Here is a 57,300-nt window from a genome sequence, read left to right on the forward strand (position 1 = left end):
GACGGCGAGGACCGGGCGGCGCCACGTGCTGGCCGTGCGGCCCCTGTACGGCGGGACCGACCACCTCCTGTCGACGGGCCTGCTGGGGACCGAGACGACGTACTGCACGGCGGGCGGCGTGGCCGCGGCGCTGCGGCCGGACACGGCGATGGTGGTGCTGGAGACCCCGGCGAACCCCACGCTGGAGCTGGTCGACATCCGCGCGGTCGTCGAAGCGGCGCAAGGGGTCCCGGTGCTGGTGGACAACACGTTCGCGACGCCGGTGCTCCAGAACCCGGCCGACTTCGGGGCGTCGCTGGTGCTGCACAGCGCCACGAAGTACCTCGGCGGGCACGGCGACGTGATCGCCGGGGTCATCGCGTGCGGGGCCGAGACCGCGGCCGCGCTGCGCCGGGTCCGGGCCGTCACGGGCGGGCTGCTGCACCCGCTCGGCGCGTACCTGCTGCACCGCGGGCTGACGACGCTGCCGGTGCGGGTCAGGGCCCAGCAGGCCGGGGCCGAGCGGGTCGCGGCGTGGCTGCGCGAGCATCCGGCGGTGGCGCGCGTGCACTACCCGAGCGGGGACCCGCTGCTGGGCGTGCAGATGCGCGGGCCGGGCGCGATGATCGCGGTGGACCTGCGCGGCGGCTTCGAGCAGGCGAAGCACGTGACGGGCGCGGTCGGGCTGTTCACGCACGCGGTCTCTCTGGGCGGGGTGGACTCGCTGATCCAGCACCCGGCGGCGCTCACGCACCGGCCCGTGGCGGCCGACGCGAAGCCCGCCGACAGCGTCGTCAGGCTCTCGATCGGCCTCGAATCGCCCGAGGACCTCATCGCGGACCTGGACCGGGCGCTCGCGGCGCACCGCCCGGCCGCGGTCGCTCACAGCGGCAGGGCGTAGCCCAGCTCTTCGGCGGCGACCGACCAGAAGCCGTTCTCGTCGGCCACGGCGGTCTCGTCGACGGCGGCGAAGCGTTCGAGGAGGGCGTCGGTGAACGCGTCGCCGGGGTCCTCCTCGTCGTCGCTGAACCCGTTCGCCGCCAGGCGTTCGGCCTCGGCGGCGGCCTCCTTGTAGATCGCGGCGCAGGCGTCGAACGCCTCGCGGCTGGCGTTCACCGGGGACGGCTCGCCGCCCTCGGGCAGGAGCCACACGGAGCCGTCGGCGCGGTCGACGCCGACGGCGCTCAGGCCCGGGTCGACCGCGAGGAGGTCGAAGTCGCGGCCGCCCACGCGTGATTGCGGGAGCGGCGCATCCTGCCACTGACCGGGGTAGGGGAGGTCGGTCACTGCGCGAAGCTCTCGACCATGTTGTAGAGCGCCTGTGCCGCATCGGCTTTGCCGTCCACGGCGGGCGCGTCGGCCGGGACGCGCCGCCACAGCCACTGGAGCAGCTCCCCCGGCGTGCCGGACACCGTGGCCTCGGCGCCGGAGGTGACGCCGTCGGCGACGTCGATCCCGACGGCGCTGACGACCACGGTCCATTCGCGGTCCCCCGCGTCGAGCGCGACTTCGAGGCCGAGGTTCGCGGCGATGTCGTCGGCGACCCACTCGCGGTAGGCGCGCGAGCCCCACGCCAGCATCACGGTGGCCATCTCGTCGATCCCGTCCGCGGCGAGCGCCGGGTCGATCGCGGTCACCGGGAGCGAGGCGGCGAGTTCGGCGTCCACGCGGTGGATCACCGTCTCCTGCGCCATGCGCCTGATCCAGAACCCGACGGTCTGGTCGGGCCCGTACCAGGTGTACGCCAGGCTGTCCGGGCCCCGGTCGTCGAACTCAGCGAGGAGCTCGGCCAGCGCGGCGTCGAACCGCTCGACGGGCGTGCCGGTCCGCTCGATGCCGTCAGCTTCGGCGGGTTCGCGCAGCAGCCGCATCGACTGGATCTTGTGGTCGTACACCTCGGTGACGTGGTCGAGCAGGTCGGTCGCGGTCCACTCGGGACAGCTGGGCACCCGCGCCGCGGGGTCGGCCGCGAGCGCGGCGGTGCGGAAGCGGGCGGCCTCGGTGACCAGGTGCGCCTGGAGCGCAGGGAAGTCCATGCGCCGATCCTCGCACACGGGTACGACAGCGTCAGCCGCGACGGGCGCGCCAGCCTCCGGTGGCGGTGATGTCCTCGCCTTCGGGGGTGTTGGCGACGAAGCCGGTGGTCCAGGTGCCGTCGGCGAGTTCGACTTTGCCGAGGGTCATGGGGGCGGGGAGGGCGGTGAGGAAGGTGCCGAGGGCGGCGGGGCTGAGGAGCCAGCGTTCGCCGGGGAGGGAGGCGCCGTCGCCGGTGCGGACGACGAGGGGTTTGGGGGGCGTGGTGTCGAGTTCGTACATGCGGTAGGCGGGGGCGGTGGCGACGGGTCCGGCGAGGCGGGCGCCGAGGGCGGTGAGCTGGTGGTTGAGGGGCATGCCGGTGAGGTGGGCGCCGAAGACGACGAGTTCCGCGGCGGGGGCGAGGAGGGGCGCGGGGGCGTCCTGGTAGCGGGCGGCGAGGTCGATCGCGACCTGGTCGTGGAAGGCCGGGACGATGACGCTGACGCCGAAGCCCTTGGTGCCCGTGGTCCCGGCGGGGACGGCGACGGCGGCCATGTCGAGGAGGTTCACGAAGTTCGTGTAGGTGCCCATGGCGGCGTTGACGGCGATGGGGTCGGCCTGGACTTCGGCGATGGTGGGGTGGAGCGGTGCGGTGGGGAGCAGGAGCGCGTCGAAGCCGTCGAGGATGTCGGCGGCCTGGAGTCGGGCCTCGCGCAGGCGCTGCTGGTCGGCGACGAGGTCGGCGCCGGTGAACTTCCCTGCGCCCCTGACGATCTCGGCGACGATGGGGTCGGCGTCGGGGCCGGTGATGCGGGTGCCGAACGCGGCGGCGCGTTCGGCGAGGAGCGCGCCTTCGTAGAGGAGCAGCGCGGCGTCCAGGAGCGGTTGGACGTCGATGGGGACGAGTTCGGCGCCCGCGGCGGTGAAGCGGGCCAGCGCGTCCCGCCACAAGGGCTGGAAGTCGGGGTCGAGGGCGGCCAGGTCGGCGTCGAGCGGGACCGCGATGCGGGGCGCGGGCGGGGCGGCGAGCGGGAGGTCCGCGGGCCAGGGGCGCGAGGCGGGGTCGCGGGGGCTGGGGCCGGTCATGACGCGCAGGGCCTCGGCGGCGAGGGCGAGGTCGGGGGCGAAGACGGTGAGGCAGTCGTAGGAGGGGCAGGCGGGGACGACGCCGTCGACGGGGACGAGGCCGAGGCTGGCCTTGATGCCGGTGAGCCCGTTGAGGGCGGCGGGGACGCGGCCCGATCCGGCGGTGTCGGTGCCGAGCGCGAAGTCCGCGATGCTGAGGGCGACCGCGACGGCCGAGCCGGAGGAGGAGCCGCCGGAGATGCGGGCGGGGTCGGCGGCGGCGCGGACGGGCCCGTAGGGGCTGCGGGTGCCGACGAGGCCGGTGGCGAACTGGTCGAGGTTGGTCTTGCCCAGGCAGATCGCCCCGGCCGCGCGGAGGCGGGCGACGGCGGTGGCGTCGCGGTCGGGGGTGTACGCGAAGGACGGGCACGCAGCGGTGGTAGGGAGTCCGGCGACGTCGATGTTGTCCTTGGCGGCGAAGAGGAGCCCGGCGAGGGGCAGGCCCTCGTCGATGCTCGCGGCTTCGGCGAGGACGTCGGCCTTGTCGCGCAGGCTGATCCAGACCTCGGGCCGGTCGGCCTCGCCGATGCGGGCGTAGGCGGCCTCGACGCGTGCTGCGGTGTTCACTCGGTCCCCTGTCTCGTTGTCCATTGCGTCTATCCGATGACCAGCAGCGGCGCGCCGGGCGCGGCCTGCTCGCCGGGCCGGGCGAGGACGCGGCGCACGGTCCCCGCGACCGGGCAGGCCACGGGCATCTCCAGTTTCATCGCTTCGAGCACGACGACGGCGTCCCCGGCGGCCACGGTGTCGCCTTCGTCGACGTTGACGCGCCAGACGCTCGCGGCCATGGGCGCCTCCACGAGGGTCTCACCGGGGGCGAGCTCGATGGCGTCGGCGCCGCCGGGGGCGGGCTCGGTGTGGTCGCGGTCGAACTCCCCCGCGTCGGCCCAGCGCTGCCGTTCGGCCTCGAACGCGGCGGCCTGGCGGGTGCGGAACGCGTCGATGGACCCGGCGTGGCCGGCGAGGAGGCGCCGGTAGTCGGCGTACGCGAACGTCCCTTCGCGGATGTCGATCTCGGCGCGCCCGGCGGCGAGGTCGCGGCGGGTCTCGGCGAGCTGCTCTTCGGAGACGCGCTCGAATATGACGCGGTCGAAGAACCGCAGGAGCCACGGCAGGCCGTCCTTGAAGGAGGCGAGGTCGCGCAGGCCCGCCCAGATGGGGGCGGTGCGGCCGACGAGCTGGTAGCCGCCCGGGGAGTCCATGCCGTAGATGCACATGTAGGAGCCGCCGATGCCGACGGTGCCTTCGGCGGTCCAGGTGCGGGCCGGGTTGTACTTGGTGGTGACGAGGCGGTGCCGCGGGTCGACGGGGACGGCCGCGGGCGCGCCGAGGTAGACGTCCCCGAGGCCGAGGACGAGCCATTCGGCGGCGGTGGCGATCTCGGCGACGTCCTCGATGGAGTCCAGGCCGTTGATGCGGCGGATGAACTCGATGTTCGAGGGGTTGAACAGGGCGTCGTCGCGGACGTTGGTGGAGTAGCGGGCGATGGCCTCGTCCACGACGGCGTCGTTCCAGGAGATCGGCAGGCGCACTTCACGGGACGGGACGGTCATGTCGCCGGTGTCGGGCAGGTCCGCTTCGAGCTCGGTGAGGAGCCCGGTGAGGGTGCGGATCGGAAGCACGTCGGGGTCGACGTGCAGGTGGAGGGAGCGCACGCCAGGGGTGGTGTCGATGAGCCCGGCGGGGTTCGCGGCGGCGAGGGCGCCCATGAGGGCGCCGACCCGCATGCGCAGCGCCAGGTCGAGGTGCATGGGCCCGTATTCGAGGAGCACGGCGTCGTCCCCGGCGCGGCGGTAGGCGACGGCGGGCCGGTCGTCCCCGGCTTCGATGAGCGCGAGGGTAGCTTCGTCGCGGGCGGCGTTCACGAGCGGGACGGGTGCGGCGGTGGGCTTGGCGCGCAGGCGGTCCGCTTCGGCTTCGGCGACGGGCAGGAAGCGGACGGCGTCGCCGGGGCGCAGCTGCCCGAGCTTCCACCGGTCGGAGGTGGTGACGGTGAACGGGCACGCGAACCCGCCGAGGCTGGGCCCGTCGGGGCCGAGGAGTGCGGGCGTGTCGCCGGTGAAGTTCACGGTGCCGACCGAGTACGGGTTGTCGTGGAGGTTCGAGGGGTGGAGCCCGGCGTCGCCGCCGTCGGTGCGGGCCCACTCGGGGCGGGGGCCGTCGAGGCGCACGCCGGAGCGTCCGGCGTGGACCTGCACGGACCACTCGGCCGCGTAGATCCGCTCCATGTCCGCGACGGTGAAGTAGTGCGGGGCGGGCTGCGGGCCGGGGGTGACGGCGAGGGTCCACTCGTGGCCGAAGGACGGGCGGTCCGCCGCCGGGACCGGGGAGGCGGGCCCGGCGGCGGCGATCGGGAGGAGGCGGTCGCCCGCGCGCAGCTGGTCGCCGGTGTAGCCGCCGATGCGCCCGGGCGGGAACGTCGAGGCCGAGCCGAGGAACATCGGGACGTCGAGGCCGCCTTGGAAGAGCACGTAGGTGCGGGCGCCCGCATCGGTGATCTGCCCGACCGCGAGCTCACCGCCCGCGGGGACGTCGATGGGGACCCACTGCTCGACGGGCGCGCCGTCGAGCGTGACGGCGGCGGGGGCGCCGGTGACGCACACCGTCACGGGCACGCCGAACCGGAGCGTGGGGCCCGCGATCGTGCATTCGAGGCCCGGGACGCCCTCGTCGTTGCCGAGGGCGCGGTTGCCGAGCCGGAACGACAGGTCGTCCATCGGCCCCGACGGCGGCACCCCGACCTGCCAGTACCCGATGCGGCCCGGGAAGTCCTGCACGGTGGTGAGGACTCCGGCGCTGATGACGTCGATGCGCGGCGAGGCGTCCTGGATGGTCGCGACGGTGCCCGTGTCGTGCTCGACGGCGAGCACGCGGGGGTCGACGGCGGCGGCGCGGAGCTGCCCGAGGTTGGTGTGGACCCCTTCGATCCGGGTGTCCCCCAGGGCGTCCGCGAGGGCGGCCCAGGCGGCTTCGCGGGTCGCACCGGTGGTGATGATCTTCGCGAGCATCGGGTCGTAGACGGCCGGCACTTCGAGGCCGCGTTCGATCCACGTGTCGACGCGCGCCGATTCGGGGAGGTCCACGCAGGTGAGGAGGCCGGCGCTGGGCAGGTGCCCGCGGGCGGGGTCCTCGGCGTAGACGCGGGCCTCCACGGCCGCGCCGGTGACGGCGGGGCCGCTGTCGGGGAGGCCGTCGAGGAAGCCCGTGTCGCCCGCGGCGGCGCGGATCATCCACTCCACCAGGTCGATTCCGAGGACCGCCTCGGTGACGGGGTGCTCGACCTGGAGGCGGGTGTTGAACTCCAGGAACGACGCCTCCTCGCGGTCGGCGTCGTAGATGAACTCCACCGTGCCCGCCGACAGGTACTTCGCCTCGGCCGCGAGCGCGCGGGCGGCGGCGTGCATCCCGTCCCGGACCGCGTCGGGGAGCCCGGGGGCGGGGGCCTCCTCGACGACCTTCTGGTGGCGGCGCTGGAGCGTGCAGTCGCGGTCGGCGAGGGAGACGACGCGGCCTTCGCCGTCGCCGAAGACCTGGACCTCGACGTGCCTGGCGTGCAATACATAGCGTTCGATATATACCGAGTCGTCCCCGAAGTTGTCGGCGGCGAGGCGCTTCACGGACGCGAACACCTCCGCCAGGGCCTCGGGGTCCTCGGCGACGCGCATCCCGATGCCGCCGCCGCCCGCGGAGGCTTTCACGATGACCGGGTAGCCGATGGACTCCGCGGCTTTGACGGCATCGGCGGCGGTGTCGAGCGCGGCGGTCCCCGCGGCGAGCGGGACCCCGGCGAGGGTGGCCGCCTCGCGGGCGGTCACCTTGTCGCCGAACTGCTCCAGCTGCCCTGGGGTGGGTCCGATGAACACCAGACCAGCTTCGGCGACGCGGCGCGCGAACTCGGCGTTCTCGGCCAGGAACCCGTACCCGGGGTGGACGGCCTGCGCGCCGGTGTCCTTGGCGGCGGACAGGATCCCGTCCACGTTCAGGTAGGACTCGGCGGGGGCCGCGGGCCCCACGCACACCGCCTCGTCGGCCTCGCGCACGTGCAGCGACGCCGCGTCGGCCTCGGAGTAGACGGCCACCGTCTCGATCCCGAGCCGGTGGGCGGTCCGGGTGATCCGCCGGGAGATCTCGCCGCGGTTGGCGATGAGGATGCGCTCGAACATGGGTCTCGCTCTCAGAGGGCTAGGGCCGGACGGCGTTCGCGAGGTGGGCCCAGGTCAGGGCGGCCTCCGCGCGGCCGACCACGATGGACCGGGACGTCTCGATGTGGCGGGTGAGGATCGCGGTGGCCTCGCCGTAGCGGCCGTCGAGGGCGCCTTCGGCGATCGCGATGTGCTCGGCGATGGTCGACTCCATGCGCTCGGCCGTGAAGTAGTCGAACATCCGCGCCGGGCGGATGCGGTTGTTCACGACCTTCAGGGCCTCCGCGAGCTGCGGGTTCCCCGAGGACGCCAGGAGCGTCAGGTGGTACCGCTCGTCGGACTCCACGAACCCGGCGTCGGGCCCGGGCGGGGCGTCGCGCAGCCGGTACCAGCGGTCGAGCTCGGGGCCCAGGAGGTCCGGGTCGTGCTTGACGTCCGGGTCGGCGTCGGCGCGGGCGAGGCCGCGCAGTTCGAGGGTGAGGCGCACTTCGTACAGGTCGTTGAGCTGGTCGATGCGCGGCCGGTACGGGTACAGGCCGTCGACCTCGCGGGAGACCAGCCCATCGGCGGCGAGGCGGCTGAGCGCCTCGCGGACCGGCGTGCGGGAGACGCCGTAGTTCCCGGCGAGGCGCTCCTCGCCGAGGCGCTTGCCCGGCTCGTACCGGCCGTTCATGAGGTCGGCGCGCAGGGCCATGTACACGCGTTCGGCCAGGGGGCCTTCGGTTTCAGGGAGTGGCGAGAAGCTCATATGGACATGGCCTCCCGCACTCGCGTCTCGGCCTCGGTGCCGGTGGGGCCCGAGGAGGCGACGCGGCCGGAGCGGAGCACGTAGTAGCGGCTCGCGGCCTGGAGCGCGAAGCCGAGGTGCTGCTCCACGAGGAGCACCGACAGGCCGCCGCGCTTCGCGAGGTCCACGATGGTGGACTCGATCTCGGCGACCACGTTCGGCTGGATGCCCTCGGTGGGCTCGTCGAGGATGAGCAGGCGCGGCTCGGTGATGAGCGCGCGGGCGATGGCGAGCTGCTGGCGCTGGCCGCCCGAGAGCAGGCCGGCCTGGCGGCCCAGGAGCGGCCGGAGCGCGGGGAACAGGTCCAGCTGCGCGTCGATGAGCGCCCGGCCCCGCCTGCGCCCGTCCGCGACGAGGCGCAGGTTCTCCCCCGCGGTGAGGTGCGCGAAGCACTGCTGCCCCTGGGGGACGTAGGCCATGCCCGCCTTGACGCGCTTGTTCGCGGCCTTCCCGGTCATGTTGACACCGTCAAGTTCGATGGTGCCGCGCATCGCGGGCAGGAGGCCCACGACCGCGCGCAGCAGCGTGGTCTTCCCGGCCCCGTTGTGGCCCATCACGGAGACGACCTCGTCGGGGCCGATCTCCAGGTCCACGCCGTGGACGACCGCCGAGCGGCCGTACCCGCAGGTGAGGTCATGCAGTCGCAGCATCGGCGCTCTCCTTCGCGGTGCCGAGGTAGACCTCCTGGACGCGGGGGTCGTCGGAGACCTCGTCGACGGTGCCGGTGGCGAGCACGGCCCCGGCGTGGAGAACGGTGACGCGGGAGGCGAACGCCCGCATGAAGTCCATGTCGTGCTCGACCACGGCGACGGCCCGGTCGGCGGCGATGTCGTGGAGGAGCAGGCCGGTCGTCTCGCGCTCGTCGTGGCCCATCCCGGCGATCGGCTCGTCGAGGAGGAGCACGTCGGCGTCGCCGACGAGGAGCATCCCGATCTCCAGCCACTGCTTCTGGCCGTGCGCGAGGATGCCCGCGGGCGTGTCGGCCTTGTCCTTGAGGCCGATGCGCTCCATGGTGTCGACCACGTGCTGCGGCAGGTGCCTGCGGCGGCGCAGCAGCGTCCACGGCGAGCGCCCGGCCCCGGCGGCGATGTCGAGGTTCTGGGCGACCGTGAGGTTCTCGAAGACCGTGGCGGTCTGGAAGGTCCGGCCGATCCCCTTGCGGGCGATGTGGTGGACCTTCCTGCCGCGCAGCTCCTCGCCGTCCTTGACGACCGAGCCGGTGTACTTCGCGAGGCCGGTGATGGCGTCCACGAGGGTGGTCTTCCCGGCGCCGTTGGGGCCGATGAGGAAGTGCACCTCCCCCCGGTGGAGTTCGAGGTCCACGCCCGCGACGGCCTTGAACCCGTCGAACGCGACTTCGATGTGCTTGCAGCTCAATGCGGCGTTCATGCGGCGGCCTCCACTGGTTTGCGCTGGAACCGTTTGGCGACGGCGGCGATCGAGGCGATCCCGCCGGGGAGCAGGGCGATGACGAGGACGAACAGGAGCCCCTGGGCGTAGGTCCACGCCGACGGGAACTGCTCGGACAGGGCGGTCTGGGCCCACGCGACCGCGAGCGCGCCGACCACGGGCCCGGCGAGGCTGGCTCGGCCGCCGATGGCGACGCCGAGGAGGAACATGATCGAGGGGACGATCCCGATGCTCGCCGGGGAGATGATGCCGACGATCGGCACGAACACGGCGCCCGCAACGGATGCGAAGAGGGCGGCGACGGCGTAGGCGACGACCTTGACGTTCGCGGCGTCGTAGCCGAGGAACCGGACGCGCTCTTCGGCGTCGCGCACGGCCACGAGGAGCTCGCCGTAGCGGGAGCGCCTGAGCTGCAAGGCGACCGCGAGGACCACGAGGAGGACCCCGGCGGCGATGAAGTAGAGCATCCGCTGGTTGACCGGGTCGGCGAGCGTGAACCCGAAGAAGTACCGGAACCGGCTGAGGCCGTTGAACCCCCCGAGGGACTGCTGTCCGATGAGGAGGATCGCGAACGCCCCGGCGAGGGCCTGGGAGAGGATCGCGAAGTAGGCGCCCTTGACGCGGCGTTTGAAGACCGCGAGGCCCAGGAGCACCGCGAACGCGGTCGGGAGGACGAGGATCATCGCGATGGTGAACGCGGGCGAGGAGAACGGGACCCAGTAGGCGGGGAGTTCGCGGATGCCCGCGAGCTCCATGAAGTCGGGGACGGCGCCGGGGCCGCCGCGGAACTCGGCGTCGGCCATCTTCAGGTGCATGGCCATGAGGTAGGCGCCCATGCCGAAGAACACGCCCTGCCCGAGGGTGAGCATCCCGCCGCGGCCCCACGCGAGGCCGATGCCGACGGCGACGACGGCGTAGCACAGGAACTGGGCGAGCAGGCCGAGCCGGAAGCCCGACAGGAGCAGGGGCGCGAGGCCGAAGAGGACGAGCGCGGCGGCGGCGAAGCCGGTCCAGGTGCCGAGGCGCGATTGGAAGAACTTCATGCGAGGCTCCTGGTTCGCAGCGTGAACAGGCCCTGCGGGCGCAGTTGCAGGAAGACGACGATGACGATGAAGACGCCGACCTTCGCGAGCGACGCCGTCGAGTACGTCTCGAACACCGCCTGCATCGCGCCGAGCGCGACCGCGGCGACCACCGCGCCCTTGACGCGGCCCAGGCCGCCCGCGACGACCACGAGGAACGCGTCCACGAGGTACGACTGGCCGGTGGTGGGGCTGGTGGACCCGATGAGCGTCAGGGCGACCCCGGCGACTCCGGCGAGGCCGGAGCCGATGAAGAACGTCGCGGCGTCCACGGTGCGGGAGGAGATCCCGGCGGTCTCGGCGAGGTCGCGGTTGCCCACGACGGCGCGGATGCGCCGCCCGGCGGGCGTGAACCGCAGGACCAGGGCGACGGCGGTGACCGAGAGGACCGCCAGCGCCATGATGAACAGGCGGGTCTTGGGGACGGTGACGCCGAGGAGGTCGACGCCGCCGCGCAGGGCCTCGGGCACGGTGACGTTCACCGCGGGCGCCCCGAAGACGTCGCGGGCGGCCTGCTGGAGGATCAGGCCGACGCCGAAGGTGACCAGGAGCGTGTCGAGCGGCCGGTGGTAGAGGCGCCGCAGGAGCAGCGCCTCCAGGACCAGGCCCATGGCGCCGCCGACGAGGAAGCCGACGGGGAGGGCGATCAGGAGGGAGGCGCCGGCGTCCCCGACGACCTGCTGCACGACGTACGCGGTGTAGCAGCCGGCCATGATGAACTCGCCGTGCGCCATGTTGACGACGCCCATCTGGCCGAAGGTGAGCGAGAGGCCCAGCGCTGCGAGGAGCAGGATCGAGCCGGTGCTCAGGCCGGTGAAGAGCTGTCCTACGAGGAGGTCCACGGTGTCTCCTTCCTGATCGCCGTCGGCTACTCGGTCACCGCGAGGTCGGCGGCCCAGTCGTAGCCGTCGAGGAACGGGTCGGGCTCGATGGCGCCCTCGGACTCCCAGACGGTGTAGAGGAGGCCGTCGGCGTCGATGCGGCCGATGCGGGCGGTCTTGGTGACGTGGTGGTTGTCGCCGTCGATGACGACGGTCCCTTCAGGGGAGTCGAAGGAGACGCCGTCGGCGGCGGCCTGCACGTCCTCCACGGCGAAGGACCCGGCCTTCTCGACGGTGGCGGCCCACAGGTGCACGGAGTTGTAGGCGGCCTCCATGGGGTCGGAGGTGACGCGGTCGGCGCCGTACTCGGTCTTGAACGCCTCGACGAACGCGTTGTTCGCGGGCGAGTCGACGGTCTGGTAGTAGTTCCAGGCGGCGAGCTGGCCTTCGATGTTCTCGACGCCGATGCCGCCGACCTCCTCTTCGGCGATGGAGACGCTCATGACAGGCATCTGGTCGGCGGTGAGGCCGACGTTGGCGTACTCGCGGAAGAACGCGACGTTCGAGTCGCCGTTGAGGGTGTTGAACACGGCGTCGGCGTCGGCGGCCTTGACCTGGTTGATGATCGTGGAGAACTCGGTGGATCCGAGGGTCACGTAGTCCTCGCCGAGGACCTCGATGCCGTGGGCCTCGGCGTAGGCGTTGATGATCGCGTTGGCGGTGCGGGGGAAGACGTAGTCGGAGCCGACCAGGTAGATCGATTTGACGCCGGTCTCGGCGAGGTAGTCGAGCGCGGGGATGATCTGCTGGTTCGTGGTGGCGCCGGTGTAGAAGATGTTCTCGGACGCTTCGAGGCCCTCGTACTGGACGGGGTAGTACAGGAGCGAGTCGTTGTCCTCGAAGACCGGGAGCATGGCCTTGCGGGAGGCGGAGGTCCAGCCGCCGAAGACCGCGGCGACGCAGTCCTCGCGGATGAGCTTCTCGGCCTTCTCGGCGAACACGGTCGGCTCGGACGCGCCGTCCTCGGCGACGATCTCGATCTGCTTGCCCTGCACGCCTCCTGCGGCGTTGACCTCGTCCACGGCGAGGGTGATCGCGTCGCGGACGGTGGTCTCGGAGATCGCCATGGTGCCGGACAGGGAGTTGAGGGCGCCGACCTTGACGGTGTCGCCGGAGGTGTCCACGCAGGACTCGGCGGCGGCGGTCTCCTCCCCCGCGCGGGAGCCGCACGCGGCGGTGGCGACGAGGCCGGTGAGGGCGGCGGTGGCGGCGAGGGTGCGGGCGAGGTGCCGGGCTTTGGGCTTGAAGCGGAGTGGCATGTGCAGAGGACCTTTCGCAGAGGAGCGTCCCGGGACTGAGGGGTGCCGGGTCTGCAAGGGGATCGCCGCTGGTCGCGGCGGTGTACGGGTGCGTATACAGCGTCGTATCCGCTCTGGGTACAAGCTATGGGCGCGATGTTTCGCCGCCGTTCACATTGCGCACGGTCGTATGAACTCTCATTGCCCGCTTGTAAAGAAGCGCGCACAACGAAAAGCGCCGCCGGAGAGTGGATCTCCGGCGGCGCTCGGTCCTGTCGTCTATTCGGCCTGGCTGCGGCGCAGTAGGACCGCTCCGGCCCAGACGCGGACCGCGGCCGCGATGAGCGCGGCGGTGCCGAGGGCGGTGAACAGCCATGCGACGTCGGGCATCATCCCGAAGAACGCGGCCCGGCTCGGCGCCAGGCCCGGGACGAGCGCGAAGGACACGTACGCGGTCGCGAACGCGGCGAGGACCCAGCAGGCCATGCCGGTGATGACGAGGGAGCGGTTCACCTTGCGGGCCTTGCCGAGGCGCAGGAACGTGAGGAACACCGTGGCGACGGCCGCGAGGGTCAGCGCGCACAGCCCCGCGAGCAGCGACGGGTACAGCAGGTCCGACTCGGGCTCGACCGGCTCGCCCCCGGCGAGCATCCGGGCGGCGCCGAGCATCGTGCCGATGAGCTGGCCGTCCTGGAAGTAGCCGTACCGGTTCTGCACGACGACGACGGCCCGGTCGAGCTCGGGCAGGAGGATCACGCCCGCGGAGAACCCGGGGGCGCCGCCGGTGTGCCACACGGTGGTCGCACCGAGGTCGGCGTTGCGGCCGTCGACCCGCCAGCCCAGGCCGTAGTCGACGGTGTCGCTGAATTCGACGGCGGCCGTGTGGGTCTCGGCCACCGACTCGGGGGTGAGGATCGCGGACTCGCCGAGCTGGTCGGCGGCGAACGCGGTGAGGTCCTGGATGTTCCCGCCGAGGTAGCCGTAGGCGGGGCCGGTCTGGTCGTAGCGGGTCTTCACGGGCACCGGCTGCCCGAAGGCGACGGCGTGGCCGCGGGGGACGTCCGCGGCGCCTTCGACGTCGGTGACCGCGCCGGTCATGCCGAGCGGGTCGAGGACCGCTTCGTGCAGGTACTCCTCGTAGGACATCCCGGTGACGGCCTCCACGACGGCCCCGACGACGACGTAGTTGGCGCTGGCGTATTCGAGGGTCTCGCCGGGGTCGGTGAACGGCTCGACGCCGGCGAGGTCGGCGACGGCGTCGCCGTAGGGGTCGTCGTGGTGCTCGAACCGGTCGGTGATCCCGGTGCCCTCGGGGATGCCGGTGGTCTGCTGGAGGAGGTCCCGCACGGTGATGCGGTCGGAGCGGTCCTTGTCGGCGAGGGTGAAGTCCGGGAGGTAGGTGGTCACCGGCTCATCGAGGTCGATCAGGCCGTCCTCCACGAGGGTCATGACGGCGGCCGAGGTGACGGGCTTGGCGACCGACCCCCACAGGAAGGGGGTCCCGAGGTCGACCGGGTCGCCGGAACCGTCGGTGCCCCAAGCGTAAGAGTGAGACTCCCCATTGAGGTCGATGATCGAGTAGGCGGCTCCGGGGACGCCGGTCTCCTCGAAGCGCTGTTCAAGGTACTCGGAGACCTCGGAGTAGGGCTGCTCTTCGACATCGGTCTGCGGCAGCGGGATCAGCGGGGTGAACGCCGCGAGTGAAGCGGCAAGGACGGGGAGGTGCATGTGCGTTCCCTGGGTGTCGGGGGTCCTGGCGATAACCATACGCCGGTATGGCAACGAGATAACCATACATCGGTATGATTATCGGGTGCCGAGGACCGCAGACCACGATCTCCGCCGCGCCCAGATGGCCGCGGCGGTGCACCGACTCATCGCCCACGACGGCCTCGACGCGGCCACGATGTCGGCCGTCGCCCGCGAGGCCGGGTTCTCGGTCGGCCTGGTGCAGCACTACTTCGCCTCCAAGGACGACCTCCTCCTCTTCGCCTACGAGCGCCTCACCGCCGACCTCCTCACCCGCGTCGCCGCCCGCACCGCCGACGGCGAGGCCGCCGGCCACTCCATCCGCGCCATCATGCTCGACTGCCTCGCCGAGCTCCTCCCCCTCGACCCCGCCCGCCGCGGCGAGCACCGCGTCTCCCGCGCCTTCCAGGCCCGCGCCATGGACAACCCCACCGCCGCCGAAGTCGCCGCAGCCACCGCCGCCGTCCTCAGAACCCGCGTGGCACAGGGCATCGCGAACGGCAAGGAATGCGGCGAGACCGACCCGACCACCGACCCCGACCTCGCCGCCACCGAACTCACCGCCCTCGTCGACGGCCTCGCCGACCTCGTCTACCGAGACCCGACCCGAGCCACCACAGCCGGAGCCATCCTCGCCACCCGCCTGGCGGAACTCCTCCCGGGCCGCTGCCGCCACTACGACTGACGCGGTGGTGCAGGGGGTACCACCGCACGGGGGGTTCACAGGATCGATCGGAACCGCTGCGGTGCATACGGTTTCAGGTATGACAACGATCTTCTCCGCCGCAGTCCTGGCGATCGGCCTCGCCGTCGCCCCCGCCGTCCACTCCCCCGAGCCGGAGCTCGACACCGAGGCCCTCGAAGCCGCGCTGGACGAGTTCATGAGCGCGGGCGACCAGTCCGCGGTCGTCGAGGTGCGCGCCGGGGACGAGGTGTGGGCCGAGGCGGCGGGGCCGCGGAGCTTCAAGCCGTGGGCCGGTGATGTGGCGACCGACGACCGGATCCGCCTCGGGAGCGTCACGAAGTCGATGACGGCGGCCGTGCTGCTCCAGCTCGACGGCGAGGGCGCGATCGACCTGGACGAGCAGCTCGACGCGTACCTGCCGGGCCTGCTCCCCTACGACGAGCAGCCCACCGTCAGGGAGCTGATGCAGCACCGGGGCGGCGTGCCCGACTACCTGCCGCACCTGTACGCGTCGGTGTTCGAGAGCGGCGACATGACCGACTTCTACGCGAACTACCGCACGTACTACAGCCCCGAGGAGCTCGTCGAGATCGGCGTCCAGGGCCCGCGCCCGACCGGCTTCGCCTACTCCAACACCGGGTACGCGGCCCTCGGGATGCTCATCGAGGAGGTCACCGGGAACCCGCTCGGCGAGGAGATGGAGGCGCGGATCTTCGCGCCCGCCGGGCTCTCCGACACCTACTTCGCCGACCCGCGCGGCTCCGGCGTCCGCGGCCCGCACCCGGTCCCCTACCTGAGCACCGGCGACGAGTCCCGTCCCTATGTGGACACGTCGAAGCTCTCCAGCAGCCAGCTCTGGGCCGCAGGCGCCGCCGTCTCGACCATGCACGACCTCAACGACTTCTACGACGCCCTGGCCGACGGCACCCTCCTCACCCCGGCCCAGCTCGCCGAGGCCACCGACTTCCAGGAGACCGGCAAGAGCTTCGACTACGGGCTGGGCCTCTTCGGCATCACCATCGATTGCGACGGCGGCCCGGAGGTGTTCTTCGGCCACGACGGCGACAGCCTCGGCCACGAGACCCAGTCGTTCCACTCCCTCGACGGCGACCGCCAGATCTCCCTGGCCTGGAACGCCGCCGACCGCCACGGCTACCACGACGGCGACGCCTTCGACGCGGCCACGGACAACCTGATCCGCACCGCGCTCTGCGCCGACGCGTAAGGCGCGCTTGAGGTGCCGGGCGACGAGTTCGGTGCGGCTGGCGGTGCCGGTCTTGGCGAGCAGGCGCGACATGTGGACCTCCACGGTGCGCTGCGAGATGCCGAGGGCGGCCGCGATCCGGCGGTTCGAGTCGCCGCGCGCGGCGGCGGCGAGGACTTCGGACTCGCGGGCGGTGAGGACCGGTTCGTCCGCGAGGGTTTTCACGAGGGCCTCGGCGGCGTCGCGCGCGTCGCCGGGCCAGCGCTCCAGGAGCGCGACGGCCTTGCGCGCGTGGGCGACCGCGGTGTCGCGGTCGCGGCTCGCTTCGGCGGCGAGGCGGTGGGCGATGCTGGACGCGGCGGGCAGGCGGTTCGCGGCCGCGGCGTCGGCGAGCGCGAGGACCCCGTCCCGGTCACCCGCGGCGGCCCGGACGGCCATCCAGAACAGGGCCGCGTCCGGGCCCGCGGTCGGGGCGGGGACGGTGCCGAGGCAGTCGGTCAGGAACCGCTGCGCCGCATCGAATCCGATCGCGGGGAGCGCGAGCCGGGCGGTTTCGATGACGCGGCCTTCGCGGCGGCGGTGCAGTTCGGGCGGGACGGCGTCGCGGTAGGCGTGCACGGCGGCCTCGATCTCGGGGCGGCGGCCGCGGCGCGCGGCGAGGGCCACCGCGAGCCAGTGCGGGTAGGTGACGACCCAGCCCTGGTCCATGCCCGCGACGAGGTCGAGGCCCTCGCGGCAGAGGCGTTCGGCCGCTTCGAGGTCGCCGCGTTCGACGGCGAGGAGCCCGGCCTTCGCGGCGAGGACGGCGTGCTCGTGCGGGTCGGGTTCCTCGCGGGCGCGGGCGCTGAGGAGGTTCCAGGCGCGGGCGAGGTCGCCGAAGCGCATCGCGGCGTCCGCGCCGACGCGCGTGATCTTCCCGCCCCATGAGGCCATGCCGAGGTCGCCGACGGCGGCCACGGCGCGGTCGAACAGCCGCCACGCCTGGGCCTCGGGGAGGTCCGAGAGGTGGACGGCCAGGAGGTTGTTCACGGCGCGGCTGAGTTTGCGCAGGTCCCCCGCCGCTTCTGCTTCGCGCCACACGTCGGTGAGGAGCCGGACCGCGGCCTCGGTGTCGCCGAGGTAGTAGAGGGCGGTGGCGCGGCTGATGGCGGCCGAGCGGCGCTGGACGTCGAGGCCGTGCGCCGCGAAGAGCGGTTCGGCCGCGTCGCAGAGTGCGGGGATCGGCTCGTACTGCTCGGAGCGGACGTAGGCCATGGCGCGTCCGGTGGCGCAGCGGGCCGCCTCGACGCTGCCAGGGGCCGCGAGCGCTTCGGCCGCTTCGAGGTTGCGCCACTGGTCCTGGATGCGCCCCTGGTGCCAGTCCACTTCGGCGAGGTGCAGGTGCGCGATGCAGCGCGCGGCGTCGTCGCCGGTGGCGGCGAGGTGCCCGAAGTGGACGCGGGCGGCGTCGTGGTCTCCCGCGAGAAGCGCGGCGCGGGCGGCGGTGGCGCGCAGGCCCTCGTGGCCGGGGGCGAGTTCGAGGGCGTCTTCGGCGGTGCGCTGCGCGGACTCGGTGTGCCAGTCGGCGAGCTGACGGGCGGCGGTGCGGTCGGCGGCCGCGACCGCCAGGTCCGTGTCGCCGAGGGCGCGGGCGTGGACGGCGATCGCGGGGTCGTCGCCGCGGGCCAGCGCGGCGTCGAGGGCCGCGGTGTGGACGGCGGCGGCTTCGGCGGGGAGCGCGGTGGCGGCGAACGCCTCCCGCATGAGCGCGTGCGGGAAGTGCAGGTCGGGGCCGTCGTGGTGGAGGACGCCCGCGGCGGTGAGCTGCGGGAGGGCGCGGTCGAGGGGGCTGAGGACGGCGGCGGCGACGTCGACGGGGGTGCGCTCGCCGAGGAGGGCGAGGCCGCGGGCGAGCTTCCAGGCGTCCTCGTCGGCTCCGGCGAGGCGGGCGCGCACGAGTGAGGCGAGGCGTCCGGGGAGGGGCGCGGTGGGGGCTCCGGCGGCGGCGAGCTCCTTGACCCAGAAGGGATTGCCGCCGGTGCGGCGGTGGACGGCGCGGGCGTGCGGCACGTCGCGGCCGAGGAGTGCACTGGTCTCGGCGACGGTGAAGGGCCGCAGAGGGATCGTGTCGGCGGTGCGCGCGGCGGCGAGCCGGGCGAGCGTGCGGGCGGCCGCCGCAGGGTGGCGTGCCTCTTCGGGTGGGCGGGTGGCGGTGAGGAGGAGGACGGGGAGGTCCCAGGCGGCGGCGAGTTCGGCCCAAAGGGCGAGGCTCTCGGGGTCGAGCCAGTGGAGGTCGTCGGCGGCGAGAAGCGCGGGGCCGTCGCCGACGAGGCGGCGGAGGGCGCGGACGGCGCCGCGCAGGAGCGCGCCGTCGGGGAGCGGCGCGGGCGTGTCGGCGGGCTCCTGGTGCAGGGCCCGCCACAGGCGCTCGTCGGTGCCGTCGGGGGGTTCGGTCTCGGCGGTGGCGGCGGCGAACCAGTCGTGGGGTGCGGCGGCGTCGGCGCGGGCGGTGCCGACGAGGAGGAGCGGCGGGGCGAGGGCGGCGGCGGCTTCGCGCAGGAGCCGGGTCTTGCCGATGCCCGCTTCGCCGACGAGGGTGACGGCGGCGGGGCCCTCGCCTGCGGTGACCGAGTCCCAGGCCGCGGTGATGCGCGCGAGCTCGGCGTCGCGGGCGATGAGCGGGGGCATGGGGCCAAGGCTAGCGGGGCGGGCGCGTACGTGGAATCACGTATTGCGGCGCCCCGATGGAGGCGCGAGGCTGTTGCCATGAGCATCAACGGAAACGACCCGGCGGTCGAGGTGCGGGGCCTGGTCCGCGACTTCGCCGTGAAAGGCGGGCCGCCGCGGCGGGCCCTGGACGACTTCGACCTGACCGTCGCGCCCGGGGAGGTCCACGGCCTGCTGGGCCCGAACGGGGCGGGCAAGACGACCCTGTGCAAGATCCTCTCAACGGTGCTCCTGCCGACGGCGGGGACGGCGCGCGTGCAGGGCCTCGAAGTCGTCGCCGACGCCAAGCGGGTGCGGCCGCTCCTGGGCATCGTGTTCGGCGGCGAGCGCGGCCTGTACGCGCGGATGACGGCGGCGCAGAACCTGCGGTTCTGGGCCGCGCTGTACGGGCACGGCCGCCGCGAAGGGCGGCGGCGCGCCGCAGAGCTGCTGGAGCGGGTGGGCCTGGCGCCGCGCGCCGATGAAGCGGTCGAGACGTTCTCGCGGGGCATGAAGCAGCGGCTGCACCTGGCGCGCGGGCTCGTCGGGGACCCGCGGGTGCTGCTGCTGGACGAGCCGACCGTGGGCATGGACCCCGTGTCGGCGCACGAGTTCCGCGACCTGGTGGAGGACCTGCGGGCCGAGGGCCGCGCGGTGCTGCTCACGACGCACGACATGGCCGAGGCCGAGGCGCTGTGCGACCGGGTGTCGTTCATCGACGGCGGGCGGCTGCTGCGGTGCGAGGACCCGCGGGTCCTCGGGGAGCTCCTGTCGCGGCACGAGCGGGTCCGGGCTTCGGGCGTGCCCGACGCGCTGGTGGAGCGGCTCGCTCAACTGCCCGGCGTGGAGCGGGTCCGGGCGACCGGGCCGGGCGCGGTCCTGGTCGAGACCGATCGCGGCGGGGCGGCGCTTCCGGTGCTGCGGACGCTCGTGGAGGCGGGCGTGACCGACGTGTCGACCGCGCCGCCGAGCCTCGAAGAGGTGTACCTGCACCTCATCGGGGACCGCGGGATGGCGGTGCGGCCGTGAGGAACTCCTCCCCCGCGTTCTGGGCGGCGGCCCGGTTCCAGCTCGGCGAGTTCCGGCGCGACCCCGGGACGCTCCTCATGCTCGTCACCGCCCCGTTCTTCGCGGTGATCCTGCTGTCGGTCACCGAGCACGGCGGCCGGGCCGACCTGGCGCCGTACGCGATCCTCGCGCCCGCAGTGATGGCCTCGATCGGCATGGCGGTCATGGAGGCCGGCGAGACGATCTTCCGCGACCGCACCGCCGGGGTCCTCGAAGCGATCCTGACGACACCCGCGCCGCTGGCAATCGTCCTGCTGGGGCGGATCGCGGCGATCACGGTGGTGAGCCTGGCCGGGATCGCGGAGTGCTGGCTGGTCGGCGCGCTCGGGTTCGGCGTGGTCGTGGACGTGGCGCACCCGCTGGTGTTCGCGCTGACGCTGGCTGCGACGGCCGCGGGGATCGCGGCGACCGGGGTGCTCATGGCCGCGGTGTTCGTAGTCGGGCGGAACGTGCGGAGCTTCCAGAACTCCCTGACGTTCCCGCTGTACCTGCTCGGCGGCGCGATGGTCCCGGTGGCGATGCTGCCGTCGGGGTTCGAGGCGCTCTCGCGCGTGTTCTTCCTGTCGTGGGCGACGGACCTGCTCCGCGACAGCCTCGCACCCGACCCGGTGGCGGCCTTCTGGCCGCGCCTGGCCGCGGTGCTCGGCCTGGCCGCCGCGACGTTCGCGGCCGGGTCCTGGCTCTCGCACCGCCTCGTGCGGCGCGTCCGGCGCAACGGGACGGTGGGGTTCGCGTGAACGCGATCGCGGTACTGCGGCAGACGATGTGGTCCGGCTGGACCGACCTGCGGATCGTCTACACGCCCACGACGTGGGCGTTCGGCTGGATGGTGCGGGTCCTGTGCCAGGTGGTCTTCTACTCGACGCTCGGCGCGCTCCTGGGCGACCCCGAGCGGACCCGCTTCCTCCTCGTCGGCGCGGCGGTCTTCATCGCCGTCAACGAGACCATGATGGCCTCGGCGTCGACCACCTGGGAGCGCGGCAGCGGCACGCTGTCGCTCCTGGCGGCGGCCCCGGCGGGCATGGTCGTGGTCCTCGCCGCCCGCAGCTGGTTCTGGATCGCGTCCGGGACGCTCTCCGCTTCGATCGCGCTCCTGGCGCTGGCCCCGTTCTTCGGTGTGCGCCTGGGATTCGGCGACTCGCTCGCGGCGGTGGCGCTGATCCTGCTGACGGCGCTGACGAACTACGCGGTCGGCCTGTGCTGCGGGAGCCTGTCGCTGCGCTTCCACCGGCTGCGCAACGTCTTCTCCAACATCACGCTCCTGACGATGACCGCCGTCTGCGGCGTCATGGTCCCGACGTCCTTCTGGCCGATCGGCGTCCAGTGGTTCGCCGCGGTCTTCCCTGCGGCCCACGGCCTGGAGGCGGTCCGCCTCGCCATAACCGACGCCGCCCCGACCGCGGTCCTCGCCGAAGCGGCCCTCGCAGTTGGGACCTCCGCGGCCTGGCTCGCCCTCGCGGCCGCGTCCCTCTGGTGGTTCCAGACCAATGCCAGAAGAACCGGATCGATCGACTTCGGCGACTAGCCCGCGGGACGCGGAGCGGCGGTGCTCTGGCGGAGGATGAGTTTGGGGCGTTCGGTGGAGTAGCGGCGGTCGTCGGTGCCGTTGATGGTGTTGAGGAGGAGTTGGAAGCCGCGGCGGCCGAGGGTGGCGAAGTCCTGCTTGGCGGTGGTGAGGGGCGGGCTCCAGAGTTCGGCGAGGGGGTTGTCGTCGAAGCCGGCGACGGAGATGTCGTCGGGGATGCGCAGGCCCGCTTCGGTGATGCCCCGCATGACGCCCATGGCGATCTCGTCGTTGCCGCAGAACACGGCGGTGACGCCGGGGTCGGCGGCGAGGTCTCTGCCGATCGCTATGCCGCTCTTGGGGTCCCAGGTCGCGTCCACTGCCGCGGGGATCGCCGCGCCCGCTCGGCGCAGGGCGCGGCGCCAGCCGGTGGTGCGGCCGTCCACTTTGCGGGACGGCGGGACGCGCACGTGGTGGACCGTCTTGTGGCCCAGGCCGAGGAGGTAGTCGGTGAGCTCCTCGGCGGCGGCCGCTTCGTCCAGGACCGCCTGGGCCGTGTTGGGTTCGCGGACGCCGGAGAGGGCGACGACCGGGAGGTGGTCGGGGATCTTGCCGAGGGCCGCGACGCCGGGCGGGTCGAACTTGAGGACCGCGACGCCCGCGAGGGCTTGGGTGAGCGTCGCCTCGATGGCCTGGTCGACCTCGTCGGCGGCCTCCACCACCGTGATCATCACCGTGTAGCCCTCGGCGCGGGCGGCGATCTCGATGCCGCGGATCGTCTCCGCGTAGCCGTAGCGGGAGGTGTTCCCGGCGATGATCGCGATGGTCTGCGGCTTGCGGGAGACGAGGGCGCGGGCCGCGGCGCTGGGGCGGTAGCCGAGGGCCGCGATGGCGGCCTCGACCTGCTCGCGTTTGGCCGGGCTCACCCGTGCGGCGCCCGTGAGGACGCGCGAGACGGTCGGGACGGAGACGCCCGCGCGGGCGGCCACGTCCGAGATCGTCGGGTTCCCGGCCCTGTTCATGTCACCGCCCCGCTCGTGCCCTGCTTCATTTCACCGCTCCGCTGGTGATGCCGGAGATGATCCTGCGCTGGGCGACCATGAACGTGATCAGCAGCGGCAGGCTCATGAGGATGATATAGGCGAAGATCAGGTGCCAGTTCTGGAGATACAGCCCGGCGCTCGCGACCTGGTAGAGGTTGAGCGGGAGGGTGTCGATGCGGCCGCCGATCACGAAGAGCGCGTAGAAGACGTCGTTCCAGATGTACAGGCAGATGAGGATCGTCGCGGTGGCGAGGACGGGCCGCAGGAGCGGCAGGATGATGCGGATGAACACGCGCACCGGCCCGGCGCCGTCCACGCGGGCGGCCTCTTCGAGTTCGACCGGGATGGTGCGCACGAAGCCGGTGACGAAGAAGATCACCGTGGACAGGTACATGCCCATGTAGACGCCGATCATGCCGAGTGCGGTCCCGGCGAGGCCGAGCTGGCGCAGCAGGAGCACGATCGTGACGACGGCGGGCGGCAGCACGATCCCTGAGATGCCGAGGGCGTAGATCGCGGCCGAGAGACGGCCACCGCGGCGGCCGAGGATCCAGGCGGCCATCGAGCCGAGGACGAGGACGCCGACCACGGCGGGGACCATCACGAGGAGGCTCCCGAAGAACGCCGAGAGCATCCGGCCGTCGTTGAACACGGTCGCGAAGTTCTCCCACAGGTGCCACTGCGTGGGCGCGGACAGGTTCGGGTCCAGGGCCTCGCCCTGGTCCTTCCCGGCGGTGGCGACGACGAGCCAGAACGGGACGCCGAGGACGGCCGCGGCGACGAGGATCGCGGCGATCGGCTGGCCGAGGCGGCGCTTTGGGGCGCGGCGGGCAGGCAGGGCGGTCACAGGACGTCCTCTCGCTTGCGGAGGTACCGGATCACGGGGAACGCGAGGATCGCGACCATGAGGAACAGGACCAGGCTCATGGTGGTGGCCTGCGCGAACAAGCCCTGCCCGAAGGTCCGGAAGATGAAGATGTTCAGCAGCTCGGTGGTCCCGCCGGGGCCGCCCTCGGTGGTGGCCTGGACGATGTCGAAGCCGTTCATGGAGCCGAGGAGCGCGGTCGCGACGTTGAACGTCACCGCGGGCGCCAGCAGCGGGAACCTGATGGAGCGGAACATGGTCCAGCGGCTCGCGCCGTCGAGGCGGGCCGCCTCCAGGACGTCCTCGTTGATGGTCTTGAGCCCGGCGAGGTAGATGAGCATCGACAGGCCCATCCACTTCCAGGCGTGGACGATCGCGACGACCACGATCGTCCAGGTCGTGGAGCCGAGCCACGCGATCGACACGTCCGAGCCGGTGAGCCAGCCGAGGATGCCGTTGAGCGCCCCGTCGGGCTTGAGGAGCGCTTGGAAGATGTAGCCGACCGCCAGCGCGGACATGACCACGGGGATGAAGAACGCGACGCGCACGGCCCGGTTGACGGCGGTGTCGCGTTCGAGCAGCAGCGCGAGGGCGAGTCCGAAGAGGTTCTGGAAGACGGCGACGAGGACCGCGTAGACCAGGGTGACCTTGAGGGAGTTGAGGAGCGTCCCGTTGGAGAACAGCGAGACGAAGTTGTCGGTCCCGGCGAAGTTGATGGCGCTCTTGAAGCTCGACCAGTCCGTGAACGCGTACACGAAGTTGAACAGGGTCGGGACGAAGAAGAACACGACCAGGACGAGCAGGGCCGGGATCAGGAACCACAGCGGGTGGTCGCGGTGCCGGGAGCGCGGGGCTCCGAGGGCGTTCGTACTCAATGGCTTGCCTTTCAGAAGCACTGCCGAGGTGCGGGGGCGCCGGCCATGCCTGCCGGCGCCCCCTGGGGCGCGGTCTAGAAGCCCTCGGCGCCTTGGGCCTTGGCCAGTTCGGCGAACTGGGCCTGGGTGGCCTCGGCGACCTCGGTCGGCGTCTTGGTGCCCTGGATCATGTCGGCCAGGTAGATGTACAGGTCCGGGTTGGCGATGGCGAGGGCCTGCATGGACCCGGTGGAGTCGCCGACGGCGTCGGAGACGGACAGGAGCGCGTCGGGGACGTCGGCGGGCGTGTCGACTCCGGGCTGGAGGGAGACGGTGGACTGGGCGTTCACGAAGTCGCCGTAGCCGTCGCCGAGCCAGTAGGACAGGAGCTGGCGGGCCGCGGACTCCTGGTCGGCGTCGCCGGTCTTGAAGGCGACGAGCGCGTTGGACTGGTCGGGGATGAACGTGCCGGTGTTCCCGGACGGGGAGATCGGGAAGAAGCCGATCTTCTCGTTCAGCTCGGGGGTGTCGGCGAGGGACTGGAGCTGGCCGAAGAAGGAGTTGACCTGCATGACCATGGCGGCGTCGCCCGCGAGGAGGGCGGCGCCCTGGTCCTCGAAGGTGGCGGTCTTGATGTCGGCGTTGAACAGGCCCTCGTCGATCAGGGCCTTGTACTCGTCGATGGCGCCCTGGATGGTCGGGTCGGTGAAGGCTTCCTCACCGGCGTTGACGCGGTCCCAGAGGCCGTCGGCGGCGGCGTCGGCGAGCTGGACCTGGACCCACCACTGGGTGGCCCAGCGGTCGGCGCCCATCTCGTAGAAGGGGGTGGTGCCGTCGGCCTTGAGGTCGCGGGCGAGCTGGATGAAGGAGTCCCAGTCGGTCGGGAGGTCGGTGACGCCGTTGGCGGCGAAGACCTCCTTGTTGTAGTAGACGCCTTCGACGGCGGGGGTGGTGACCAGGGCGGCGTACCGGGTGTCGTTCAGGATGCCGGTGATGTCGCGCAGCGCGGGGTCGTAGGAGTCGAGCCAGGGGGCGCCTTCCAGGGACTGGAGGTTCTGGGTGGCGTTGAGCGCGGTGAGCTGGGAGGCGGTGGGCTGCCAGAACGCGAGGTCGGGGGTGTCGCCGGTGGCGACCTTGGTCTGGACGCCCTGCTCGTAGGGGTCGGGGATGGTGACCACGTCGACCTTGGCGCCGGTGAGCTCCTCGAAGCCCGCGATGACGCTGTCGGGCACGGTGTTGGAGTTCTGGGCGGCCCAGATGGTGAGGGTGGTGCCGGTCAGGTCGGCGTCCTGGGCGGGCCACTCGGCGGGTCCGGCGTCGGTGTCGCCGGCGCCGGGGTCGGAGCACCCGGCGAGGGCCACGGCGGCGGCCGCGGCCAGCGCGAGTGTGCTGCGGAACCTGTTCTTCATTGAATCGCTCCTTGTTGCGGTTACTTCGAGGTGGTGAGGCGCAGGGTGCGGGCCCCGACGGGGGCGCCGTCGCCGCGCACGGTGAGGGTGCCGGTGGCGGCGTCCCATTCGGTCTTCCATTCGGGCAGGGCCGCGGGGAAGACGGTGGTGACGCGGACGTCGTGTCCGGCGAGGTGGGGGAAGTGCAGTTCGGTGGCGGCGGGGCCGCCGCGGCGCCAGACGGAGACGAGGTCGCCGTCGGGGCCGGTGAGGGCGAGGGCGGTCCAGGGGTCGGTCCAGCCGGGGAGGCCGGCGGGCCAGTGGGGGGTGGCGGCGGCGATGCCGGCGCGGAGGGTCTTGGCGGCGGTGATGGCCTCGGCGACGACGGCGCGCTGGGCGTCGGTCATCTCGTTGAGGTGGCCGGAGACGTAGTAGCGGCCGAGGAGGCCGGTGACGAGGCAGAACGCGGCCTCCTCCTCGTCCATGCCGGGCTGGGGGTAGGCCCAGCTGGCGGCCTGCTCGGGGAGGAGGGAGATCGGCGCGGCGGCGGCGATCGGAGGGTACTTGGTGAACTCCTGCTGGTCGGAGGTGGACTGCATGGCGAGGCGGGAGAGGACGGCGAAGTCCATGCGCATGGCGCCGGAGGAGCAGTTCTCGACGACGAGGCCGGGGTGGCGGTCGAGGACGCCGTCGAGCCAGTCGAGGTGGGCGCGGTTGTGGCCCAGGAGGCCGTCGCCGACGCTGTCGGCGTCGCGGTCGGTGCCGGGGCCGGGGTTGATGTTGTAGTCGAACTTGAAGAAGCCGATGCCGAACTCCTCGACGAGGCGGTCGACGACGCCGTTGAGGTGGCTGACGGCCGCGGGGTGGCGCAGGTCGAGGTGGTAGCGGTCGTGCTCGGCGATGCGCTGGCCGTGGCGCTGGAGGAACGCTTCGGGCGGGAGGCGGTCGGCCATGGGGCTGTGGACGCCGATGACCTCGGGTTCGAGCCAGAGGCCGGGGACCATGCCGGCGTCGCGGATGGCGTCGATGACTTCGCCGAGGCCGCCGGGGAAGCGGGTGGTGGAGGGGCGCCATTCGCCGACGGAGGGCCACCAGTCGCCGGAGTCGTCGTACCAGCCGGCGTCGATGCAGAAGATCTCGGCGCCGACGTCGGCGGCGGCCTTGATGAGTGGGAGGAGCTTCTCGGTGGTGGGGTCGCCGTTGAGGGTGTTCATGTAGTCGTTGAAGACGACGGGCATGGCGGCGTTGTCGGGGTGGGGGCGGCGGGCGGCGCGGCGGAACGCGGTGAGGGCGGCGACGGCGCCGGTGAAGTCGGTCCCGGCGGTGACGGTGGCGGGGACGGTGGTGAAGGACTCGTCGGGGCGCAGGACGCGGGTCCAGGCGGCGTCGGTGTCGGTGGGTCCGGCGAGGCTGAAGTAGCCGCCGTCGAGGTCTTCGCCGAGTTCCCAGCGCCAGGGGCCGTTGTGCTCGATCTGCCAGGCGAGGGCGAGGCCGTCGGTCTCGAGTCCGGCGACGGGGAGGTGGTGGCCGGTGGACCAGGTGCCGTCGGAGGTCGCGGACCAGTGGCCGCGGGGGTTCTGGCGTCCGGCGAGGTCGGTGGAGAGGCGCGGGAAGTCGGTGCCGCGCAGGGGGGTGCGGGTCCAGCGGCCTTCGCCGAACCAGTCGCTGACGCCGGTGACGCGGGACCAGGCGGCGAAGTCGTCGTCGCCGGGGCGGGTGAAGCCCATGGTCCAGGTGGCGACGGAGCGCAGGACGAGGGTGGTGTCGCCGGTGGCGGTGACGGTGGTGCGGGCGCGCACGGCGCCTTCCGCGGCGTCCAGGAGTTCGATCGCGGTGGCGGTCGCGATGCCGTCGGCGGCCTGGGTGAGGGTGAGGACGCGGCCGGTGGCGGTGCGGGTCTCGGTGTGGGAGACGTGGCGCAGGCGGGCGCCCAGCTCGGTGTGGACGAGGCGGTCGGCGGCGGGGCGGTGCCCGGCAGCGGCGGTGACGATCTCGACGAGCGGGAGCGCGTGGACGTCGGTCGCCGCGGTGTCGCGGACGATCCCGGTGACGCGCACCGGGGCGTCCTCGCCCCACTCGAAGCGGAGTGCGAACCGGCTACTGCCCCAGATGAACTGCTCGGCCACGATGCCCCTGTTCCGTCGGTGTGGACCCGGCGGCCGGGAGCCGACCGCCTGATATCGATTTCACTCGGAACCGTAACGCGTCCTGATATCGATTTCAAATCTTGTCTTGAAATCGTTATCAGGATTCGGTACGGTCGGGGCCGTCAGTCGAAGATCGACCCCCGTCAATGACGACAATGAGAAGAGGATCGACACGATGAGGAGACCGATGGCAACTGTCGCCGCCGCAGCGGTCGCCGCCACAGCCGTGACCGGCTTGAGCAGCGCAACCGCCGAAGCCGCCGAGACCGAAGTGCTGGCGGTGGACTTCGCCGAGCGCACGGGCGAGTTCCGCGGCGGCGCCTCGGGCACGCTCTACGGGTTCGGCGACGAAGGCGCCCCCACCCAGGCCGTCATCAACGGCGCCCACATCACCAACTCGTCGCAGAAGGCCCCCTACGGCACCCAGCACCCCTCGGGCGACGCGATCAAGATCGAGGACGGGTTCTTCGACAAGCACGGCGAGGACCTGTACATCTACGTGCAGGACTACTACCCCGAGTGGCCCTACAACAGCGGCAGGCGCCCCGGCGACGACCGCACCTACGACCAGGCGACCGGCACCTACACCGAGGAGCCCAACGGCGTCTGGGACTTCCTGGAGGTCACCGAGTTCGTGGCCGAGGCCGTCGCCACCGACTCCGACCGCCCCCAGGACTACGTCTTCATCCCCTACAACGAGCCCGACGGCGGCAACTGGTACCCCGACTGGGCGAACCAGAAGGACCAGTTCCTCGCCGACTGGCAGGCCACGTACGACAAGATCCAGGAGGTCTGGGAGCGCCACGGCCTCGGCCACGCCCGCATCGGCGGCCCCGGCGACACCCGCTGGCAGCCCGAGCGCAGCGAAGACATCCTCCGCTTCGCCAAGGACAACGGTTCGCTCCCGGACATCTTCATCTGGCACGAGCTCGGCATTAACAACCTGGCGACGTACCGGCAGAACTTCGCCGACTACCGGGCCCTGGAGCAGGAGCTCGGGATCGACCCGATCCCGGTCAACATCACCGAGTACGGGATGCTCCGCGACATGGGCGTCCCCGGCCAGTTGATCCAGTGGTTCGCGATGTTCGAGGACACGAAGGTCGACGCGCAGGTCGCGTACTGGAACTACGCGGGGAACCTCTCCGACAACTCGGCCCGCCCCAACGGCGCGAACGCCGGGTGGTGGATGTTCAAGTGGTACGGCGACCTCGAAGGCGCCGAGACCGTGGCCGTCACCCCGCCGGAGCTGAACGCCGTGGACACCCTCCAGGGCATCGGCGCGATCGACGAGGCCAACAAGCGCGCCACGGTCCTGTTCGGCGGCACCGGCTCCGACGTGACCCTGGACCTCAGCGGCCTCGACAGGTCGATCTTCGGGAGCAAGGTCGACATCGAGGTCCGCGAGACCACGCTCAACGGCGCCGAGGGCCTCACGGACACCCCGCGGGTCGTCAAGGCCCTCAACGGGGTCAACCTCAGCGGCGGCGCGCTGAACCTGGACGTGCCGGTGTACGACCGGTACGCCGGGTACCAGGTGGTCATCACCCCGGACGGCGCCCGCGACGTCGAGGCCGCGGCCGCGGCGCAGCCGTGGACCGCCTCGGCCGAGGCCGAGCACCTGGACCTCACCGACGCCACCGTGTACACCCAGGACCCGCAGGCCAACGGCGGCTGGAAGTTCCTCGCCTCCGGCGGCCAGGACGTGGGCTCGTTCAACAAGGCGACCTCGCGCGCCGAATGGACCGTCGAGGTCCCCGAAGACGGGACCTACCGGCTCCAGGTCGTCGGCGGCGCACCCGGCGTCCCCGGCCGCCACGCGCTGTTCGTCGACGACGCCGCCTCCGGCACGATCCAGTACGCCGCGGACCTCGCGCTCAACGCGAACAGCCGCTGGCAGTACCGCGGCAGTGCCGAGGTCCTGGTGGACCTCACCGCCGGTGAGCACCTCCTCTCCATCCGCTCCAGTGAGGACGGCGCAACCGTACTCCCGAACTCCGACATCACCCTGGACAAGGTCTCGCTGACCTCGGTCGCGAACGAGTCCGCGGTGTACCCGGCCTCCACGTTCCGCCTCGAAGACGGCGCGGCCCTCAATTGGGCCGGCGGGAACGACCGCGGCTCGGCGAAGCTCCAGGGCGACGCCCGTGCCGACCTGTACGCGAACGCGATGGAGACCGGCTACTACGACGTCGCCGTCGACTGGTCCTCCACTAAGGCGTCCTCGGTCGAACTCGTCGTCAACGGCGAGCCGACCGCGGAACTGGCGGCCAACCGCAAGGGCAAGTGGCGCTCCACCGCCACCGTGCACCTCGTCGAGGGGATCAACGAGATCGAGCTCCGCTCCCCCGACGGCGCCACCGTCCAGTCGCTGACCACCGTGCGCGACCGGGCCGCCGACGACGCGGCCGTCTCGATCGAGGCCGAGGACGCCGTCCTGCTGGGCTCGGCCGCGGTCACGGACCTCGCCGAGTCGACCGGGTCGAACGCCTCCGGCATGGCCTACGTCGGCTGGGTCGGCAACGGCGCGGGCAACGCGGTCGAACTCCCCCGCGACGGCTTCGCCGCGCCCGGCGACTACGACGTCACCGTGTACTACGCGAACGCCGAGCTCTCGGGCGACCACGACTACAACCCGCAGGTCGTGGACCGGCTCCTCCAGGCGACCGAGGGCGGCGAGGAGGTCGGCCACGCGTACTTCCGCTACACGTACTCGTGGGACAGCTTCTCGCAGCGGTCCCTGTCGGTCACGCTCGCGACCGCGGACCAGCCCCTGCGGCTCGGCAACCCCGACGCGTGGGCCCCGAACCTGGACCGGATCGTGATCTCCCCCAGGGTGATCGGCGACCCGACCACCGCCAGGCGGTAATCGGGACGGGCCCCGGCGATCCGCCGGGGCCCGCTTCCGTATGACCCCGGCCACGCGACCTTGACCCTGACATAGGTGTCAAGGTTGGAGGCTTCCGGTCATGACCGCAACCCACGTCGCACCGACACCCGCCCGGCAGACCCTGCCGGTCGTGCCCCTCCTGGCCCTCGCCACCGCCGCGTTCATGGCGATCCTCACCGAGGCGCTCCCGGCCGGAGTCCTCCCCGAGATGGCCGCCGACCTGCGCGTCAGCGAGGCCGCGGCCGGGCAGACCCTCACCGTCTACGCCATCGCCACCGGCGTCTCCGCGATCCCGGTCATGGCCGCCACCGCCGCCTGGCACCGGCGCAGGCTCCTGCTCGCCGCGGCCCTGACGTTCGCCGTCGCGAACCTCGTCACCGCCGTCTCCGAGTCCTACGCGCTGACCATGGTCCTGCGCCTCGCCGCGGGCGTCGCCGCCGCCGTCGTGTGGGCCGAACTCGTCGCCTACGCCCGCAGGCTCGCCCCGCCGCACCTCCAGGGCCGCGCCATCGCGTTCACCATGGCGGGCGTGCCGCTCGCGCTCTCCCTCGGCATCCCCCTGGGCACCTTCCTCGGCGACCTCCTCGGATGGCGCCTCACGTTCGGCCTCGTCGCCGCCGTCTCCGCGCTCCTGGCGATCTGGATCCGCGCCTCCGTCCCCGAGTTCCCCGGCCAGAAGGCCGGGAGGCGCGAGCCGATCCTCGCCGCGCTCAAGCTCCCCGGGGTCGTCCCGGTCCTGTTCACCGTCGCGGCCTACGTGCTCGCGCACAACATCCTGTACACGTACATCGCGACCTTCCTGGACGCCAACGGCATGAACGCCCGGCGCGAGACCGTCCTGCTGGTCTTCGGCATCGCCTCTGCGGTGAGCATCGTCGTCACCGGCGCGCTCGTGGACCGGCGCCTGCGGGTCCTCACCATCGCCAGCGCGGGCCTCTTCCTCGTCGCCGCGGCGGCCCTGACGGTCTGGGCCGACGAGCCCGCGCCCCTCTTCGTCGCGGTGGTCCTCTGGGGCCTGGGCTGGGGCGGCGTCCCGACGCTCCTCCAGACCGCCGTCAACGACGCGGGCGGCGACCGCGGCCAGGCGCTCCTGGTGACCACCTGGAACTCCTCGATGGCCGCAGGTGGCGCGGCGGGCGGCCTCATGCTCGCCCTCCTCGGCCCGGCCTCGTTCCCGTGGGGCGTCCTGGTGCTCATGGCCCCCGTCGCGGCCGTGGTGATCGGCGCGAAGGCGCACGGGTTCCCCGCGAGGCGCCCCGGCGCGGACGAGTGAGGGACGCGCTAGGCGACCTGCCGGTCGAAGCCGGTGGCGGCGTTGACGATCAGGACCGACCAGGCCGCGGCCGCGGGCGTGAACAGGGCGAGGTTGGGGCCGATCACCGGGACGAGGGCGGCTCCGTAGGCGAGGGCCGCGAGGGCGAGCCAGGCGACGGGGGCCTGCGGGCGGCGGGCCGCCGCGCGCAGGGCCGCGGTGAGGACCGCGAGGGCGGGGCCGTCGGCTCCGGCGAGGGACGCACTGGCGACGGCGATCAGGGACGCGAGGACGAGCGCGGCGGCCGCGCAGATCGCCGCGAACGCGAGGTCGCCGCCGCCGTACAGGACCGCGTTGTAGGCGAGGAGGAGTCCGAGGACGGCCGCGCCGGTCCAGATGCGCCACAGGCGGTTCCACCCTTGGGCCCAGGCGCGCCAGAAGGTGCGGAAGGGCGCGCCCGGGTAGCCCTCGGCGGCGAAGTCCCGCATGCACGACAGGGCCGCGTACAGGCCGGGCCCGGCCGGGAGGGCGGCGAGGGCGCCGGCCCAGAGGCCGAGGTGGGTGAGGCCGAGCTGCCCGGCCGCCGCGAACGGGACGGCGGTGGCCAGGAGCTGCACGGAGGTCGCGAACCACCAGAACACGCCGAGGAGCGTGCGCGAGAGCCGCGAGTCGTAGGCGAGCCAGGAGGTCATCCCTTCACCGCCCCGATGGACATGCCCTTGATGAAGTACCGCTGGAACGCCGCGAACAGGACCACCGAGGGGACGATCGCGAGGATCGCGCCGGTGTAGATCAGCTCCCACTGCGAGGTGAGGAGCCCGACCATGCGGCTGAGGGCGACGTTGATGGTGCCCGCCGAGGACGAGTCGAGGAAGACCAGGGGGATGAAGAAGTCGTTCCACAGCGACAGCGCCTGGATGATGACGAACGCGGAGGTCACGGGCAGGAGCATCGGGAAGACGATGTGCCAGAACGTGCGGAGCTTCCCGGCGCCGTCCACTTCGGCCGCCTCCTCGACCTCGCGCGGGACGCCCTTGATGAAGGAGCAGTACAGGAGGATGCCGAACGAGGCGGCGCCGCCGAGGTGGACGAGGATGACGCCGGTGAGCGTGGAGTAGAGGCCGACCTGGTTCATGGAGGAGACCAGCGGGATCATGCGGACCTGGAAGGGGATCATGAGCCCGGCGATGAACAGCAGGTAGAGCCAGCGCGAGGACCGGCCGCCGATCCGCTCGATGCCCCACGCGGCCATGGGGACGATCGCGATGAGGAGCACGAGGGTGCCGACGGTGATGACGAGGGTGTTGACGAGCGCCTCGCCGTAGTCGGTGTCCTGGAACAGGCGCGCGTAGTTCTCGAAGCTGAGGCCGGTCGGCAGGCCCATGGGGTCCTTGGTGATCTCGGCGTAGCTGCGGAAGGAGTTGAGCAGCGCGTACAGGACCGGGAAGGACACGGCGAGGACGAGCACGGACAGGACGGCCATGACGGCGACCTCTCCGGGGGTGAGGCGCCGCCTCTCCTTGCGGCGTTTGAGGGCGCTCATGCCTGGACCTCCCTGCTGCGCATGTACTTGTTGGCGAGCACCGTGGTCGCCATGACGACGATGAAGAGGACGATGGCGGCGGCCGAGCCGTACCCGGCGCGGTACTCGCCGAAGCCGACCTTGTAGATGAAGAACGCCATGGTCTCGGAGACGAATCCGGGCCCGCCCGCGGTGAGGACCATGACCTGGTCGAAGATCGTCCACCCGGCGATCATCATGAGGGTCATGTTGACGGTGACGGCCCCGGCGAGCATCGGCCAGGTGACGTACCGGAAGACCTGCCCGCGGGAGGCGCCGTCGATCTTCGCGGCCTCCACGAGGTCCTGCGGGACCGACTGGAGGTTCGCGAGGTAGATGAGGGTGGTGTTGCCGCCCAGGGTGAAGCAGATGATGAACAGCAGGACCCCGACGACGATCTCGTTGTCGCCGAGCCAGTCCATGGCGGCGTCGCCGAAGCCGAGGTCGCGCAGGATCGTGTTGACGGCCCCGAAGTTGAAGTTGAGCATGTACTTCCAGATCGTGGCGGCGATGAAGCCGCTGACGAGCGCGGGGAGGTACACGATGGTGCGGAAGAAGCCCTGCGCGTGGTGGAGCTTGTCGAGCAGGAGCGCGACGCCGAGGGCGATCGCGTTGACGATGACCGCGGAGCCGAGGCCGAGGATCAGGGTGTTCTTCGTGGCGTTCCAGAACCGGTCGCTGGAGAGGATGTCCTGGTAGTTCGCGAACCCGACGTACTCGTACGCGGGGTTGATGCCGTCCCAGTCGGTGAGGCTGAGCTGGATCGACTGGATCGAGGGCGCGATGACCATGAGCACGTAGACGATCAGCGCGGGCGCGATGAACAGGAGCATCACGGCCCGGTGGCGGGTGAGGCGCCGGGCGCGGGCGGGCGCCCGGCCGCCGGTGAGGGCGGCCGGGCGTTCGGCGAGCTGGGAGGTCACTCGTTCTCCGCCTGGTTGTCGAACTCCTCCTGGGACTTGGCGATGCACTCGTCGATGGTGGTCTGGCCGTCCTGCATCTCGATGCGCGCCTGCCGGAAGAACGTGTGGAAGGTGCTGAACCCGGCCCATGCGGTGGAGTTCTGGAAGAACTTGAGGTTGGGGTTCTCCAGGAGCGCGAAGTAGTCGCCCGCGCCGGGGATGGTGGAGTTGCGGACGATCTCGTCGGCGGCCTTGACGTTCGGTGCGATCATCCCGGCCTCCTCCATGAGGTTGCAGGCGTCCACGGAGTAGTAGAACTCCAGGAACTCGACGGCGGCGTCGTACTCCTTGCCGCCGTCCTCCTCGGCCTGCGAGGAGATCGCGAAGCCGGAGGCGGAGTCGCCGTTGACGTCGTCCTTGAGGACGTTGATGCCGCCGTCATCGGCGGGGATGCAGAAGATCCCGGCGTTGAAGTCGGGGTCGACCTTGTTGACGTCGTTGAGGCGCCCGATCCCGGCCGAGGAGGTGGACATGACGGCCTGGCGGTTGACCAGGAGGGTCGTGGTCTGGGCGTCCTGGGTGGACTGCCAGCCTTCGAGGACGTACTGGTCGGTGATGTCCTTGAGCCGCTGGAGGGGTTCGCGGAGGTCCTCGATCGAGGCGTCCCCGGCGCGCACGGCGTTCCAGAAGCCGCCGGCCTCGGAGTACTGGGCGAAGGTGGGGGCGGCGAGGGGCTTCCACAGCTGGTCGGAGGGCCAGATCTCGCCCGCGGCGGTCGCCAGGGGCGCGTCGCCGTTGCCTTTGATGGCGTCGAGGAGGGCGGTGAACTCGGCGTAGGTGGTGGGGACGGCGAGGCCGTGCTCGGCGAAGTAGTCCTTGTCGTAGACCATGTTGAAGCCGAGTTCGCCGTTGAGGGCGGTGGTGGGGACGATGTACACGTCGCCGTCCTCGGCCGGTGCGTAGACCTCGTCGTTGAGCAGGCCGGAGACGCTGTCGGGAATGGGGGCGAGCTTCCCGGCCTCCAGGTAGGTGAGGGTGTCGCGCATGTCGACGAGGGCGGGCCAGTTCCCGGTGGCGTCCATGGTCTTCATGGCGGTCGGGTAGTCGGTGCCCGCGGGCAGCGGGTCGAGTTCCACGACCGCGGTGGCGCTCTTGGCGTTGAACGCGTCGGCGACGGCCTTCGCGACCGAGTTCCACGTGTCGTCGCCGGTGGCGTAGAGGAACCGGATCGGGGTCTTGCCGCCGGTCGTGCCGCCGCCGGTGCCGCACCCGGCGAGCGCGAGCGGCACGGCGGCCGCGATCGAGAGACCCCCGGCGGACTGCATGAGCGAACGGCGTGAGAGTCCCCGCGCCGGCGTGGCCGACGAACGCGCCCTTGCGTTTCGCATGTCTTCTCCTTCAAGCGGTGAGAGGCTGTCGGGCATCGCGTAGATACCGCTATCTGCGATGCTAGGAGCAAGCGCTCGCGAACACAAGCCGACTTTGCCGAATCGTTACCGGAATCGGTCGATCAGATTGCCTGAGCACGAGAGAATGCAGGTCAAAGCCGAATGGGCCGGGCCGAGCGGCGGGTCGGGGGCGAGACTCGACAAGCAGGCGTTCGGCTCCTATGGTAGAAACCGATAACTGTTCTTCACGATTGAAGGAGCCCCCCGGTGGCCGATCGTCTGCCCGCGCTGTTCGCCATGGACCCCGTCCACCTGCCGCGGCTGTTCCCCGAGCCGCTCATGCGGCGGCTGCGGGCGGTGCTCGACATCGACCCGTCCCACGTGGCCGAGCGGTACGAGGGGTTCGCGCCGCTCGCCGACGCCGAGGTCGTCGTCTCCGGCTGGGGCGCACCGAAACTGGACACCGCCGCTTTGGACCGGGCGCCGCGGCTGCACACCGTGCTGCACGCCGCCGGGTCGGTGAAGCCGCTCGTGGCCGACGCCGGGTGGGAACGGCTCGCGGTCTCCTCCGCGGCGGACGCGAACGCGCTGCCGGTGGCGGAGTACACGCTCGCGGCGATCCTCCTGGCGGGCAAGGGGGTCTTCGCGCTGCGGGAGGCGTTCCGCGCCGACCGGTCGTTCGCGCTCGGCTACATCCACCCCGAGGTCGGGAACTTCGGCCGGACCGTGGGGATCGTGGGCGCGTCGCGGATCGGGCGGCGCGTCCTGGAGCTGCTGCGGCCCTTCGACTTCCGGGTGCTCCTCGCCGACCCCTATGCGGACCCCGCAGAGGACCTGGGCGCGGAGCTGGTGGACCTGGACCGGCTCGTGGCCGAGGCCGACATCGTGAGCCTCCACGCGCCCGACCTCCCTGAGACCGCCGGGCTCCTCGGCGCGGAGCGGTTCGCGGCCATGAAGGACGGCGCGGTCGTCGTCAACACCGCCCGCGGGCGCCTCGTGGACACGGATGCACTCGTAGCGGAGCTGGCGACGGGCCGGATCTCCGCGGTCCTCGACGTCACGCACCCCGAGCCCCTGCCGGTGGACTCGCCGCTGTTCGCGCTGCCCAACGTGTTCCTGACCCCGCACGTCGCCGGCTCCCAGGGCAACGAGCTGGCGCGCATGGGCCTGTACATCGTGGAGGAGGCCGAGCGGCTCGCCGCGGGCCGCCCGCTCGCGCACCTCGTGGACGGCGACCTACGCTGGCGCCAGGCGTAGAGACGGAGGCCCTTGGTGCCCAGACGGAGTGAGCCGGGGAAGCGCCCCACGCTGGCCGACGTGGCCGAGCGCGCGGGCGTCTCGGCCATGACCGTCTCCCGCGTCATCGCCGGGAACTACCCCGTCGCCCCGCCGACCCGCTCGAAGGTGCTGCGGGCCATGCGCGACCTCGACTACGTCGTCAACGCGCACGCCCGCGCGCTCGCCGGGGCGACCACCAAGACCGTGGCCCTGGTGCTGGACGACGCCACGGGACCGTTCTTCGCGTTCATCGCCCGCGGCGTCGAGCAGCAGGCCGCCTCCGAAGGGCGCCTGTGCCTCCTGTGCACCACGCACGGCGACCCCGAGCGCGAACTCGCGGTGGTGGAGCTGCTGCGCGAGCAGCGTGCCGAGGCTGTGATCCTCGTCGGCGGCGCCCAGGACACCGACACGTACACCGAGCGGATGGCGTACTTCGCCCGCGCCCTGGACAAGTCGGGCTCGCGCCTGGTCCTGTGCGGGCGCCCCTCCCCCGGCCCCGACGTGCCCGCCACGGTGGTCGAGTACGACAACGAGGGCGGCGCGTACGCGATGACCGCGTACCTCCTCGCCAACGGGCACCGCAAGATCGCCTACGTCGGCCGCGAGCCCGGCCTGTCCACCACCGACGAGCGCGTCCGGGGGTACCGGCGGGCGCACGCCGACCACGGTGTGGCCGTGGACGAAGCGCTCATCAGGCCCGGCACGTTCACGCGCGAGAGCGGCGCCGCCGTCACCGAGGCCCTGTGGGAGGAGCGCACCGACGCCACCGCGGTCTTCGCGGCCACCGACATGGTCGCCGCGGGCGTGCTCAAGGCCCTGCGCGGGCGCGGGGTCCGCGTCCCCGAGGACGTCTCGGTCGTCGGCTTCGACGACATCCCCCTGGCCTCGGATCTGACCCCGGCGCTGACGACGGTGCACGTGCCGCACGAGCAGCTGGGCCGCGAGGCCGTGCGCCTGGCGCTCCACAGGGGACCTGAAATCGAAGACCGGGTCGTGCTCGGCACGCACATCGTCGTCAGGGACTCGGCCGCGCCGCTGCGCCCCTGACCGCCGGTCCGTGGGACCGCAAGTCATAGGCCAAGCCTATTTGCCGCAAAGGATACGACTCTTGGACGTATCCCCTCCCGGGTGAGACAGTGACCACAGTCAATCCCTCAAGGAGGAGGCATGGCCTCGACAGCCGGGCGCGGAGCGGCAGCGCCCTCCGACACCCCTCGCACCGATGTGGACAAGGCCCTGCTGGGCGGCTCCACCTACCGCAGCCTCTCCGAACTCGGCTCGGGCGCCGAGGAGAAGTTCGAGAAGGGCCGGCGCCTCGTCGGCTGGTTCCTCGCGCCCCTCATCAGCCTCGTGTTCGGGTTCCTGCCCCTCGACATGCCCGGCGACCAGCAGACCCTCGCCGCGGTGCTCCTCGGCGTCGTCGTCCTGTGGATCTGCGAGCCGATCCCCATCCCCGTCGGCGGCCTCGTCGGCGTCGCCGCCATCGTGGTCCTCGGGGTCGCACCCGGCGACGACGTGCTGGCGCCCTTCGGGTCCACCACGATCTTCACGTTCATCGGCGCGTTTATTTTGGCCCAAGCCATGCTGAAGCACGGTGTGGCGCAGCGGATCGCGTACTTCGTGCTGGGCCTGCCCGGGGTCGGGCGGTCCACGTTCCGCACGATCATCGCGTTCGGCGTCATCACCTGCGCCCTGTCGGCGTTCATCTCCAACACCGCCACCGTCGCGATGCTCATGCCCACGGCCCTCGGCATCCTCGCCGTCATCGCCAAGCTCATGCAGGCGCAGGGGACCGTGCGGCCCGACTTCGACCCGATGCGCCTGCGCGTGGGCACCGCGCTCATGCTCATGCTCGCCTACGGCGCCTCGGTCGGCGGCCTCCTCACCCCCGTGGGCTCGCCGCCGAACCTGATCGGCCGGGGCCTCATCGAGGAGGCCACCGGGGAGCGGATCTCCTTCGGGCAGTGGATGCTCGCCGCGCTCCCGATCTGCCTCATCATGTTCGTAGTCCTCGCCGTCGTCCTGCTCCTGGTCAACAAGCCCGAGATCCGCCGCATCGAAGGCGTCGAGGAGTTCATCCGCGAGCGCCGCGCCGAGCAGGGCCGCATGTCCCGCGCCGAGAAGAACACCGTGATCGCCTTCGGCGTCACCGTCACGCTGTGGCTCATCCCCGCCGCGGTCGGCCTCATCTCGGGCACCGACTCCAGTGCGTACGCCACGATCAGCGACCGGCTCGACGAGGGCGTCGCCGCCGTCATCGGCGCCGCGCTCCTGTTCGTGCTCCCCGTCAACTGGTCCAAGCAGCAGGCGACCCTGACGTGGAAGGACGCCGCGAAGATCGACTGGGGCACGATCCTCCTGTTCGGCACCGGGATCATCTTCGGCGCCATGCTCTCCTCCACGGGCCTCGCCGAGACCATCGGCAACGGCGCCTCCGACGCCCTCGGCATCACCAGCGCGTTCGCGATCACCGCGTTCGCCGTGATCCTCGCGGTGCTCATCTCCGAGACCACGTCGAACACGGCGTCGGCGGCGGTCGTCGTGCCGATCATCATCCCGCTCGCCGCCGCGGCCGGGGTCGATCCGCTGGTGCCGGCGCTGGCGGCGACGTTCGCGGCCTCGCTCGGGTTCATGCTGCCGGTCTCGACCCCGCAGAACGCGATCGTCTACGGCACCGGCTGCGTGCCGATGACGAAGATGATCCGCTCGGGGATCACGTTCGACCTCATCGGCGCGGTCGTCATCATCGCGCTCATGCCGCTCATGGTCGTGTTCACCGGCATCGGAAGCTGAACGAACTAGCGCAAACCGGGCGCCCGCCCTAGACTCCGTGGAACGGTGTCCGGGACGGGCGCCCCACCCCTATATCCTATAGGATCTACGATTCAGCCGTCGGAGCCGCATTGGACGCACGCCAGCTCGGGTACTTCCTCGCCGTGGTCGACCACGGCGGCTTCGGGAAGGCCGCCGAGCAGATCCATATCGCGCAGCCGTCCCTCTCGCAGGCCATCGCGAACCTCGAACGGGGCCTCGGCGTCGAGCTGTTCCACCGGGTCGGGCGCGGCGTCGTCCTCTCCGACGCGGGGCGGCGCCTGGTCGAACCGGCCCGGCAGGTCCTGCGCGACCTGGAGACCGCCCGCGACGCGGCCCGGTCGGTGCGCGAGCTCGAACGCGGCCGCCTCGACATGGTCTCGATGCCCTCCCCCGGGATCGAGCCGCTCACCGCGATGCTCACCGAGTTCGTCGGGCGGCACCCGGGGATCACCGTGAACGTGGAGGGCGCGTTCACCGCCGACGAGGTCGTGGCCCACGTCAGGACCGGCGCGAGCGAGGTCGGGCTCCTCGGCTCGGCCGAGGACCTGCGCACCGCGGAGCTCCGCGTCGTGCCCGTCGAGAGCCAGCCGCTCGTGCTCATCTCCCCGCCCGCCGCGGGCCTGCCCGCGGGCGGCACGGTCCGCCGCGAGGACTTCCGGGGCCTGCGCCTCATCGCCTCCCAGCGCGGGAGCATCATGCGCCGCTTCGTGGACGACCTCCTCGCCGACGTCGACGGCGTGCACCTCGCGGCCGAGATCGCCCACAGGACTTCGATCCTGCCGCTGGTCCTGGCCGGGTTCGGGCACGCCGTCATGCCCGCGTCGTGGACGCCGCTCGCCGAGCGCACCGGCGCCGAGGTGCGGCGGATCGAGCCCGCGTGGCACCTGCACGTGGCGCTGGTGTGCCGCCCCGACGGCCTCTCCCCCGCCGCCAGCGCGTTCACGGCGATGGCCGAGGCGTGGGGCGACCGATAGGGCCTCCCGATGGGCGCCATCGCGAACCGGTCTTGGACGCGGCGGCGTGACCGGGTGTTGACTCGACTGCGAATCGTCACCGGCACGAAGGAGCAGCCATGGATCGGTCCCTGCGCATCGCCGCCATCCCCGCCGACGGCATCGGACGGGAGGTGGTGGCCGCGGGGAAGGCGGTCCTCGACGAGCTCCAGGCCGAGGGCCGGTTCTCCCTGGAGTGGGAGGAGTTCCCCTGGGGCTCCGACTACTACGCCGAGCACGGCCGCATGATGCCCGAGGACGGCTTGGAGGTCCTCAAGGGCTTCGACGCGATCTACTTCGGGGCGGTCGGGTGGCCCACGGTGCCCGACCACGTGAGCCTGTGGGGGCTGCGGCTGCGGATCTGCCAGGGCTTCGACCAGTGGGCGAACGTGCGGCCCGTCCACTTCCTGCCCGGCGTCGTGAGTCCGCTGCGCAAGGCCGACGACACGGACCTGGACTGGGTGGTGGTGCGGGAGAACTCCGAGGGCGAGTACGCCGGGATCGGGGGCCGCAACCTCGCCTCCCGCGGCGAGGGCGCCGAGGTGGCGATCCAGTCGGCGCTGTTCACCGCCGCCGGGTGCGAGCGGATCATGCGCTTCGCGTTCGACCTGGCGCGCACCAGGACCCGCCGGAAGGTCTCCAGCGTCACCAAGAGCAACGCGCAACAGTACGGGATGGTCCTGTGGGACGACGTGTTCCGCCGCGTGGCCGCCGACTACCCCGACGTGGAGACCGAGAGCGTCCTCGTGGACGCGATGGCCGCGAAGTTCGTCCTCCACCCCGAGGACCTGAGCGTGGTGGTGGCCTCGAACCTGAACGCGGACATCCTCTCCGACCTCGGCTCGGCCCTCGCCGGGAGCCTCGGCCTGGCCGCCAGCGCGAACCTCAACCCCGAGGGCCGGTTCCCGTCGATGTTCGAGCCGGTCCACGGCTCGGCCCCGGACATCGCCGGGCAGGGGGCCGCGAACCCGGTGGGCGCCATCGGGAGCGCCGCGCTCATGCTCGCGCACCTGGGGCTGCCGGAGGAGGCGGCGCGGATCGAGCGGGCGGTCGAGGCGGCGTCGGCCGCAGGCGTGCGCACCCGCGACGTCGGGGGCACTGCCACGACCGACGAGGTGACGGCGGCGATCACCGCGCGTCTGTGAGGCGTGACCCCTCGGTAGGCTTCGCGGCATGAACGTGACGATGGCGCTCGACCTGGGCGGCACCAAGGTGGAGGCCGCACTCGTGCGGGCGGACGGGACCGTGGTCGAGGGGACCCGCTCGCGGGCGGCGACCGGTGCGGCCGCGGCGGCCGGCCGGGCCGCCGGCGAGCGGGCGATCGAGCAGGTCGTGCGCCACTGCATGGCCGCTCCGGAGTGGGCGCGGGTCGCGGGGGCCGGGATCGGGTCGGCGGGTCCGGTGGACCTGGACGCGGGCACGATCGGGCCGATCAACCTGCCTGCGATGCAGGGCTTCGGGATCACCGGGTTCGTGGCGGGCGTGAGCGGCCTCGACGAGGTGTCGCTGCGGCTGGACGGGACGTGCATCGCGCTGGCGGAGTCGTGGCTGGGCGCGGCTCGCGGGGTGCGGAACGCGCTGGTCATGGTCGTGTCCACGGGTGTGGGCGGGGGCGTGGTGAGCGACGGGCGGATCGTCTCGGGCGGCGGCGGGAACGCGGGCCACATCGGGCAGCTGGTGGTGGACCGGGTCGAGTCCTCGGCGCACGACGCGACGGTGGAGGGGATCGCCTCGGGGCCGAACACGGTGCGCTGGGCGCAGGGCCGGGGCTGGGACGGCGGGACGGGCGAGGACTTGGCGCGCGACTACGCGGCGGGGGTGCCCGTGGCGGTGGCGGCGGTGCGCCGGTCGGCGCGGGCGGTGGGCCTGGGCCTGGTGAACGCGGCGACGCTGCTGGACCTGGAGGTCGCGGTGATCGGCGGGGGCTTCTCGTTCGTGGCCGACGACTACCCGGACCTGGTGGCCGCGGCGGTGCGCGAGCACGCGGTGAACGCGTACGCGGCGGACTTGAAGGTGGTGCGGGCCGAGCTCGGCGGGGACGCGCCGCTGATCGGCGCGGCGGCTCTGGTCCACCGCGCCGACCTCTTGTCCTAGGCGTTCAGTCCCGTGGTGTAGAGCGCGCCTGCGAGGGCGGCGAGGCCCAGGAGGGCCGCGACGCCGCGCACGTGGTTCCACTGGATCCAGGTCGCCTCGACCTCGCCGCGGAGCGCGGCGGGGTCGGTGATGGCGGCCGGGTCCCCGGCGGCTTCGAGGCGGTCGTTGAGGGGGACGTTCTTCGCGATGGTGCCGACGAACATGACGAGGTTGCACACGAGACCCGCGATCGTCCACGGCAGTGCGGAGCGGTCGTCCTGGAAGAAGCCCAGGATGACCGCGGCGAGCGCGAACACGACGGAGCCGAGGAACGCGGTCATGAAGCGGCCGTTGAGGATGACGCGGTTGATGTGCTGGAGTGCGCTGATCCAGGCGCGGTCGTCGAGGATCTTGATCCCGGGCATCACCGAGTACGAGTACCCGGTGAACAGCCCGGCCATGAGCCCCGCGCTGAGCAGGGCGGCGATGAGGGCGATGAGGTGCAGCAGTGCCATGAGGGTCCTCCGGTAGGTCAGGGCCGTCAGGCCGGGGGCGTCACCCGGGCGATCCGGATGGAGCCGTCGCCCGCCGCCGGGTAGGCGGCGCTGCCGTCAGGATAAGCCTTGAACGCCTGGTAGTCGTGATCCGGGACGCCGATCGCGAAGGGCTCCCCGACGGGCCCGCCCTCCGTGTCGCGGACCTGCGCCTTCATGCCGTCTCCGGACCCCCACGCGAGGAGCAGGCCGTCGCCGTAGGCGACGAGGTGCGGGTGGCCCGTGTCGACGCCGGTGTCCACGGTGGCGTCGGAAGGCCCGTCGGTGAAGTGCTCCAGGCGGGCCTGTCCCCCTTGGCTCCAGGCGGTCCAGTAGCCGCCGCCGACGGCGACGAGGTCGCCGCCGAAGAGGCTCCCGTCGCACTCGCCCGCGGCGACGGTGGTGTACGCGGGCACGGCGATGCGGCACTGGTTGTCGGTGGCGCAGACCATGCCGAACTCGTCGCGGTCGGCGTTCCAGGCGATGCGGGTGGTCCAGGAGTGGCTGCACCCCACGGCGAACGCGTCGGAGTGGTCGGCGAGGTTCCCGTCCGAGTCGACGACCTGCATGCGGTCGCCCTGGTGGATGTCGACGCAGCCGCCGTTGGCGACGGTGATGGCGACGCCGAAGTACGCGGCGGTGTTGCTGCCGTCGGAGGCGAGGCGGCCGTGGTGCTGGTACCACCACACGAAGCGGGCGCCGTCGTCGTAGCCGGAGCGGTCGTCGTTGAGGTTGGTGACCTGGCGGTCCCAGACTTGGGCGCCCGCGTTGTCGAAGCGCACCATGTGCATCGTGCGGCAGGGGCTGGACTCGCCGCCGCACAGGGGGCCGTCGCCGCAGTCGCCCTCGCGGGTGACGAGGACGGTGACGCCGTCGGCGTCGGCGATGACGTCCTGGAGGTCGACGCCTTCGAGGTCGAAGGCGTCCCCGTCGATCGCGTCGTCGCAGTCGAGGCGGGCGAGGTGGATGCGGTCGTCGGTGCCGTCCCAGGCGAGCCAGGACCGGCCGTCGGGGGTGGCGGCGAGGGCCGCGGGGAGCGGGTCGGTGTCGCCCTCCCCGCCGGCGCCGATCACGTTCGCGTCCACTTCGGTCACGGTGACGTCGGGTCCGGCCGCGGGGGCGCGGTCGCACATGCCGTCGCCCGCCGGGGCGGCGCTGCTCGCCGGTTCGGTCGGGGACGGTGAGGGGGACGGCGAGGCGCTGGTCTCGACTGCGGCCGTGGACGGTCCCGCGGTGGGCTCGGCGCCGTCGGTGCCGTCGCCCGCGCCGGTGCCGCCGCCGGTCATGGCGATGGCCGCGCCGATCGTGGTGGCCGCGATCAGGCCGATCGCGGTGCCGCCCACGATGAGCACGCGGCGCCAGTTCGTCATCGGGGGCATCCGGTGCGCGTGGATGCTCGATCGGGGTGAAGGTCTACTCATTGCCGGTTTCGTCCTTCAGACGGCCGCCACCGCGCACGCGCGGGCGGCGGCAAAGGGTCGTGGGCTCCGACCCTACCGACCCTTGTGAGCGGTCAACACCGAGGTCGGCGAGTTGCACCGAAATGGACGGACCGGTGACGTTCCGCTACGGGACCGCGGCTTCCACGAGCGCTTCGAGGCGTCGGGCGACCCGGTCGAGCGGCTCGGTGGACTGCTTGGCGCGGCACATCGCCACGGTCCCCTCGACGGCGGCGACGGCGAGGGTGGCGAGGTCGCGGGCCTCCTCGGGGTCGGCGCCGTGGGCTTCGAGGGACTCGGCGAACAGCCGCTCCCACCGGTCGAAGGCCGCGGCGGCGGCGCGCAGCGCGGGCGGGAACTCGTCCTCGGGGGGCTCCTCGACGGCGACGGCGAGCACGGGGCAGCCGGTGCGGAACCCGCTGTCGACCACGATGTCCCGCCAGCGCTTGAGGTAGGCGGCGAGGCCCGCGGCGGGCCCGGCGTCCATGGCGGCGCGCATGTGCCGTTCGACGGAGGCGGCGGCGTACTGGACGGCCTCGGTCGCCAGCTGGGCCTTGCCGTCCGGGAAGTAGTGGTAGGTGGAGCCGAGGGGCGCGTTGGCGTGCCGGGCGGTCTCGCGGATGCTGGCGGCGCTGAGGCCGCGGCGGGCGATGAGGTCGGCGGCCCCGGCGACGATGCGCTCGCGGGAGGGCGGGTCGGCGCGCGTCACGGTCGGCCTCCGTTCACGGTCTCGTGGTAACCTGGCCACCGATTATAACGGTCGTCATATACAGGAGGAGCGGGGATGTCCAGCGAGGACCTCGAACTGCGGCGCAAGGCGGTCGCCGAGCTCGGGCGCGAGATGCGGGCGCTCGTGGAGACCGTGTCGCGCACCGAGACCCCCACGGAGGTCCTGGAGGAGCTGGCGGGCGAGGTCAAGCGGCTCGAAGCGCGGTTCACGGGGCGGCGGCGCGAGCGCGCGGAGGTCCCTGACGTCGACGTGTTCCCGTTCGGGCTGCGCATGTACTCCCCCGCGGCCGGGCACGGCAGCCCGATCGCGCCGCCGATGGACATCGAGGAGACCGACAAGGACGGCATGGTCGGGCGGTGCGTCCTCGGGGTGGTCCACGAGGGCCCGCCCGGGTACGCGCACGGGGGCCTGAGCGCGATGCTCCTGGACGAGCTGATGGGCTGGGCGTGCGCGGCGAAGGGCCTGCCCGCCATGACGATCGGGCTCGACGTGCGGTACCAGCGGCCGGTGCCGGTGGAGATGCCGCTGCTGCTCAAGGCGCGGGTGACCGGGGTCGAGGGCCGCAAGATCACCGTGGCCGGGAGCGTGTGCCCCGAGCTGGACCCCGAGACGATCCTGGTGGCGGCCGAGGGCCGCTTCGTGGCCCCGGACCTGGACCGGGCGCGGTCGCTGTTCCCGAAGGCGGGCACGTACGGGACGTTCCCGGACGCGTCCTAGACGGCGGCGGGCCGGGCGCCGAGGCGGGAGGCCGCGGTCGCACCCAGGCTCGTGTCGATGTGGCGGCGCATGACCGCGGCGGCGCCGTCGACGTCCCCGGCGACGATGCAGTCGAGGAGCTCGCGGTGCTCGCCGTCCTTCTGGTCGCGGTCGGCCTGCGAGCGGCGGGCCTCCAGGCCTAGGCGCCGGTAGCGGTCGGCCTTGTCCCACAGGGCGTCGAGCGTGGTGACGAGCAGGTCGTTGTGGGAGGCGCGGTAGACCGCGGCGTGGAAGCGGCGGTGCGCCACCAGGTCCGGGACGCTCGGGTCGTCGGGGAGCGCGTGGACCTGCTGCGCGGCTTCGCGGATGAGGCGGATGTCCTCGGTGGTGCGGCGCTCGGCGGCGAGCGAGGCCGCGAGCGGGTCGAGCGAGCGGCGGATCTCCAGGAGGTCGCGGGCCTCCTCGGCCGTCAGGGGCGAGACGCGGGAGTCGCGGTGCGTGCCGAGGTCCACCAGGCCCTCGGCGCTGAGGCGGCGCAGGGCCTCGCGCAGCGGCGTGGTGCTGACGCCGATCGCGGGGGCGAGCACGGCCTGGTTGAGCACCTGCCCGGGGGCGAGCTCGCCGGAGAGGATCTGCTCGCGCAGGACCTGGTACGCGAACTCGCTCTTCGTCGCCGCCGGCAAGGGCTGGATCATCTGTCCTCCTCTGATGGAGGTTATAGCCTACCCTGCGTCGGCGAACGGCGTGTGCCCGCGGGACGAGCGGGGATTTCGAGAAAAGCGCGGTAGCGGGTTTGACAGCCAGAGATTATAACCTATAACCTTCGGCTGTCACTGACGACACGACCCCGCAAAGGAGCGGCAGCGATGTCCACTCGACCCCTTCCCCCCGCACTGACCAGGCGGGGCCTCCTCGGCGCCGCCGCCGTCGGCGCCGCGGGCGCGCTCGCCGCCTGCGGCGAGGACGAGAGCCCCTTGCCCGCCAACGAGATCGACGCCGAGACCGTCCCCGACTACTACCCGGCCGAGTACGCCGACATCCTCGCCGCCTCCAAGGAGGAGGGCGGCGAGCTGGAGATCTACTCCAACACCGACCAGGAGAACTGGGCGCCGATCCTCCGCGACTTCCAGAAGAAGTACCCGTGGGTCGAGAAGGTCAACGCCTCCAACCTCGACAGCGACGAGGTCTTCCAGCGCATCCTCTCCGAGCAGGCCACCAACGGCTCCCCCGCCGACCTCGTCGTCTCCAACGCCGCCCAGGCGTGGGCCGAGTACGCCGGCGGCGAGGGCCGCCTCCTCGCCCACGACTCCCCCGAGCTCGCGCACCTCCCCGGGTTCGCGCTGCTCCTGCCGAACGTCTACGCCATGTCCGTCGACCCGCAGACCATCGCCTACAACACCTCGCTCATGCCCGAGGCGCCCACCGGCATCGGCCACCTCGCCGAGCTCGTCGCCGCCGACACCGGCCTGTTCGAGGACAAGCTGACCTCCCGCGACGTCGGCGGCGCCTTCGGGTTCACCGTCTCCCGCGCCTTCACCGAGCACGTCCCCGACGCCTGGGAGCACCTGGAGACCCTGCTGCCGCTGGCCCGCCCCGAGACCTCCTCGGGCACCCAGAACGAGAAGATCCTCGCCGGGGAGTACCTCGCGGGGTTCTTCATCAGCGCCGCCCCCGCCAACCCCGTCGTCGCCGACTCCGGCGGCCTCTTCGAGATCGTGTTCCCCCAGGACGGCACCGTGCTGCTCCCCCGGGGCATCGGTATCGCCCACGGCGCGCCGCACCCGAACACCGCGCGCCTGTTCGTGGACTTCCTGCTCTCCGAGGAGGGCCAGCGGGCCGTCGCCGAAGGCGGCCTCGCGTCCTACCGCGACAGCGTCGAGCAGGTCGAGGGCCTGCACACCTACCAGGAGGTCGTGGACGCCGTCGGCGAGGACGCGATCATCTTCGCGCCCTACGAGCTCGTAGACGAGGCCGAGGTCGACGAGTTCACCGGCCGCTGGAACGGCCTGCTGGAAGGCGGCAGCTGATGACGGCCACCGCAGCGCCCCCCGCGCCGCCCCCGCAGGCCGAGGAGGTCGGGCGCCTGCCCCGGCGCCGCCGCCCCTTCGGGATGGGCCGCGAGCACGCCGTCTACTGGATCGTCCTCGTGGTCGTGGCCCTGTTCACGCTCGCCCCGGTCGTCCCCACGCTCATCCAGTCCCTCATGGACCGCCCCCTGTACGAGGCCGGGGGCCTGTTCACCGCCGACAACTACGCGCGGCTGTTCACCGAGGCCGGGTTCGGGCGGGTCGCCCTGAACACGGCCCTGTTCTCGGCGCTCACCACCGTGCTGGCGCTGGCGTTCGCGGTCCCGATGGCCGTGGTCGTGGTGCGCACCAAGCTGCCGGGCGGGCGGGTGTTCGCCGCGGCCATGCAGTGGCCGTTCTTCATCTCCTCGCTGATCCTCGGCTTCGGGTGGATCGCGATGTACGGCCCGGCCGGGTTCGTCTCGGTGTGGGTGCGGGACCTGGTGGGGACCGTCCCGTGGGACCTGTACTCGATCCCGGGCATGGCGCTGACGGAGGCGGTGGCGCTCGCGCCGATCGCGTACGTGTTCTGCGCCAACGCACTCCGCAACTCGGACGCCTCCCTGGAGTCGGCCGCGCAGGTGTGCGGGGCCCGGCCGCTGCGCGTCCTGTTCTCCGTGGTCATCCCGATGCTGCGCCCGCCCATGGTGTACTCGGCGATCCTGGTGTTCTCCGTGTCCCTTGAGACGCTGAGCATCCCGCTGATCTACGGGCAGCCGGTGGGCATCGAGGTGTTCTCGACGTTCCTGTACCACCACGGCCTCAAGTCGATCAACCCCGACTACGGCGTGATGGGCGCGGCCTCGGTCGTGATCCTCGTCCTCACCGTGGCCGCAGTCGTGGTGCAGGCGAAGCTCCTGCGCAACGCCCAGCGGTTCGTCTCGGTGCGCGGCAAGGCGACGCGCCCGCGGCGCCTCGACATCGGCGGCCTCAAATGGGTCGCGGCCGCGTTCATCGCCGTGTACCTGGTGTTCGGGGCGCTCATCCCCATCGGCGGGCTCGTGTTCCGCTCGTTCACGCTGGTGTTCACCCCGCTCCAGTCGCCGCTGAAGACGCTCACGATCGAGAACTACGAGCGGATCTTCTCGTTCGCCTCGTACGTCCAGTCGATCACCAACTCGCTCATCGTCTCCGCGGTCGGCGCCATCGCCGTCAGCGTCCTCGCCACGGCCGCGGTGATGGTCGCGAAGCGCTCCACGTTCCGCTTCGGGCGGGCCGTGGAGTTCCTGTCGCTCGCACCGCAGGCCATGCCCGGGATCATCGTCGGCATCGGCATGTTCTGGGCCTTCGCATACCTGCCATTCGGCCTCGGCGGCCTCGTGCAGGGCACCCTGTTCGCGGTCATCGTCGGCTTCTCGGTGCGGGCCCTGCCCAGCGCGTTCGGCTCGGTCGCCCCGGCGGCCATGCAGATCGGCACCGAGCTCGACAACGCGGCCCGCGTCTCGGGCGCGGACTGGCTGCGCACCTTCTGGAGCGTCCTCGCCCGCCTGGTCACGCCCGCGTTCGCGGGGGCGCTGATCCTCACCTTCGTCATCATCCTCAAGGAGTACTCGCCCGCGGTGTTCCTCGCCTCGGCCGAGTCGAACGTCATCGGCACCACGATGCTGGAGCTGTGGAAGCAGGGCAACACCGGCTCGGTGGCCGCCCTCGCCACGCTCCAGATCGCGATCACCGTGGCCTTCGTCGGCCTCGCGGGACTCCTCATGCGCAGCAGAGCAACTGAACCTTCCAAGGAGGACGACCATGCCTGACGTCCGGATCACGAACCTGGTCAAGCGGTTCGGCGAGACCACCGTCCTCGAAGGGGTCGACGCGGTCGTCGCCGACGGCGAGTTCTTCACGCTCCTGGGCCCCTCGGGGTGCGGGAAGTCCACCACCCTCAACTGCGTCGCGGGCCTGGAGCGGCCCTCGGGCGGAACGATCAGCGTGGGCGGCACCGTGTTCGTCGGCGACGGCGTGTTCCTCCAGCCCGAGGAGCGCAACCTCGGCATGGTGTTCCAGTCGTACGCGCTGTGGCCGCACAAGACCATCGCCGAGAACCTCGCACTCCCGTTGAAGCTGCGGAAGGTCGGCCGCTCCGAGCGGGACCGGCGCATCGCCGAGGCCCTCGCGAAAGTGGACCTGGGGCACCTCGCGGGCCGGTACCCGCACCAGCTCTCCGGCGGCCAGCAGCAGCGCGTCGCCCTCGCGCGGGCGCTCGTCTACTCCCCGTCGGTGCTCCTGCTCGACGAGCCGCTGTCCAACCTGGACGCGAAGCTCAGGGAGCAGGCTCGCGCCTGGCTCAAGAAGCTCCAGGCGGACCTGGGCATCACCACCGTGTACGTGACGCACGACCAGGAGGAGGCGCTCGCGCTCTCCGACCGGATCGCCGTCATGTCCGAGGGCCGCATGACGCAGGTCGGCACCCCCGTCGAGATCTATGAGACCCCCGCGGCCGCCGAAGTGGCCGCGTTCGTGGGCCGCTGCAACTTCCTCCCCGGGCGCGTCGCGGCCCGCACGGACGGCCTGGTCGAAGTGGACCTGGACGGCGCGGGCACCGTGCGCGTCGCCTCCGGTCTCCAAGCGCGCGAAGGCGACGCGGTCACCGTGGCCGTGCGGCCCGAGCGCCTGGAGGCCGTCCCCGCCGGGACCGCGGCCACGGGCGCGAACGCGCTCCGCGCCGCCGTCGTCACCGGCTCCTACGTCGGCTCCCGCTACGAGTACCTGTTCCAGGTCGGCGACCGGACCGTCCAGGTCGACAGCGCCCGCGCCCGCCTCGGCGGCGAAGCGGACCTCCTGTTCGGCCCCGAGGACGCGCTCCTGTACGCCGACCCGGTCCCCGCCGCCCAGTAACTCCCGAAAGGACACACATGACCCACTCCTACGCGCTCGGCGTCCTCCACGGCGACGGCATCGGCCCCGAGATCGTCCCCGCCGCGGTCGCGGCCGTCGACGCCGCCGCCCGGGCCGCGGGCCTGGCCCCCGTCGAATGGCGGCAGCTGCCGCTCGGCCTGTCCGCCATCGGGACCCACGGCTCGGCCGTCCCCGAGGCCACCTTGGAAGCGCTCGAATCGGTCGACGCCTGGCTCCTCGGCCCCCACGACTCCGCCGCCTACCCCGAGCCGCACCGCTCGCTCCTCAACCCCTCCGGGACCATCCGCAAGCGCTTCGACCTGTTCGCGAACATCAGGCCCGCCAAGTCCTTCGAGGGCGGCCACGCCGTCGTCCCGGGCACCGACCTCGTGATCGTCCGCGAGAACACGCAGGGCTTCTACGCCGACCGGTCCACGTACGCCGGGACCGGGGAGTTCATGCCCACCCCGGACACCGCCATCGCAATGGGCATCATCACCCGCCAGGCCGTCGAGCGCATCGCCCGCGAGGCGTTCGAGCTCGCCCGCACCAGGGACAAGCGCGTCACCATCGTCCACAAGGCCAACGTCCTCAAGCTGACCACCGGCCTGTTCAAGTCGGTGTGCCTGGAGGTCGCCGCCGCCTACCCGGACGTGGCCGTGGACGACTTCCACATCGACGCCATGACCGTCCACCTCGTGCGGCGCGCGAACGAGTTCGACGTCATCGTCACCGAGAACATGTTCGGCGACATCCTCTCCGACCTCGCCGGGGAACTCGCCGGGTCGCTCGGCATCGCGCCCTCGATCAACGCCTCGGACACGAAGGCCATGGCCCAGGCCGCCCACGGGTCCGCCCCCGACATCGCCGGGCGCGACATCGCCAACCCGATCGCCATCATGCTCTCCGCGGCGATGCTCCTGCGCTGGCTCGCCGCCAGGCACGGCGACCCGCGCGCGCTCGATGCGGGCGACCGGCTGGAGGCCGGAGTCGAAGCGGCCGTTCGGAACGGCGTCTCGACCGCCGACATGGGTGGCACCGCCTCCACGACCGCGTTCACGGCCGCGGTCGTCGCCGCCATCGGGCGGGCCTGAATGGGCGTCCTGAAGGTCGCGCTCGTCCACGCCACAGCGGCGTCGATGAGACCGGCGCACCTGGCGTTCGCCGCCGCGTTCCCCGAAGCGGTGCTGTGGAACCTGCTCGACGACCGGCTCGTGGTCGAGGCCGACGAGGCCGGCGGCCTGACCGAGCCGCTGGCGGCGCGAATGCGGACGCTGATCGGGCACGCGATCGGCGGCGGCGCCGACGCGGTGCTGCTGACCTGCTCGATGTACGGCCCGGTCGCCGCCGCGACCGAGGCGGCGGTGCCGGTGCTGCCGTCGGACCTGGCGCTGTTCGAGGCCGTGCGCGACTCCGGGGCGCAGCGCGTGGAAGTGCTGTGCCCCTTGGCACCCGCGGTCGCCGACACGGTGGCGCGGCTGGGCGGGGCGGCGCCGGGCGTGCGCATCGAGGGCACGCAGGTCGAGGGCGCGAGCGGGGCCGACGAGCACGAACTGAACGCACTCATCGCGGCTGCGGCGGCCCGCTCGGAGGCCGACCTCGTGGTCCTGGGCCAGTTCTCACTGGCCCCGGCCCAAGAGGCGGCCCAGGCCGCCGCGAAGGTGCCCGTCCTCAGTGCGCCCCGCCTGGCGGCGGAACGACTCCGCTCGCTCCTGGTGGCGACATGAACGGAATCCTGTTGGGCTGTATCGCCGACGACTACACGGGCGGGACCGATGCCGCCGCGTCGCTGCGCAGGGCGGGCCTGCGGACCGTCCTGCGCTTCGGGCGGCCCGAGCCGGGTGAGCCGTTGCCCGAATGCGACGCCGTGGTCGTGGCGGTCAAGACCCGAAATGTACCGGCGACCGGGGCGGTCGACGCCGCACTGGCGGTGCGGGACTGGCTCGGGCCGGTCGGCGAGCTCTACTTCAAGTACTGCTCGACCTTCGACTCCACCGACGCCGGGAACATCGGCCCGGTCGCCGACGCCCTGCTCAGCGCCACCGGCCGCGCCCTCACGGTCATCTGCCCGGCCAGTCCCGCCCACGGCCGCACCGTCTACCGCGGTCACCTGTTCGTGGAGGACCGCCTCCTGTCGGAATCGCCCATGCGGCACCATCCGCTGACCCCGATGACCGACCCGGACCTGGTCCGGGTCCTCACCCTCCAGACCCCGCACCCGGTCGGGCTCCTCGGACTCGACACGGTCCGGGACGGCGCCGCGGCCGTGCGGGCGCGCCTCGAAACGCTTGCGGCACAGGGTGTCCGACACGTGGTGGCCGACGCGACCACGGACGACGATCTCGCCGTCATCGCCGAAGCCGCCCGCGGCTTCGCCCTGGCAACCGGCGGTGCCGGCCTCGCCGGAGCCATCGGGCTCGCAGAGGCGGCCGGCGGTACTGGACCGCTCGGGACCGCGGCGCGGGCCGCGTCGAAGGCACTCGCGGGAGACTCCGGTCCGGCGCGGCTGCCGCAGACGCCCGGCCTGATCCTGGCCGGGTCGTGTTCAGCGGCAACGTTGGCGCAGGTCGCAGCCGTTCGAGAGGTGCTCCCGGCGTACCGGCTCGATCCCGCCTCCACCGGGGACCCGGCCGAGCTGCTCGCCGGAGCGAGCGCGTGGCTCAAGGACCACTGGGACCGACCGGCGATGGTCTACGCCTCCGCACCGGCCGAGGAGCGCGGGGCGAGCCGCCTCGGGCCCGACACGGCCGCTGTTCTGGAGCGGACCCTCGCCGCGCTCGCCGTCGAAGCGGTCGCGGTCGGGACGCGGCGGATCGTCGTCGCCGGAGGCGAGACCTCCGGGGCTGTGGTCGAGGCGCTCGGAGTGCGCGCCGTCGAAGTCCAGGCGGAGGCCGCCCCGGGCGTGCCTTGGTGCGTCACCGGCGACGGTCTTGCGCTGCTGCTGAAATCCGGGAACTTCGGCGACCCGGACCTGCTGGTGCGGGCCGCGGCATGAGACTCACCGAACTCGGCCGCTCGCTGTTCGAGCGCGGACTCACGCACGGCCGCACCGGAAACCTCAGCATCCGCGTCGGCGACGGCGACAGCACCGACGCGCGCTCCGGCTCCGGCGACACGATCCTGGTGACGCCGACCGGCGCAAGCCTCGGCGCGCTCGATGGGCTGTCCCGCATCGGACTCGACAGCCGCCACCGCGAAGGTCCGCCGCCCACGAAGGAGGCGTTCCTCCACGCCGCCCTCTACCGGGCCCGGCCCGAGGCGCGTGCGGTCGTGCACCTCCACAGCCCGTTCGCGACCGCCGTCTCCTGCATGGACGGGCTCGACCCCGCGAGCGCGATTCCGCCGCTGACCGCCTACTTCACGATGCGCGTCGGCCGCCTCCCCCTGCTCCCCTACTACGCGCCCGGCGACGCCGCGCTGGGCCCGGTCGCCGAGGCCGCCGCTGCCGGGCACCATGCGCTGCTGCTCGCCAACCACGGCCCGATCGTCGCCGGGCCCGACCTCGCCACCGCCGCCGACGCCGTCGAGGAGATCGAGGCGACCGCGCGCATCTTCCTGCTGCTCCAAGGACTCCCGACCCGTCCGCTCACCGAAGGGACCGTGCGATGAGCACCATCGACCCCGACCGCCTCACCGGGTTCGGCACCGCCGTTCTCGCCTCGCTCGGCGTGCCCGAGGAGGACGCGCGGCTCGTCGCCGCCAGCCTCACCGCCGCCGACCTGCAAGGCCACCCGTCCCACGGGATGCTGCGCCTGGGCTGGTACGCCGCGAGGCTCAAGACCGGCGCCATGAAGGCGCGCACCGAGCCCGAGACGGTCACCGACCTCGGCGCTGTGGCCGTCATCGACGGCCGCGACGGCATCGGGCAGGTCCTCGCCGACCGCGCCTGCCGCGAGGCCGTCGAACGCGCCGGGAGGCACGGCGTCGGCGTCGTGGCAGTCCGCGGCTCCGGGCACTTCGGCACGGCCGCCTACTGGACCAGGCGGATCGCCGAGGCCGGGTGCGTCGGCATCCTGACCACCAACGGCAGCCCCGCGATGGCGCCCTGGGGCGGGCGCGAGAAGACCGTGGGGGCGAACCCGTGGTCGATCGCGGTGCCCGGCGGGGAGCACGGCCCGGTCGTGCTCGACATCGCGAACACGCTGGTGGCGCGCGGGAAGATCTACGCCGCCCGTGAACGCGGACAAGCAATCCCGCAAGACTGGGCCACCGACGAGACGGGGGCGCCGACCACCGACCCGACCGCGGCCATCGCCGGGACGCTGCTGCCGATGGCGGGCCACAAGGGGTACGCGATCGCGTTCATGATGGACGTCCTGTCCGGGGTCCTCACCGGCTCGTCCTACGCCGCGGGCGTGACCGGCCCGTACGTGGCCGGCGAGCGGAGCGGATGCGGGCACCTCGTGCTCGCGATCCAGGTGGACGCGCTGATCGACCGCGCCGAGTTCGACCGTCGCATGGCCGACCTCATCGAGACGACGAAGGGCGTGACGCTCGCGCCCGGTGCCGCGGAGGTCGTCGTGCCCGGGGAGATCGAGGCGCGCAACGAGGAGCGGGGCCGCCGCGAGGGCGTCGTGCTGCCCGCCAAGACGATCGAGGACCTGCGGGCGCTCGCCGAGGGCTGCGGCGTCCCGTTCACGCTTGAGGGAACCGGAGCATGAACCCCGGCACCGAAGGCGAGCTCACCGTGGGAGGCGAGCGGTACCGCATCCACCGGATCGCGGACCTCGCCCCCGCGGGGATGCCGTACAGCCTGCGGATCGTCCTGGAGAACCTGCTGCGCCACGGCGTCCCCGCCGAGCAGGTGGAGGCGCTCCTGGCCTGGGACGGGACCGGGACGGCGACCGCCGTGGACCTCAACCCGTCACGGATCTTCCTCCACGACACCAACGGCGTCCCGGCCCTCGCCGACCTCGCCGCGATGCGCGACGCCGTGGCCGCCCTCGGCGGCGACCCCGGGCGGGTCAACCCGCTCATCCCCGCCGAACTCGTCGTGGACCACTCGGTGATCGTGGACCACTTCGGCAGGCCGGACGCATTGGCGCTGAACACGAAGCGCGAGTACGAGCGCAACGGCGAGCGGTACCGGTTCCTCAAGTGGGCCGAGGGCGCCTTCGACTCCTTCGCGGTGGTGCCCCCCGGGACCGGGATCATGCACCAGGTCAATTTGGAGCGCCTCGCGCGGGTCGTGGAGGCCCGCGACGGCTGGGCCTTCCCCGACCTGTGCCTGGGCACCGACTCGCACACCACGATGGTCAACGGCCTCGGCGTCCTGGGCTGGGGCATCGGCGGGATCGAGGCCGAGGCGGCGATGCTCGGGGAGCCGGTGTCGATCCTGCTCCCCCGGGTCGTGGGCGTGCGGCTCACCGGGGCGCTCCCGCCCGGGTCGACCGCCACGGACCTGGTGCTGCACCTGACGGAGCTGATGCGCGGGCGCGGCGTGGTCGGGAAGTTCACCGAGTTCTCCGGGCCGGGCGTGGCCGCGCTCGGCGTCCCGGACCGGGCCACGATCGCGAACATGAGCCCCGAGTTCGGGTCCACGTGCGCCTACTTCCCGGTCGACGCCGAGACGATCCGCTACCTGCGCTTCACCGGCCGCCCCGAGTCGCAAGTGGAACTCATTGCGGCGTACGCGAAGGCGCAGGGCCTCTGGCACGACCCCGAACGCCCGCCGCAGTACGCGGAGACGCTCGACCTGGACCTGGGGACCGTGGTCCCCTCGCTCGCCGGGCCGCGCCGCCCGCAGGACCGGGTCCGGCTCGACCGCGCCCGCAGCCGCTTCAGGGAGGCCCTGGACCGGCCGTCCCGCCCGACGCTAGTGAACATCGACGGCGATATATCCTCCATCGACAACGGGGCCGTCGCCATCGCCGCGATCACCTCCTGCACCAACACCTCCAACCCCGCGGTCATGGTCGCGGCCGGGCTCCTCGCCCGCAACGCCGACCGCCGCGGCCTGCGGCCCAAGCCGTGGGTCAAGACCAGCCTCTCCCCCGGTTCCC

At 72.3% G+C, this 57,300-nt stretch carries 48 protein-coding genes and 1 pseudogene (2 of these 49 running past the window's edge); 24 read left to right on the forward strand and 25 right to left on the reverse strand.

Annotation, left to right across the window (positions count from 1 at the left end; genetic code table 11):
* Positions 1-880 carry the 3' portion of an aminotransferase class I/II-fold pyridoxal phosphate-dependent enzyme gene (locus AB0A65_RS16575; protein ID WP_359952115.1) on the forward strand. It extends 317 nt beyond the left edge of the window, so the window shows 880 of its 1,197 coding nt (coding positions 318-1,197); the start codon falls outside the window, past its left edge; the stop codon is at positions 878-880.
* Here AB0A65_RS16575 and AB0A65_RS16580 read toward each other — a convergent pair.
* The 11 genes from AB0A65_RS16580 to AB0A65_RS16630 all read right to left on the reverse strand — a co-directional run bounded on the left by AB0A65_RS16580 (position 862) and on the right by AB0A65_RS16630 (position 14,388).
* Positions 862-1,266 carry an SUKH-4 family immunity protein gene (locus AB0A65_RS16580; RefSeq protein ID WP_359952116.1) on the reverse strand — a complete coding sequence of 135 codons (405 nt, stop codon included), beginning with the start codon at positions 1,264-1,266 and terminating at the stop codon, positions 862-864. The genes AB0A65_RS16575 and AB0A65_RS16580 overlap by 19 nt on opposite strands.
* Complete coding sequence (locus AB0A65_RS16585; protein WP_359952117.1) at positions 1,263-2,015, reverse strand: maleylpyruvate isomerase family mycothiol-dependent enzyme; 753 nt, start codon at positions 2,013-2,015, stop codon at positions 1,263-1,265. Before AB0A65_RS16585 ends, AB0A65_RS16580 begins: the two co-directional genes overlap by 4 nt.
* Before the next feature lie 31 nt (positions 2,016-2,046).
* On the reverse strand, positions 2,047-3,711 hold the full coding sequence (gene atzF / locus AB0A65_RS16590) for an allophanate hydrolase (RefSeq protein ID WP_359952118.1): 1,665 nt from the start codon (positions 3,709-3,711) through the stop codon (positions 2,047-2,049).
* A gap of 5 nt (positions 3,712-3,716) precedes the next feature.
* Entirely contained in the window at positions 3,717-7,283 is a 3,567-nt protein-coding gene (uca, locus tag AB0A65_RS16595) for an urea carboxylase (protein ID WP_359952119.1), read from the reverse strand.
* 19 nt (positions 7,284-7,302) lie between these two features.
* Entirely contained in the window at positions 7,303-8,010 is a 708-nt protein-coding gene (locus tag AB0A65_RS16600) for a GntR family transcriptional regulator (RefSeq protein WP_359952120.1), read from the reverse strand.
* Complete coding sequence (gene urtE, locus AB0A65_RS16605; protein WP_359952121.1) at positions 8,007-8,699, reverse strand: urea ABC transporter ATP-binding subunit UrtE; 693 nt, start codon at positions 8,697-8,699, stop codon at positions 8,007-8,009. Before urtE ends, AB0A65_RS16600 begins: the two co-directional genes overlap by 4 nt.
* Positions 8,683-9,438: an urea ABC transporter ATP-binding protein UrtD gene (gene urtD / locus AB0A65_RS16610; RefSeq protein WP_359952122.1), complete on the reverse strand. Its 756-nt coding sequence runs from the start codon at positions 9,436-9,438 to the stop codon at positions 8,683-8,685. Before urtD ends, urtE begins: the two co-directional genes overlap by 17 nt.
* Positions 9,435-10,502 (reverse strand): urea ABC transporter permease subunit UrtC, encoded by a 1,068-nt coding sequence (urtC, locus tag AB0A65_RS16615; protein ID WP_359952123.1) that lies wholly within the window; start codon positions 10,500-10,502, stop codon positions 9,435-9,437. Before urtC ends, urtD begins: the two co-directional genes overlap by 4 nt.
* A complete protein-coding gene (urtB, locus tag AB0A65_RS16620) occupies positions 10,499-11,383 on the reverse strand; it encodes an urea ABC transporter permease subunit UrtB (protein ID WP_359952124.1) in 885 nt (294 codons plus the stop codon). Before urtB ends, urtC begins: the two co-directional genes overlap by 4 nt.
* Positions 11,384-11,409: 26 nt before the next feature.
* Positions 11,410-12,681, reverse strand: coding sequence for an urea ABC transporter substrate-binding protein (gene urtA / locus AB0A65_RS16625; RefSeq protein ID WP_359952125.1), 1,272 nt, complete (start codon positions 12,679-12,681; stop codon positions 11,410-11,412).
* Between the two features lie 258 nt (positions 12,682-12,939).
* Complete coding sequence (locus AB0A65_RS16630; RefSeq protein WP_359952126.1) at positions 12,940-14,388, reverse strand: serine hydrolase domain-containing protein; 1,449 nt, start codon at positions 14,386-14,388, stop codon at positions 12,940-12,942.
* 85 nt (positions 14,389-14,473) lie between these two features.
* Between AB0A65_RS16630 and AB0A65_RS16635 the strand changes: the two genes are divergently transcribed.
* Together AB0A65_RS16635 and AB0A65_RS16640 are read left to right on the forward strand one after the other, a co-directional pair.
* Positions 14,474-15,094 carry a TetR/AcrR family transcriptional regulator gene (locus tag AB0A65_RS16635; RefSeq protein ID WP_359952127.1) on the forward strand — a complete coding sequence of 207 codons (621 nt, stop codon included), beginning with the start codon at positions 14,474-14,476 and terminating at the stop codon, positions 15,092-15,094.
* A 196-nt stretch (positions 15,095-15,290) separates the two neighbouring features.
* Positions 15,291-16,319 (forward strand): serine hydrolase domain-containing protein, encoded by a 1,029-nt coding sequence (locus AB0A65_RS16640; RefSeq protein ID WP_359952225.1) that lies wholly within the window; start codon positions 15,291-15,293, stop codon positions 16,317-16,319.
* A gap of 30 nt (positions 16,320-16,349) precedes the next feature.
* Here AB0A65_RS16640 and AB0A65_RS16645 read toward each other — a convergent pair.
* Positions 16,350-18,965: pseudogene (locus tag AB0A65_RS16645) on the reverse strand (AAA family ATPase); the annotation flags it as partial.
* Positions 18,966-19,043: 78 nt separating this feature from the next.
* On the opposite strand from AB0A65_RS16645, the gene AB0A65_RS16650 reads away from it, so the two are divergent.
* From AB0A65_RS16650 to AB0A65_RS16660, 3 genes are read left to right on the forward strand one after another with little or no spacing between them, the layout of a single operon-like run.
* On the forward strand, positions 19,044-20,012 hold the full coding sequence (locus AB0A65_RS16650; protein ID WP_359952128.1) for an ABC transporter ATP-binding protein: 969 nt from the start codon (positions 19,044-19,046) through the stop codon (positions 20,010-20,012).
* Positions 20,009-20,788: an ABC transporter permease gene (locus AB0A65_RS16655; protein WP_359952129.1), complete on the forward strand. Its 780-nt coding sequence runs from the start codon at positions 20,009-20,011 to the stop codon at positions 20,786-20,788. The genes AB0A65_RS16650 and AB0A65_RS16655 overlap by 4 nt, the downstream gene beginning before the upstream one ends.
* Entirely contained in the window at positions 20,785-21,576 is a 792-nt protein-coding gene (locus tag AB0A65_RS16660; RefSeq protein ID WP_359952130.1) for an ABC transporter permease, read from the forward strand. The genes AB0A65_RS16655 and AB0A65_RS16660 overlap by 4 nt, the downstream gene beginning before the upstream one ends.
* Here the strand turns inward: AB0A65_RS16660 and AB0A65_RS16665 are convergent.
* From AB0A65_RS16665 to AB0A65_RS16685, 5 genes are all read right to left on the reverse strand, one after another.
* Entirely contained in the window at positions 21,573-22,577 is a 1,005-nt protein-coding gene (locus AB0A65_RS16665) for a LacI family DNA-binding transcriptional regulator (RefSeq protein ID WP_359952131.1), read from the reverse strand. The genes AB0A65_RS16660 and AB0A65_RS16665 overlap by 4 nt on opposite strands.
* A gap of 25 nt (positions 22,578-22,602) precedes the next feature.
* Entirely contained in the window at positions 22,603-23,445 is an 843-nt protein-coding gene (locus AB0A65_RS16670) for a carbohydrate ABC transporter permease (protein WP_359952132.1), read from the reverse strand.
* Positions 23,442-24,338 carry a sugar ABC transporter permease gene (locus tag AB0A65_RS16675; protein ID WP_359952133.1) on the reverse strand — a complete coding sequence of 299 codons (897 nt, stop codon included), beginning with the start codon at positions 24,336-24,338 and terminating at the stop codon, positions 23,442-23,444. The genes AB0A65_RS16670 and AB0A65_RS16675 overlap by 4 nt, the downstream gene beginning before the upstream one ends.
* A gap of 74 nt (positions 24,339-24,412) precedes the next feature.
* Positions 24,413-25,726 (reverse strand): ABC transporter substrate-binding protein, encoded by a 1,314-nt coding sequence (locus AB0A65_RS16680; protein ID WP_359952134.1) that lies wholly within the window; start codon positions 25,724-25,726, stop codon positions 24,413-24,415.
* 20 nt (positions 25,727-25,746) lie between these two features.
* Positions 25,747-27,831 carry a glycoside hydrolase family 36 protein gene (locus AB0A65_RS16685; protein WP_359952135.1) on the reverse strand — a complete coding sequence of 695 codons (2,085 nt, stop codon included), beginning with the start codon at positions 27,829-27,831 and terminating at the stop codon, positions 25,747-25,749.
* 208 nt (positions 27,832-28,039) lie between these two features.
* On the opposite strand from AB0A65_RS16685, the gene AB0A65_RS16690 reads away from it, so the two are divergent.
* Both AB0A65_RS16690 and AB0A65_RS16695 read left to right on the forward strand, forming a co-directional pair.
* On the forward strand, positions 28,040-30,721 hold the full coding sequence (locus AB0A65_RS16690; RefSeq protein WP_359952136.1) for a hypothetical protein: 2,682 nt from the start codon (positions 28,040-28,042) through the stop codon (positions 30,719-30,721).
* A gap of 100 nt (positions 30,722-30,821) precedes the next feature.
* Complete coding sequence (locus tag AB0A65_RS16695) at positions 30,822-32,015, forward strand: MFS transporter (protein ID WP_359952137.1); 1,194 nt, start codon at positions 30,822-30,824, stop codon at positions 32,013-32,015.
* A gap of 8 nt (positions 32,016-32,023) precedes the next feature.
* On the opposite strand, the gene AB0A65_RS16700 is transcribed toward AB0A65_RS16695, so the two are convergent.
* The 4 genes from AB0A65_RS16700 to AB0A65_RS16715 are packed head-to-tail and all read right to left on the reverse strand — an operon-like array spanning position 32,024 to position 35,782.
* Entirely contained in the window at positions 32,024-32,686 is a 663-nt protein-coding gene (locus AB0A65_RS16700) for a hypothetical protein (RefSeq protein ID WP_359952138.1), read from the reverse strand.
* A complete protein-coding gene (locus tag AB0A65_RS16705) occupies positions 32,683-33,537 on the reverse strand; it encodes a carbohydrate ABC transporter permease (protein ID WP_359952139.1) in 855 nt (284 codons plus the stop codon). Before AB0A65_RS16705 ends, AB0A65_RS16700 begins: the two co-directional genes overlap by 4 nt.
* A complete protein-coding gene (locus tag AB0A65_RS16710; protein ID WP_359952140.1) occupies positions 33,534-34,478 on the reverse strand; it encodes a sugar ABC transporter permease in 945 nt (314 codons plus the stop codon). Before AB0A65_RS16710 ends, AB0A65_RS16705 begins: the two co-directional genes overlap by 4 nt.
* On the reverse strand, positions 34,475-35,782 hold the full coding sequence (locus tag AB0A65_RS16715) for an extracellular solute-binding protein (protein ID WP_359952141.1): 1,308 nt from the start codon (positions 35,780-35,782) through the stop codon (positions 34,475-34,477). Before AB0A65_RS16715 ends, AB0A65_RS16710 begins: the two co-directional genes overlap by 4 nt.
* Before the next feature lie 330 nt (positions 35,783-36,112).
* On the opposite strand from AB0A65_RS16715, the gene AB0A65_RS16720 reads away from it, so the two are divergent.
* The 6 genes from AB0A65_RS16720 to AB0A65_RS16745 all read left to right on the forward strand — a co-directional run bounded on the left by AB0A65_RS16720 (position 36,113) and on the right by AB0A65_RS16745 (position 43,023).
* The gene (locus tag AB0A65_RS16720) at positions 36,113-37,102 is read left to right on the forward strand and encodes a hydroxyacid dehydrogenase (RefSeq protein ID WP_359952142.1); all 990 of its coding nucleotides are present in this window, start codon (positions 36,113-36,115) and stop codon (positions 37,100-37,102) included.
* A gap of 15 nt (positions 37,103-37,117) precedes the next feature.
* Entirely contained in the window at positions 37,118-38,170 is a 1,053-nt protein-coding gene (locus AB0A65_RS16725) for a LacI family DNA-binding transcriptional regulator (protein WP_359952143.1), read from the forward strand.
* 120 nt (positions 38,171-38,290) lie between these two features.
* The gene (locus AB0A65_RS16730; RefSeq protein WP_359952144.1) at positions 38,291-39,916 is read left to right on the forward strand and encodes a DASS family sodium-coupled anion symporter; all 1,626 of its coding nucleotides are present in this window, start codon (positions 38,291-38,293) and stop codon (positions 39,914-39,916) included.
* A 110-nt stretch (positions 39,917-40,026) separates the two neighbouring features.
* The gene (locus AB0A65_RS16735; protein ID WP_359952145.1) at positions 40,027-40,911 is read left to right on the forward strand and encodes a LysR family transcriptional regulator; all 885 of its coding nucleotides are present in this window, start codon (positions 40,027-40,029) and stop codon (positions 40,909-40,911) included.
* A 98-nt stretch (positions 40,912-41,009) separates the two neighbouring features.
* Complete coding sequence (locus AB0A65_RS16740; RefSeq protein WP_359952146.1) at positions 41,010-42,074, forward strand: tartrate dehydrogenase; 1,065 nt, start codon at positions 41,010-41,012, stop codon at positions 42,072-42,074.
* A 28-nt stretch (positions 42,075-42,102) separates the two neighbouring features.
* Positions 42,103-43,023 carry an ROK family protein gene (locus tag AB0A65_RS16745; protein ID WP_359952147.1) on the forward strand — a complete coding sequence of 307 codons (921 nt, stop codon included), beginning with the start codon at positions 42,103-42,105 and terminating at the stop codon, positions 43,021-43,023.
* On the opposite strand, the gene AB0A65_RS16750 is transcribed toward AB0A65_RS16745, so the two are convergent.
* From AB0A65_RS16750 to AB0A65_RS16760, 3 genes are all read right to left on the reverse strand, one after another.
* On the reverse strand, positions 43,020-43,517 hold the full coding sequence (locus tag AB0A65_RS16750; RefSeq protein ID WP_359952148.1) for an anthrone oxygenase family protein: 498 nt from the start codon (positions 43,515-43,517) through the stop codon (positions 43,020-43,022). The two genes, AB0A65_RS16745 and AB0A65_RS16750, sit on opposite strands and share 4 nt — an antisense overlap.
* Before the next feature lie 26 nt (positions 43,518-43,543).
* Positions 43,544-44,956, reverse strand: a complete 1,413-nt coding sequence (locus AB0A65_RS16755) for a hypothetical protein (RefSeq protein ID WP_359952149.1) — start codon at positions 44,954-44,956, stop codon at positions 43,544-43,546.
* Positions 44,957-45,101: 145 nt separating this feature from the next.
* Positions 45,102-45,683: a TetR/AcrR family transcriptional regulator gene (locus tag AB0A65_RS16760; protein WP_359952150.1), complete on the reverse strand. Its 582-nt coding sequence runs from the start codon at positions 45,681-45,683 to the stop codon at positions 45,102-45,104.
* Between the two features lie 75 nt (positions 45,684-45,758).
* Between AB0A65_RS16760 and AB0A65_RS16765 the strand changes: the two genes are divergently transcribed.
* On the forward strand, positions 45,759-46,421 hold the full coding sequence (locus AB0A65_RS16765) for a PaaI family thioesterase (RefSeq protein WP_359952151.1): 663 nt from the start codon (positions 45,759-45,761) through the stop codon (positions 46,419-46,421).
* Here the strand turns inward: AB0A65_RS16765 and AB0A65_RS16770 are convergent.
* A complete protein-coding gene (locus tag AB0A65_RS16770) occupies positions 46,418-47,095 on the reverse strand; it encodes a GntR family transcriptional regulator (protein ID WP_359952152.1) in 678 nt (225 codons plus the stop codon). The genes AB0A65_RS16765 and AB0A65_RS16770 overlap by 4 nt on opposite strands.
* A gap of 171 nt (positions 47,096-47,266) precedes the next feature.
* On the opposite strand from AB0A65_RS16770, the gene AB0A65_RS16775 reads away from it, so the two are divergent.
* The 9 genes in view from AB0A65_RS16775 to acnA are tightly spaced (at most 17 nt apart) and all read left to right on the forward strand, a layout consistent with a single transcriptional unit that may run on beyond the window.
* Positions 47,267-48,427 carry an extracellular solute-binding protein gene (locus AB0A65_RS16775; RefSeq protein ID WP_359952153.1) on the forward strand — a complete coding sequence of 387 codons (1,161 nt, stop codon included), beginning with the start codon at positions 47,267-47,269 and terminating at the stop codon, positions 48,425-48,427.
* Entirely contained in the window at positions 48,427-50,217 is a 1,791-nt protein-coding gene (locus AB0A65_RS16780) for an iron ABC transporter permease (protein WP_359952154.1), read from the forward strand. The genes AB0A65_RS16775 and AB0A65_RS16780 overlap by 1 nt, the downstream gene beginning before the upstream one ends.
* Positions 50,210-51,298, forward strand: a complete 1,089-nt coding sequence (locus AB0A65_RS16785; protein WP_359952155.1) for an ABC transporter ATP-binding protein — start codon at positions 50,210-50,212, stop codon at positions 51,296-51,298. Before AB0A65_RS16780 ends, AB0A65_RS16785 begins: the two co-directional genes overlap by 8 nt.
* A gap of 17 nt (positions 51,299-51,315) precedes the next feature.
* Positions 51,316-52,392: an isocitrate/isopropylmalate family dehydrogenase gene (locus tag AB0A65_RS16790; protein ID WP_359952156.1), complete on the forward strand. Its 1,077-nt coding sequence runs from the start codon at positions 51,316-51,318 to the stop codon at positions 52,390-52,392.
* Positions 52,393-53,025, forward strand: coding sequence for a hypothetical protein (locus tag AB0A65_RS16795; RefSeq protein WP_359952157.1), 633 nt, complete (start codon positions 52,393-52,395; stop codon positions 53,023-53,025).
* A complete protein-coding gene (gene otnK, locus AB0A65_RS16800) occupies positions 53,022-54,293 on the forward strand; it encodes a 3-oxo-tetronate kinase (protein WP_359952158.1) in 1,272 nt (423 codons plus the stop codon). Before AB0A65_RS16795 ends, otnK begins: the two co-directional genes overlap by 4 nt.
* A complete protein-coding gene (locus AB0A65_RS16805) occupies positions 54,290-54,907 on the forward strand; it encodes a class II aldolase/adducin family protein (RefSeq protein WP_359952159.1) in 618 nt (205 codons plus the stop codon). Before otnK ends, AB0A65_RS16805 begins: the two co-directional genes overlap by 4 nt.
* A complete protein-coding gene (locus AB0A65_RS16810; protein ID WP_359952160.1) occupies positions 54,904-55,959 on the forward strand; it encodes an Ldh family oxidoreductase in 1,056 nt (351 codons plus the stop codon). Before AB0A65_RS16805 ends, AB0A65_RS16810 begins: the two co-directional genes overlap by 4 nt.
* Positions 55,956-57,300: the 5' portion of an aconitate hydratase AcnA gene (gene acnA / locus AB0A65_RS16815; protein ID WP_359952161.1), read on the forward strand. The gene runs 1,229 nt beyond the window's last position; the window shows 1,345 of its 2,574 coding nt (coding positions 1-1,345); it begins with the start codon at positions 55,956-55,958; the stop codon falls past the right edge of the window. The genes AB0A65_RS16810 and acnA overlap by 4 nt, the downstream gene beginning before the upstream one ends.

The organism is Glycomyces sp. NPDC047010 (assembly GCF_040644205.1).
Lineage (GTDB): Bacteria > Actinomycetota > Actinomycetes > Mycobacteriales > Micromonosporaceae > Glycomyces.

Coding starts and splice junctions, on each gene's coding strand:
- urtA (WP_359952125.1), bottom strand. CDS start 12,681: ATGCCACTCCGCTTCAAGCCCAAAGCCCGGCACCTCGCCCGCACCCTC.
- AB0A65_RS16650 (WP_359952128.1), top strand. CDS start 19,044: ATGAGCATCAACGGAAACGACCCGGCGGTCGAGGTGCGGGGCCTGGTC.
- AB0A65_RS16805 (WP_359952159.1), top strand. CDS start 54,290: ATGAGACTCACCGAACTCGGCCGCTCGCTGTTCGAGCGCGGACTCACG.
- AB0A65_RS16795 (WP_359952157.1), top strand. CDS start 52,393: ATGGGCGTCCTGAAGGTCGCGCTCGTCCACGCCACAGCGGCGTCGATG.
- AB0A65_RS16630 (WP_359952126.1), bottom strand. CDS start 14,388: ATGCACCTCCCCGTCCTTGCCGCTTCACTCGCGGCGTTCACCCCGCTG.
- AB0A65_RS16640 (WP_359952225.1), top strand. CDS start 15,291: ATGAGCGCGGGCGACCAGTCCGCGGTCGTCGAGGTGCGCGCCGGGGAC.
- AB0A65_RS16785 (WP_359952155.1), top strand. CDS start 50,210: ATGCCTGACGTCCGGATCACGAACCTGGTCAAGCGGTTCGGCGAGACC.
- urtD (WP_359952122.1), bottom strand. CDS start 9,438: ATGAACGCCGCATTGAGCTGCAAGCACATCGAAGTCGCGTTCGACGGG.
- AB0A65_RS16730 (WP_359952144.1), top strand. CDS start 38,291: ATGGCCTCGACAGCCGGGCGCGGAGCGGCAGCGCCCTCCGACACCCCT.
- uca (WP_359952119.1), bottom strand. CDS start 7,283: ATGTTCGAGCGCATCCTCATCGCCAACCGCGGCGAGATCTCCCGGCGG.
- AB0A65_RS16740 (WP_359952146.1), top strand. CDS start 41,010: ATGGATCGGTCCCTGCGCATCGCCGCCATCCCCGCCGACGGCATCGGA.
- AB0A65_RS16715 (WP_359952141.1), bottom strand. CDS start 35,782: ATGCAGTCCGCCGGGGGTCTCTCGATCGCGGCCGCCGTGCCGCTCGCG.
- AB0A65_RS16680 (WP_359952134.1), bottom strand. CDS start 25,726: ATGAAGAACAGGTTCCGCAGCACACTCGCGCTGGCCGCGGCCGCCGCC.
- AB0A65_RS16705 (WP_359952139.1), bottom strand. CDS start 33,537: ATGAGCGCCCTCAAACGCCGCAAGGAGAGGCGGCGCCTCACCCCCGGA.
- AB0A65_RS16750 (WP_359952148.1), bottom strand. CDS start 43,517: ATGGCACTGCTGCACCTCATCGCCCTCATCGCCGCCCTGCTCAGCGCG.
- AB0A65_RS16690 (WP_359952136.1), top strand. CDS start 28,040: ATGGCAACTGTCGCCGCCGCAGCGGTCGCCGCCACAGCCGTGACCGGC.
- AB0A65_RS16700 (WP_359952138.1), bottom strand. CDS start 32,686: ATGACCTCCTGGCTCGCCTACGACTCGCGGCTCTCGCGCACGCTCCTC.
- AB0A65_RS16770 (WP_359952152.1), bottom strand. CDS start 47,095: ATGATCCAGCCCTTGCCGGCGGCGACGAAGAGCGAGTTCGCGTACCAG.
- urtC (WP_359952123.1), bottom strand. CDS start 10,502: ATGAAGTTCTTCCAATCGCGCCTCGGCACCTGGACCGGCTTCGCCGCC.
- AB0A65_RS16695 (WP_359952137.1), top strand. CDS start 30,822: ATGACCGCAACCCACGTCGCACCGACACCCGCCCGGCAGACCCTGCCG.
- AB0A65_RS16790 (WP_359952156.1), top strand. CDS start 51,316: ATGACCCACTCCTACGCGCTCGGCGTCCTCCACGGCGACGGCATCGGC.
- AB0A65_RS16745 (WP_359952147.1), top strand. CDS start 42,103: ATGAACGTGACGATGGCGCTCGACCTGGGCGGCACCAAGGTGGAGGCC.
- AB0A65_RS16585 (WP_359952117.1), bottom strand. CDS start 2,015: ATGGACTTCCCTGCGCTCCAGGCGCACCTGGTCACCGAGGCCGCCCGC.
- AB0A65_RS16665 (WP_359952131.1), bottom strand. CDS start 22,577: ATGAACAGGGCCGGGAACCCGACGATCTCGGACGTGGCCGCCCGCGCG.
- AB0A65_RS16755 (WP_359952149.1), bottom strand. CDS start 44,956: ATGAGTAGACCTTCACCCCGATCGAGCATCCACGCGCACCGGATGCCC.
- AB0A65_RS16765 (WP_359952151.1), top strand. CDS start 45,759: ATGTCCAGCGAGGACCTCGAACTGCGGCGCAAGGCGGTCGCCGAGCTC.
- AB0A65_RS16780 (WP_359952154.1), top strand. CDS start 48,427: ATGACGGCCACCGCAGCGCCCCCCGCGCCGCCCCCGCAGGCCGAGGAG.
- AB0A65_RS16600 (WP_359952120.1), bottom strand. CDS start 8,010: ATGAGCTTCTCGCCACTCCCTGAAACCGAAGGCCCCCTGGCCGAACGC.
- atzF (WP_359952118.1), bottom strand. CDS start 3,711: ATGGACAACGAGACAGGGGACCGAGTGAACACCGCAGCACGCGTCGAG.
- urtE (WP_359952121.1), bottom strand. CDS start 8,699: ATGCTGCGACTGCATGACCTCACCTGCGGGTACGGCCGCTCGGCGGTC.
- AB0A65_RS16775 (WP_359952153.1), top strand. CDS start 47,267: ATGTCCACTCGACCCCTTCCCCCCGCACTGACCAGGCGGGGCCTCCTC.
- AB0A65_RS16810 (WP_359952160.1), top strand. CDS start 54,904: ATGAGCACCATCGACCCCGACCGCCTCACCGGGTTCGGCACCGCCGTT.
- otnK (WP_359952158.1), top strand. CDS start 53,022: ATGAACGGAATCCTGTTGGGCTGTATCGCCGACGACTACACGGGCGGG.